We start from the raw sequence: 57,144 nt of genomic DNA on the forward strand, positions 1-57,144 counted from the left end.
CCGCAGTGGCCCTGGCCAACGCCCATCTCTACGCCGGCACCGCCGCACTGGCCGAGCAGATGCGGGCGGCGATGGAGAACCGGGCCGTGATCGAGCAGGCCAAGGGCATCATCATGGGTCAACGCCGGTGCACGGCCGACGAGGCCTTCGGCATTCTCGCCCGGCTCTCCCAGGACACCCACCGCAGGCTGCGGGACGTCGCCGCCGCCCTCGTCGGCCGGGCCAGCAGCCCGACGCACTCAGGTTCCGCGGGTCACTGATCCGGCCGGGTGGGCTGACCGGACGCCGGTTCGACGACCTGTTGGACCAGGGCCTCCGCCACGTCCCGCAGCTTACGGTTGGAGTTCTGCGACACCCGGGCCAGCAGGGCGAACGCCTCGTCGGCCGTGCACCGTCGCTGGCCCATGATGATGCCCTTGGCCTGCTCGATCACGGCGCGGTTGCGCATGGCCTCCTGCATCTGCCCGGCCAGCGAGGCGGTGCTGTCGTAGAGATGGGCGTTGGCCAGGGCCACCGCGGCGTGGCCGGCGAACGTTCGGGCGGGCTCGGCCACCTGGCTGAAGGCGTCGGGCCGGGTGCCGTAGACGTTCAGCGCGCCGACCATCGCCTCCTGGATCGGCAGGCCGAGGGACATCGAGGAGAGCACCCCGGTCGTGTGGGCCCGCGCCGCCCACTCCGGCCAGCGACGCTCGTCGGTCATGTCCGCGACGATCAGCACGGTGCCCATGGTGGCCGCGTCCAGGCACGGGCCGCGACCCTGCTCGTACTGCCACTGGTCGAGCCGGAGCGCGAGGTCACCGGTGTGGGCCGCGGTGTGCGCCTCGGTGCCGTGCACCAGGGTCACCGAGACCTCGGCGGCTCCCGGAATGCTGTCCCTGGCCACCTCGGTGATCCGGGACAGGACGGCGTCGAGGTCCATCTCTGCGTGGCGGATGGAGCCCAACTGGAGGACAGCCTCGGTGATGTCCAGTGGTGACTGCGGCATGTCGTCTGACGTCCTTGCGAACCGGCGCAAACCTACCGGAGGAACCGGCAGCGCGTGACGAGCGGTCCTTGCCAGGGGACCGCAGGTGCGGCTGCCCGGGGGCGGACCGGGGACCGCGCCACTGCTTGACGCTCGCTCGCGACACCCCATGGGACGTCGAATGCGGAGCATCACCTTACCGGTCCGCCGGGGGTGACACGCGAGGACACCACCGGGCGCCCAATTCCGGGTGGTGTCCTGGACGGACACCGGGGATGATGACGGGCGACGACGACAGGGGAGCGGACGGATGACGGTGGAACTGCCCCGCGCGGGGCGGGTGTTGTTCATCGGCGACAGCATCACCGACGCCGGACGGGACCGCGCCGACGAGGCCGACCTGGGGGTGGGCTGGGCGATGATGGCCGCCGCCTGGTTCACCGCGCGGCATCCGGGCCACCGGGTGACCTTCCGCAACCGGGGCGTCGGCGGTGACCGGGTACGCGACCTGCGGGCCCGCTGGGCGGACGACTGCCTGGCGCTGGCCCCGCAGGTCGTGTCGGTGCTGATCGGGATCAACGACACCTGGCGGCGCTACAGCAGCGGCGAGGTCACCACGGTCGAGGAGTTCGCCACCGACTACCGCCACCTGCTGGCCACCACCCGGGAGGCGCTGCCCGACGTCCGGCTGGTGCTGATGGAACCGTTCCTCATCCCGGTCGACGACCTCCAGCGACGCTGGCGCGAGGACCTGGACCCGAAGGTCGACGTGGTGCGCAAGCTGGCCGCCGAGTTCGACGCGACGTTGGTTGCGGTGGACACGGTGTTCCACCACCCCGACGTCGACGACCGGGTGTGGACCGACGACGGGGTGCACCTGACCCCGGCCGGTCACGCGGTGCTGGCCCAGCAGTGGCTGGCGGCGGTCACCCCGGCCACCTGATCCCCTGCCGGGGCGGGACCCGGGCCCGCCATCCGGGCCCGCCGTCGCGGTCAGCCCACCGGCCGCTCAGCCACGCCGCCAGGGCAGCCGTAGCCGGCGGCGGGACGGCTCGACGCCCAGGTCCAGCTCGGGTTCCGTCCCGCCCCGGCGTCGCCACCGGTTGCCCTGCTGGTCGGTGAAGCACAGCTCGACGGCGGCCGACGCGTACCCGGTCAGGTCGACCGAGCGGTCGACGGTGACGAAGAGTTCACCCTGGTCGCGGCCATTGAGTCGATCCACCGGGCCGGTCAGCGCACTGACCCCGACGGCGACCTCGTCGGCGGAGTCGGCGGTGCGTACCCGGGGCGTGGCGGTCAGGTCGAACACCGGCCCGTCGCTGTCGTTGGTGACCCGCACCCGGAGCACCCCGCCCCCCTCGATCCGGGCCGAGGTCGAGACCAGCCGCGCCTGCCGGGCCCGGGCCGCCCGGTCCTCGCGCCGCCGGGACCGGATCTCCCGGCGCAGGCTGAGCACGCCGAAGAGCAGCGTGCCCACCGTGCCGAGCCCACCGAACCAGTCCGGCACCGATCCCCAGTCGATGTGCCCGTGCCCGGGCAGCCACGCCAACAGCTCCACAGTCGACATGACCGGCACGGTAGCGCCGGCCCGCCAACATTCCGGGGTGGCCGGCTGCGCGCGGCGTGCCGTCCACTGCTCGGCCGGTGCCTCCCGCCGTCCCGTCCACAAGACCCGCACGTTCGGGCCGGGTGGTCCACACGCAGTGATACCGCTGCTGCGGACGGGTAGGGTTGGGGTAAGGATCACTGCAACGGACTGTCCTCGTCGTACGAGTCCCACGTGCCGTGACCCCTGTCGTCCCGCCCCTCCGGGAGGTCAGATGAGTTTCCTCGGTCCTGTCCACAAGACCCGAGTGGCCCGGCCCGCAGCGACGCGGTCGCCCGGCCTCCCGTCCATGCCCCGGTCCGGTCGTGCCGTGGCCCCCGGCCCCGGTCGACGATGACCGGCTCGGCGCAGGACGCCGGTTTCTCCATCACCCCGCCCCGCCCCGGCCGGCTGCCGCTGCGGGGGCGGGACGCACTGGTCGAGACGATCCTGCGGGCCGCCGAGCCACCGGCCGGGACGACCCGCGCCCCCGAGGAGTCGGCCCAGATCCTCTGGGGACTGGGCGGCTGCGGCAAGAGCGCCACCGCCCTGGAGGTGGCCCGCCGGCTGGAGGCACGCGGTCGCCGGGTCTGGTGGATCTCGGCGAAGGACTCGGCCCGGGTCAGCGCCGGCATGCGTGAGGTCGCCGGCCAACTCCAGGCCCCGGAGAGCCAGCTCGACCTGGCCTGGGCGGGCAAGACCCGCAGCCCGGTGGAGCTGGTCTGGGCGCTGCTCAACGAGTCGGACCGGCCCTGGCTGCTGATCTTCGACAACGCCGACGAGCCGTCCCTGCTGGCCCCGCTCGACGGTCGGGTCGCCGAGGGCACCGGTTGGTTCCGGCAGCCGCGTACCCGCAACGGGCTCGTCCTGGTGACCACCCGGGACGGCCGGCAGGAGACCTGGGGCGACTGGTCCACCATGCACCCGGTCAAGGAGTTGTCCCCGCCGGACGCCGCCCAGGTGCTGATCGACCTGGCCGGCGACGCGCCCGGCACCCCGGCCCAGGCGACCGGCCTGGCCACCCGGTTGAAGGGGCATCCGTTGGCCCTGCGCGGAGCGGGCACCTACCTCGCCGAGGCCAACCGCATCCCGGTGGGCGGTGCCGGGGTCTCCATCCGCACCTACGACGGCTACCGGGAGGCCCTGGACCGCCGCTCGGCGGCCGGCACCACCCGCACCGTGTCGCAGGCGTTCGACCGGGCGGTGCGGCCGGTCGTGCAGTCCTGGGAGATGTCGCTGGACCTGCTCGCCGGGCGGGAACTGGCCCAGGCCCGCCCGGTGCTGCGGCTGCTGGCGTCGCTGGGGGACGCGCCCATCCCGTACCAGATCCTGCTGGACCCGGCCCGGCTGTCGGCGTCCCGGCTGATCGGCGAGATCGGCGAGGACCGGCTGCGCGAGGTGCTCCGGTCGCTGGCCGACTTCGCCCTGGTCGACCTCGGCGTGATCGAGTCGCTGCCGGTGCGGTCACCGGTCGCCCACGTGGTGACCCTGCACCCGCTGGTGCGTGAGCTGGTGCACGACCATCCCGACGTGATCGCCGACCGGGCCGCCTACCACGAGCTGGTGCTCACCCTGCTGGACGTGCTGCGGCTGCGGGACCCGGACCGGCCCCGGGAGGAGGAGTTCGACCCCGACGAGCCCGACAAGTGGGCCAGCTGGCACGTGCTGGCCCCGCCGACGACCGGGGCGGTGCTGGCGTTCTTCGACGCGGGGGAGTTGCCGCGCACCGAGCCGGAACTGCTCACCACCGCGCTGGACCTGGCCCGGTTGATCGCCCGCTACCTGCTGGCCGTCAGCCTGCCCGGTCAGGCCGAGATCTTCCTGGAGCGGTGCCTGGCCGCCTGCCGCCGGATCGGCCTGGACATGCGCGAGCGGGCGGTGCTGAGCCTGCGGCACGAGCGGTCCCGTGCGGCGTTGGAGCAGGGGCAGCTGACCTGGGCCGAGAAGGAGCTCCGGGAGATCATCCCGGCCCGCGAGGCGCTGCTCGGCCGGGAGCACCGCAACACCCTGGCCAGTCGGCACAAGCTCGCCCGGACCATCCTCGAACAGGGCCGGTGGGCCGACGCCGAGCAGGAGTTGCGGGACATCGTCCGGGCGGAGTTCCGGGTCCGCGGGCCGGAGGACCGGGACACCATGACCGCCCGGCACAGCCTGGCCGACGCGGTGGTCGCCCAGGGCCGGTACGCCGAGGCCCGCGCCGAGCTGACCGAGATCCTGGAGATCCGGCTGCGGCACTGGGCCCCCGACCACCTCCAGACGCTGACCGTCCGGCACACCCTGGACCGCTGCCGGTTGCTGGAGGGGCAGGCCGCCGAGGCCCTCGCCGACCTGCGGGCGATCCTCGCCACCGACACCGCCAAGCGGGAGGTTCAGCACCTCGGGATGATCAATGCCCGGCACACCCTGGCCGAGGCGCTGATCGCCACCGGCGAACGGGTCGAGGCCGAGAAGGTCCTCGCCGCGGTCGTCGCCGACCGACGGCGCATCCTCGGCGACGACCACCCCGAGACGGTACGGGCGGAGGCGGGCCTGCGACAGCTACAGGGCGGATGAGCACGGCCGTGCCGCAGCCGGCCCGACGAGGGAGTGACGTGAGCCAACACCTGCGCCGCAGCGACCGACTGACCCCCGGGTCGCTGCGGGAACTCGCCACCGGGGAGATCGACCTCATCTGGCACCGGGAGTACTACCCGCCGGCCGAGTGCGACGCCGCGCTGCCCCGGGTGGTGGCCGCCGTCGATGCGGCGAACTTCTCCCTCACCAAGGAGTTCACCAGCGTCGGGACGTCGATGGGGCAGGTCGCCAACGGCGGTGAGGTGGTCCGCCGCTACCTCGACGACGCCCCGGCGACGACCCGGCTGATCCGGCACGAGGTGTTCGCCGGTCGGCAGTCGCCCACCGACCTGATCCGGCTCGACCTCGACGAGATGTGGCCGGCCGGTGCGACGGTCGGCCGGCACGAGGGGCGGATGATGCTGCCCGGGGTGCTGCGCCGGATGACCCCCGGTGGCCGGGGCCGCCCGCACATCGACCGCCGGCAGATCCCGCTGCTGGACACCTACCGGCTGCGGCGGCGGCTCGGGGTGAACATCTACCTGGAGGTCCCGACGCCCGGCGCCGGCGGGGAGATCGACTTCTGGGGGCACCTGGGCGAGGAGGAGTTCGTCGCGCTCAAGACCGACCCGTTCGATTACGGCCTCGAACCGGAGCAGGTCGGGCCGCCGCACGACACGGTGCTGCCCGGCAAGGGTGACCTGGTGATGTTCGAGGCGGGGCGGATGCACGGGGTGCGGGAGGTGCGCGAGGGCTGCCGGACCTCCGCCGCCTGCTTCGTCGGGGTACGCGACCGGGCCGACCCGCTGCTGCTGTTCGCCTGACGGGCCGTCCGGGCGTTGCCACGGCCCGGGGTGATCCTCTACGGTCGGTCCAGCGGTTGGCGGTGCGGTCCTACCCAACCACCACCGCCGAGCGGCCCCGTGGCGGGCCGGGGCCGGTGGGGCCCCGGGACGCCCCGCCGGTGGCCCGACGGCGGTCCCGTGTGTCCTCCTACCCCCTCGCCGGTCTGCGCCCTTTGCCGCGTTCGGAGTCGGTACGGTGGGAAACACGCCGAGCCGCCCGGGAGATCCCGTGTTCCTCACGCCCCACGAGCAGGACCGCCTGCTCGTCCACGTCGCTGCGGACGTCGCCCGTCGACGACGCGAGCGCGGACTGCGCCTCAACTACCCCGAAGCCGTCGCCCTGATCACCGCCTTCCTGCTGGAGGGCGCCCGGGACGGCCGGACGGTCACCGACCTGATGGCCGCCGGCCGGACCGTGCTCAGCCGCGACGACGTGCTCGACGGAATCCCCGAGATGCTGGGGGAGGTGCAGGTGGAGGCGACGTTCCCGGACGGCACCAAGCTGGTGACGGTGCACCACCCGATCCCGTGATCCCCGGGGAGATCCTGCCCGGCGACGGCCCGGTCGAGATCAACGCGGGCCGCCCGGTGACCACCCTGCTGGTGGTCAACACCGCCGACCGGCCGATCCAGGTCGGCTCGCACTACCACTTCGCCGAGACCAACCCGGGGCTGCGCTTCGACCGCGACGCCGCGTACGGGCAGCGACTCGCCGTACCGGCGGGGACGTCGGTGCGGTTCGAGCCGGGGGTCAGCCGCACCGTCGACCTGGTGCCGCTGGGCGGCGCCCGGATCGTGCCCGGGTTGCGCGGCGAGGTCGCCGGCCCGCTCGACCGGGAGCCGAGCCGACCCGCCGGGCAGCCCGGCCCGCGTGACAGGGAGGCCGGCCGGTGAGCACCGTGGACCGGCGGCGCTACGCCGACCTGTACGGCCCGACCGCCGGCGACCGGATCCGGTTGGCCGACACCGACCTGCTGATCGAGGTGGAGGTCGACCACTGCGTCGGCGGGGACGAGGCGGTCTTCGGCGGCGGCAAGGTGATCCGCGAGTCGATGGGCCAGTCCCGGGCCACCCGGGCCGAGGGCGCCCTGGACACGGTGATCACCGGCGCGGTGGTGCTGGACCACTGGGGGGTGGTGAAGGCCGACGTCGGGCTGCGCGACGGCCGGATCGTGGCGCTGGGCCGGGCCGGCAACCCGGACACCATGCCCGGCGTCCACCCCGACCTGGTGATCGGTCCGTCGACCGAGGTGATCGCGGGCAACGGGCGGATCCTCACCGCCGGGGCGGTGGACACCCACGTGCACCTCATCTGCCCGCAGATCGTCACCGAGGCGCTCACCTCGGGGATCACCACCCTGGTCGGCGGGGGCACCGGCCCGGCCGAAGGCACCCGGGCCACCACGGTCACCCCGAACGCCTGGCACCTGGCCCGGATGCACGAGGCACTGGACGCCTTCCCGGTGAACGTGCTGCTGCTGGGCAAGGGCAACACGGTCTCCACCGAGGCGCTGTGGGAGCAGTTGCGGGCCGGCGCGGGCGGGTTCAAGCTGCACGAGGACTGGGGGACCACCCCGGCGGCGATCGACGCCTGCCTGCGGGTCGCCGACGCGTCCGGGGTGCAGGTCTCCATCCACACCGACACCCTCAACGAGGCCGGCTTCGTGGCCGACACGCTGCGCGCGATCGCCGGCCGGGCGATCCACTCGTACCACACCGAGGGGGCGGGGGGCGGGCACGCGCCGGACATCATCACGGTGGCCGGGGAGCCGAACGTGCTGCCGTCGTCGACGAACCCGACCCGCCCGTACACCCGCAACACCCTCGCCGAGCACCTCGACATGCTGATGGTCTGCCACCACCTCAACCCGTCGGTGCCGGAGGACCTGGCCTTTGCGGAGAGCCGGATCCGGCCGTCCACGATGGCCGCCGAGGACCTGCTGCACGACCTCGGCGCGATCTCCATCATCGGCTCCGACTCGCAGGCGATGGGGCGGGTCGGCGAGGTGATCACCCGGACCTGGCAGAGCGCCCACGTGATGAAGCGGCGGGTGGGCGCGCTGCCCGGCGACGGCCCGGCCGACAACCACCGGGCCCGCCGCTACGTGGCGAAGTACACCATCTGCGCGGCGATGGCCAACGGCCTGGAAGGCGAGATCGGCTCGGTGGAGCCCGGCAAGCTCGCCGATCTGGTGCTCTGGGACCCGGCGTTCTTCGGCGTCCGCCCGCACCTGGTGATCAAGGGCGGGATGATCGCGTACGCGCAGATGGGTGACGCGAACGCCTCCATCCCCACCCCGCAGCCGATGCTGCCGAGGCCGATGTTCGGCGCGTACGGCGTGGTGCCCGCCGCGACCAGCGTGGCGTTCGTGGCGCCGGCGGCGTTGGAGGCGGGCCTGCGCCTGGACGTGCGTCGTCCGCTGGTCCCGGTGGCCGACGTGCGGTCGCGGGGCAAGGCGGACCTGCCGGAGAACGGGGCGCTGCCGCGCATCGAGGTCGACCCGGACACCTTCACCGTCCGCATCGACGGGGTGGTGGTCGACCCGGAGCCGGTGTCCGAGCTGCCCATGGCCCAGCGGTACCACCTCTTCTGATGACCCCGTCGAGCATGGTACTGCTGCTGGCCGACGGCAGGTTCCCCGCCGGGGCGCACGCCCACTCCGGCGGGTTGGAAGCCGCGGTGGCGGCCGGCCTGGTCACCGATCCGGCCACCCTGGGCGAGTTCCTGCGCGGCCGGTTGGCCACCGGCGGACTGGTCGCCGCCGCGTTCGCGGTGGCGGCGCACCGGGCCGCCGGGGTGGTCGACCGTCGGTCCACGTTGGCCCGGCTGGACGCCGAACTGGACGCCCGGACCGCCGCACCGGCGCTGCGGGCGGTGTCCCGCCGGCAGGGCCGGGCCCTGCTGCGGGCCGGCCGGGAACTCTGGCCGACCGGCGGGTTCGAGGCCCTGCCCGCCGGCCCGCCCGGCCCGCACCAGCCGCTGGTGCTCGGCCTGGTCGCGGCCGCCGCCGACCTGGACCCGGTGGCGGTGGCCACCATCGCCGCGTACGGGTCGATGACCGGCCCGGCCAGCGCGGCGGTGCGGCTGCTCGGGCTCGACCCGTACCGGGTGCACGCGGTGCTGGCGGCGCTGGCCGCCGACTGCGACGCCACGGCGGCCCGTGCGGTCGCCACCGCTGCCGATCCACCCGAGCGGTTGCCGGCCCCGGCCGCCCCGCTCACCGACATCCACGCCGAAGTCCACACCACCTGGGAGGTGCGTCTCTTTGCGTCCTGAATCCGTGTCGCCGACCCCGCACGAGCCGGTCCCGCACGACGAGACCGTGCCACACACCCACCCCGAGCCGGGGGTCGACCCGCACGCCCCGCTACCGTCCACCGTCCGCCCGCTGCGCGTGGGCATCGGCGGGCCGGTCGGATCGGGCAAGACCGCCCTGGTCGCGGCGCTGTGCCGGGCCTTCGCCGACGAGCTGCGCCTGGGCGTGGTGACCAACGACATCTACACCACCGAGGACGCCGACTTCCTGCGCCGGGCCGGGGTGCTCGACCCGGCGCGGATCCGGGCGGTGGAGACCGGCTGCTGCCCGCACACCGCGATCCGCGACGACATCGGCGCGAACCTGGACGCCATCGACGAACTGGTCGACGGGGTCGGGCCGCTGGACCTGGTGCTGGTGGAGAGCGGCGGGGACAACCTCACCGCCACGTTCAGCCGGGGGCTGGTCGACCGGCAGATCTTCGTGGTCGACGTCGCCGGTGGGGACAAGGTCCCCCGCAAGGGCGGCCCCGGGGTGACCGCCGCCGACCTGCTGGTCATCAACAAGACCGACCTGGCGCCGATGGTGCGCGCCGACCTGTCGGTGATGGACCGCGACGCCCGCGCCCGGCGGGGTGACCTGCCGACGGTGTTCCTGTCCATCGTGGTCGACCCGTTGGCATCCGCGGTGGCCGACTGGGTCCGCCACGAGCTGGCGCACCACCGTGGCCGGCTGGCCGTCGGCTGATGCGCGCGGTCGCCCGGTTGGTGGCGGTGGCCGACGGCAGGGGCGGCACCGTGCTGCGCGAACTGCGCGGGGAGTCGCCGCTGCTGCTGCGGCAGGCCGCCGCCGAGGACGGCGTCGCCACGGTGTACGTCGTCGGCGGTGCGGCCGGCCCGTTGGCCGGTGACGACCTGCGGTTGACGGTCGAGGTGGGGCCGGGGGCGGCGGTGCGGGTGCGTACCGTCGCCGCCTCGGTGGCCCTGCCCGGCCGGCCGGGGGCGGTCTCCCGGATGCGGGTGGAGGCGGTGGTGGGCGTCGCCGGCACCCTGCACTGGCTGCCGGAGCAGTTGGTGGCGGCGGCCGGCGGCGACCACGTCGCCGAGTCCCGGGTGGAGTTGGCCGAGGGCGCCCGGCTGACCTGGCGTGAGGAACTCGTCTGCGGCCGGTACGGCGAGTCCGCCGGCAACGCCGTGCTGGCCACCTCGGTCGACTACGCCGGTCGGCCGCTGCTGCGGCAGTCCCTGGCGGTCGGCCCGGCGGCACCGGGCTGGGCCGGGCCGGCGGTGCTCGGCGGGGCGACGGCGACCGGCTCGCTGCTGGTGGTCGACCCGGACCGCCGGCCCGGACCGGCCGAGGTGGAGGCCGTCGGCGGGGCAGCCCGGGGCCGGGTCCTCCAGACCCCTGGGGGCGCGCTGGCCGCCTGGCTGCCGCTGACCGGTGGCCCGGCCGACCTGCTCACCGCCACCGCCGCCGATGCGCACACCCTGCGTGTCCTGCTCAGTGCCCCCGCCGGGGGCGGTGTCGGCCCGGTGGGGGGCGCGGCGGCCGGCCCGTTGCCCGTCACCACCGTGACGGCCCCTCGCCCGGGGGCCGCCGCGGGCACCGCGCGGGTGGACGCCGTCGGCCGCCGCTGAGCTGTGGCTGCGGGTCGCCCGGTCAGCCGGCCCGGACCGGGCGGCGGCGCGGGTCGAGCCGGGCGACCAGGCCGACGAGCTGACCGGTCAGCGCCGCGTCGTCGATGATGCCGGTCAGCTCGGCCCGGACCAGGGCGTCGACGCGTTCGTGTTCGCGGCGGCCCCGGGGGGTGAGGTAGGCCCGGATGCGTCGCCGGTCGAACGGGTCGATCCGACGGTGCACCAGGTTCTGGTCGACGAGTTGGTCGACGATCTTCGTGAGGGTGCCCGGCGGCAGCGACTCCTCGGTGGAGACCTCGCTCATCGGATGGCCCTGCCCGTCGGCGAGGCGGCACAGCACCCGCCACGCCTCGACGGTGAGCCCCTCGGTGGCGAGCACCGCGCCGACCCGCCGGGCGAGCAGTCGTTCGGCGCGGGTGAGCGCGCGCATCAGGTCGACGGGCGTTGCGGGATCGTCGGCCATGTCTCTCCCCGTTCGGTGGGTTGCCATGTTACCGAAGCGTCCCGGTTTTCGGTCGGGTCTGGTGGCCCGCCAGGGTTGCCGGCAATCATGTCAGCATGTCCGTGCCGGTGCCGGGTCCCCACGGTGTGCCGGAGCCGTTCCCCCGGTCGGGCGGCACGACCGGCGCAGCGCCCTGGCTGACCGTCGACCGGTCGGTGGTCAGTGTCGCGCTGGTCTTTCCGATGCGGGGCCCCGCCGGCATGTTCGGCCCCACCTGTGAGCTGTGTGCCCAGTTGGCCGTGGAGGAGGTCAACCGGGCCGGCGGGGTGCTCGGCCGGGAGTTGCGGCTGGTGCCGGTCGACGGCGGGGCGCCACCGGCGCAGGTCGCCGCCGAGGTGGAGGCACTGGTCTCGACCGGTGCGGTGCAGGGGGTCACCGGCTGGCACATCTCCTCGGTCCGGCAGGCGGTGGCACCCCGCATCGCGCACCGGGTGCCGTATGTCTACACCGCCCTGTACGAGGGCGGGGAGCGTACCGAGGGGGTCTTTCTGACCAGCGAGACACCCGATGCGCAGCTCTGGCCGGCGATGCGGCTGCTCGCCCGGGAGCAGGGCGTACGCCGCTGGTACGTGGTGGGCAACGACTACGTCTGGCCGCGCCGGACCGCGCGGGCCGCCCAGCGGTACGCCCGGGACAGCGGTGCGCGGGTGTGCGGGCGGGCGTTCCTGCCGTTGGGTACCGAGGACTTCGGGCCGGTGCTGCGGGAGGTCGAACGGGCCGAGGCCGACGCGGTGCTGATGCTGCTCGTCGGGGCCGACGCGGTCCGGTTCAACCGGGCCTTCGGTCGGTCCGCACTGGACCAGCGGTGCCTGCGGTTGAGCACCCTGATGGACGAGAACATGCTGCTGGCCAGCGGGATCGGCGGCACCCGCCGACTGTTCAGCACGGCGGGTTTCTTCGCCGGCCTGGTCACCCGGGAGAACCTGGATTTCCACGGGGCGTTCGCCCGCCGCTTCGGGGTGGACGCGCCGCCGCTGGGCAGCCTGGGGGAGTCCTGCTACGAGGGCGTGATGCTGCTCGCCGCCCTGATCGCCCGGGCCCGCACCCTGGACGTCCGGGCGATCGGCGCGGCGGCCGACGCGGTCACCTACCACGGCCCCCGCGGCGAGCTGCACCTGCGCCACCGCCACGTCCGCCAACGCATCTACCTCGCCGAAGCCGACGGCCTCGACTTCACCGTCCTCTCCCAACTCTGACCCCCGCCGCCGCCGCCGCCGCCGCCCCCGCCCCCGCCCCCGCCCCCGCCCCCGCCCCGCCCGTCCCGCCCCGGTGATCAAGAGGTTTTGGCCATCCGGCGGCGCTCTGGTGACGTGAACCTCTTGATCACCGTGGAGATCGGAGGGTGGGGGAGTTGGGAGGCGGGTGGGGCGGGGGTGGGATGGGGTGGGTGGTTGACAGGGGGGTGGGTGGGGGTTCTAGGATGCTTCCTGCGTGAAGTATCCGCCATTCCTGCCATTGTTGAGGGCGCGTCCAGGCGGTTGACTGTTTGCCTGCGCAGCGCGGGCGGCCGGCGTGTGCCGTGCATTTATTCGGGGCCATCGTCCATTGTGACGGTGGCCTTTTTGCATGCGTCGAGATCGGTTCGGGAAACAGCCAATTAAGGGCTGGGAAACGTGGTGGCAATCAACTGGGCAGAAGCTGTGGCTGCCCGAAAGTCCACTGCGGACCGCGTGGTGACGCCCCACCCGTCACCCGGTGGCACCGCCGACGAACATCGTGACCGCACCGCTTGCCAATCATTCACAGCAATACCTGTCGACCAGTGCTGGTCGGCACGGAAAATCGTCCGGCGAACATCGCTCCGCAGGGAGATTGAATGTCACAGTTCCGGGGCCGCCGCATCCTGGCGGGCGCCATGACCCTGATTGCCGCCGCCGCACTGGCCGGTTGTGGCAGCAAGACCTCCGACGAGAAGTCGACCGCCGGTGTCAGTGCCGACGTCTCCGGTGACACCGTCAAGGTCGGACTGCTCAACTCGCTCTCCGGCACCATGGCCATCAGCGAGGTCACCGTGCGGGACTCCATCATGCTGGCCGTCGAGGAGATCAACGCCGGCGGTGGCGTGCTGGGCAAGAAGATCGTGCCGGTCGGGGAGGACGGCGGCTCGGACTGGCCCACCTTCGCCGAGAAGGCCGAGAAGCTGATCTCCCAGGACCGGGTCGCCGCAGTCTTCGGCTGCTGGACGTCGGCCAGCCGCAAGGCGGTCAAGCCGGTCTTCGAGAAGAACAAGGCGCTGCTGTTCTATCCGGTGCAGTACGAGGGGCTGGAGCAGTCGCCGTACATCTTCTACACCGGGGCCACCACCAACCAGCAGATCGTGCCGGGCCTGGACTACCTCAAGGCGCAGGGCAAGAAGTCGGTCTACCTGGTGGGCAGCGACTACGTCTTCCCGCGTACCGCCAACAAGATCATCAAGGCGTACGCGGCGGCGAACGGGATGACCGTGCTCGGTGAGGACTACGCCCCGCTCGGCTCCACCGAGTTCGGCACCATCGTCAACAAGGTCCGCTCGTCCAAGGCCGACGCGGTGTTCAACACCCTCAACGGCGACAGCAACGTGGCGTTCTTCAAGGAGTACACCTCCGCCGGGTTGACCGCCGCGAGCATGCCCGTGGTGTCGGTGTCGATCGCCGAGGAGGAGGTCAAGGGGATCGGCACCCAGTACCTCAAGGACCAGCTGACCGCCTGGAACTACTACCAGACCACCCCCGGCGCGGCGAACCAGAAGTTCGTCGCCGCCTACAAGGCGAAGTACGGCGCGGACAAGCCGACCAGCGACCCGATGGAGGCCGCCTACGTCGCGGTGCACCTGTGGAAGTCGATGGTGGAGAAGGCCGGCACCTTCGAGGTGGAGAAGGTCCGGACCGCCTCCGGCGGCATCACCTACGACGCCCCGGAGGGCCTGGTCACCGTGGACGGCCCCACCCAGCACATCGCCAAGACCGCCCGGATCGGCAAGGTCGGTGGCGACGGGCTGATCACCGAGGTGTGGAACTCCGGCAAGCCGATCACGCCCGACCCGTACCTGAAGAGCTACCCCTGGGCGAGCGGCCTGAGCTGACCGATCCCGGCCCGGGCGGGAGGCACCCCCGCCCGGGCCGACCCACCCCTTCGGAGCGCGAACGTGACAGTCCTCTTCGGTCAGCTCTTCACCGGCATCAGCATCGGCGCGGTGCTGCTGCTCATCGCCCTCGGCCTGGCGCTGACCTTCGGCCAGATGAACGTGATCAACATGGCGCACGGCGAGTTCATCATGGCCGGCGCCTACACCACCTATGTCCTCCAGCAGACCGTGACCGCCGCCGGCTGGTCGCTGCTGGTGGCGCTGCCGGTCGCCTTCGCGGTGGCCGGCACCATGGGCGTGCTGCTGGAGGTGCTGCTGATCCGCCGCCTCTACGCCCGCCCGTTGGACACCCTGCTGGTCACCTGGGGCGTCTCGCTGATGCTCCAGCAACTGGCCCGGGACGTCTTCGGCAGCCCCAACGTGCAGACCCGCGCCCCGGCGCTGCTGACCGGCAACGTGTCCCTGCCCGGCGGCCTCACCGTCGCCAACAACCGGCTGTTCATCCTGGCGCTCGCGCTGGCCGCCGTGCTGGCGCTGACGCTGGCCCTGCGGCTCACCCCGCTCGGGCGGCGGATCCGCGCCGTGGTGCAGAACCGTGACCTCGCCGCCGTCTCCGGCATCCCCACCGCCCGGGTCGACCGGACCACCTTCTTCATCGGCTCCGGGTTGGCCGGCGTCGCCGGGGTGGCGCTGACCCTGCTCGGTCCGATCGGCCCGACGATGGGCACCAACCTCATCATCGACGCCTTCCTGGTCGTCGTGGTCGGCGGCATCGGCCAGCTCAAGGGCAGCGTGATCGTCGCCTTCGCGCTGGGCGTGCTCCAGGCCACCGGCGAGTACCTCACCACGCTCAGCGTCGCCAAGGTGATCGTCTTCGTGGCGATCGTGGCGTTCCTCCAGTGGCGGCCCCAGGGGCTGTTCACCCTGCGTACCAGGAGCCTCGCATGACCGCCGCGCCGCTGGTCCGCACCGATCCCGCCGCCGTGGCCGGGACCCCGCCGGGTGGTCGGCGCGGTCGCCGGTTCGACGGCCCGGCCCGGACCGCCGTCGGGTTCGCCCTCGGCGCGGCGCTGCTGTTCGCCGTGGCCCCGCTGGCGCTGTCGGACTTCCGGCTGTCGCTGCTGGCCAAGTATCTCTGCGTCGCCATGGTCGGCGTCGGCATCGGCATCGCCTGGGGCCGGGGCGGCATGCTCACCCTCGGCCAGGGGGTGTTCTTCGGCCTGGGCGGTTACGCGATGGCGATGCACCTCAAGCTCGCCGACGCCGGTCCCGGCGAACTGCCCGACTTCATGCAGCTCTACGGCCAGCTCGACGAGTTGCCGCTGTGGTGGCGGCCGTTCGCCAGCCCGTGGATCGCGCTGCCGGCCACCGTGCTGCTGCCGATGGTGGTGGCGTTCGGCCTCGGCTCGCTGGTCTTCCGCCGCCGGGTGCGCGGCGCCTACTTCGCGATCCTCAGCCAGGCGCTCGCCGCCGCGATGGTGATCCTGCTCGTCGGTCAGCAGGGCACCACCGGCGGCACCAACGGCCTCACCGACATCCAGGGCTTCTTCGGGTACGACCTGGACGACCCGGTCAACCAGCGGATGGTCTACTTCATCATCGCCGCCAGCCTGCTCGCGTTGCTGGCGCTGGCCCGGCAGCTTTTCCGCAGCCGCTACGGCGAACTGCTGGTGGCGGTCCGCGACGGCGAGGAACGGGTCCGCTTCCTCGGCTACGACCCGGCGGGCGTCAAACTCGTCGGCTACGTGATCGCCGCCGGGATGGCCGGCCTGGCCGGGGCGCTCTTCGTCCCGGCGGTGGGGATCATCTCACCGGCGCTGATCGGGATCGTCCCGTCCATCGAGTTCGTCATCGGCGTCGCGGTGGGTGGCCGGGCCACCCTGCTCGGTCCGGTGCTCGGCGCGGTGGCGGTGGCCTGGGCGCGTACCGCCCTGTCGGAACGTTTCCCGGGCACCTGGACGTACCTCCAGGGATTGCTGTTCGTGCTGGTGGTGGCGTTCCTGCCGGGCGGCCTGGCGTCGCTGTGGGTGCTGGCCCGGCAGCGCCGGTCCGACCCGGCCGGTGCGCGGTGGTGGCGGCGGAGCCGGCCGGTGGAGCCGGCCGAGAACCGGACGGAGGTGTCGGCGGCATGACCGGCCCGCAACTCGACGGCCTGTGCGTACGCGACCTGCGGGTGACCTTCGACGGCTTCACCGCCGTCGACGGGGTCGACCTCGACGTGCCGCCCGGCGACATCCGTTTCCTGATCGGCCCCAACGGGGCGGGCAAGACCACAGTGGTCGACGCCGTGACCGGGCTGGTCCGGGCCACCGGCTCGGCCCGCTTCGGTGACCGGGAACTGCTCGGCCGCGACGTGCACCGCATCGCCCGGCTCGGCATCGGCCGCACCTTCCAGACCGCCTCGGTCTTCGAGGAACTGACGGTGGTGCAGAATCTCGACATCGCCGCCGGCGTCACCCGGAGTTGGTGGACGCTGGCCCGCCGGCGCAACCGGATCCCCGACGAGGTGGTCGCCGCGCTGGAGACGATCGGGTTGTCCGATCGGGGTGACCAGTTGGCGGGCACGCTGGCGCACGGGCAGAAGCAGTGGTTGGAGATCGGCATGCTGCTGGTCTCCGACGCCCGGCTGCTGCTGCTCGACGAGCCGGTCGCCGGGATGAGCCACGAGGAACGCGACGCCACCGGCGCCCTGCTGGAGACGGTCAGCCGGGACCGCACCGTGGTGGTCATCGAGCACGACATGGACTTCCTGCGCCGGTTCGCCCGCAGCGTGACCGTGCTGCACGCCGGTCGGGTGCTCAGCGAGGGCACCGTCGCCCAGGTCCAGGCGGACCCCCGGGTGCAGGAGGTCTACCTCGGCGTCGACACCGCAACGGAGGCGTGATGTTGGAGTTGCGCGGCGTGCACGCCGGCTACGGACGCAGCGAGGTGCTGCACGGGGTGGACGTGGCCGTGCCGGCCGACGGGGTGGCCGCCGTGCTCGGCCACAACGGCGCGGGCAAGAGCACCCTGTTGCGGGTCGCCGTCGGCCTGCTGCGCCCCCGCGCCGGCACGATCACCCTGGACGGTGAGGACGTCACCCGGCTCGCCCCGCACCAGCGGGTCGCCCGGGGTCTGGCGTACGTGCCGCAGGGGCAGCAGTGCTTCCCGCACCTGACGGCGGCGGAGAACCTCCAGTTGGTGGCCGACGGTCGCCGCGACGGGGCCGCCGCCACCGCCGAGGCGCTGGACCTCTTCCCGGCACTGCGCCCCCTGCTGCGTCGGCGGGCCGGCCTGCTCTCCGGCGGCCAGCGGCAGCAGTTGGCCATCGCCCGTGCGCTGGTCACCCGACCCCGGCTGCTGCTGCTCGACGAGCCCACCGAGGGCATCCAACCCTCGGTGGTCGCCGAGATCCAGGACCGGATCGTCGAGTTGGTCACCCGGGCCGGCATCCGGGTGCTGCTGGTGGAGCAGCACCTCGGCTTCGCGCTGCGGGTGGCGACCCGGCACTACGTGCTGGAGTCCGGCCGGGTCACCGCCACCGGAGACGGCGGCCGGGACGCCGAACGGTCGGTCCGTCAGGCGCTCGCTGTCTGAGCGCACCGGAGCGACTTCGCCGATCCGACCACGGGCTATCCCGCCTGGATCGACGTGGGATCGTTCGTCGACTCGTTCATCGTCAACGAACTGACCCGCAACTTCGACGCGTACGCCCGCAGCTCGTACTTCCACAAGGATCGCGGCGGCAAGATCACCGCCGGGCCGCTGTGGGACCTCGACCTCACCTACGGCATCGGCGGCGGGGACAACCTGGAGACCACCGGCTGGCAGTACGCGCAGCCCCGGTGGCCGAAGCCCAACAACTGGATCAACCGGCTGGTCACGGACCCCGGGTTCATGGCGCTGGTCCGGGCCCGCTGGGCCGCCCTCCGCCAGGGCCCGCTCTCCGCCGCCGGGCTCGACGCGCGCCTCGCCGCTCTCACCGCGCCGCTGGCGAACGCCGCCGACCGGAACTTCCAGCGGTGGCCGAACCTGACCACCGAGAAGATCGGACCCATCGTCACCCCGACCGCCGACACCTGGCCGGGGCAGCTCGGCTATCTTCGGGACTGGCTGACCCGGCGGATGGCGTGGCTGGACTCGGCTGTCTAGGCCAGCCGGATGTCGTCACCGTCGACCGTCACCGCCCGGGGCGGCAGCGGGCGACCGGCCGGACCGCTCTGCACGGCGCCGTCGGCGATGCCGAAGACGCTGTTGTGGCAGCCGCAGACGATGGTGCCGTCCTTGACCGAGGTGACCGTGCAGCCCTGGTGGGTGCAGGTCGCCGAGAACGCCTTGATGGTGCCGGCGGCCGGTTGGGTCAGCACCACCCCCTCGGCCTTGAAGATCTTGCCGCCGCCGACCGGGATGTCCGTCACCGCGGCCAGCGCCGCGGGCGCGGGCGGCTGCTCGCCACCTCCGGCGGGGGAACCGCTCGGCCCGGCGGCGTCCGGGGAGGCGCCGGCCGGGTTGCCATCCGCAGGAGCGCCGGCGGATCCACTGGCCGCCGGAGCGGCCGCCGGGGCCGTCGACTCACCGTACGTCTGGCAACCGGTGAGCAGGGCGACCACGCCCACCCCGCCGGCGCCGGCCAGCAGGGTCCGCCGAGACGAACACCCCGCCCCACGTTCGTCGCACATCTGCCCGTCGTTCCTCTCGTGTGTCACACGCCCGCCCTGTTCACATGCCACCCCTGCATCCCACGTCCACCCCGCGTCAGGTGCCGTCCCCGCGTCAGGTGCCCACCCCGAAGGTGGTGAAGTACCACAGCGACGAGGTCACCCAGATTCCCATCAGGACGGTGAAGAGCAGCCCACCGACGACCGGCAGCACCCAACCGGCCAGCCCCCGCTTGGGCAGGGCCAGCATCTTCATGGTGAACACCCCGAAGAAGAGGCAGCCGAGCAGCGAGTGCAGCAGGGTCCGCAGGTCATAGTCGGCGAAGCCCAGCGCGTAGAGGCAGTGCACCGCCACCGGTACGGTCAGCAGGAACGCCACCCGGCCGCTCCACCGGTGCAGCCCGCCCGCCCAGGAGGGCGAGAAGCTGCCGAGCCGGCCCCACATCGACAGCGCGGTGACCAACTGCACCACGGCGAAGAAGGCCGCCCCGCTGCCCAGCCAGACCTTGACCGCCTGGGGGCTGGAGAAGCCGGCCACGTTGACCGCGATCCCGGTGGGCTGGTGCACCCGGGCGTACGCCCCGATGGCCACCGCGACCGCCGCCCCGACCAGCAGCGGCACCACCACCGAGGCGGGCGGCGCGTCGGACCCGGCGGACGGCGTACCGGTCGGGACGGGCGGGAGGTCGGCGGGTGGGAGGTCGGACAGGACCCGGACGGACGGCCCGTCGTCGAGACCGCGTCCCACGTCGGTCTCGAATCTGCGGCGGGCTGTCATCACTCACCGGCACCCGGGTCGGCCGCCACCGGCGCCGCGGTGACGGTCCGGCCGTCCAGGATGGTGGTGCCGAACGCGGGGTCCAGCGGCGGGGCCGAGACGGGCGTGCCGTTGCGGGTGACCACCCCGATCTGGCTGCCGTCGGGCAGCATGATCCAGCCGCCGTCGACGCCGGAGCGGCGCTGCTGCGAGGTGGCCCGGTAGAGCACCGGGTCAGGCTTGCTGGTCTGCTTGGCGGTGAACTTCCACCGCCGCTGGCCCACCACCATCTCGCCGGAGGCGGCACCGTCGCCGAAGGAGCCGGTGAGCACCTCGCCCTTCTTGCCGGTCAACTTCATCTTGCCGTTGGCGGCGGTGCCGTTGAGCCACACCTCCAGCTTCTTGCCGTCGCAGACGTACGCCACCGCCTTGCCGTCGGTGACGGTGATCGCGATGGTGGCGCCGCCGTCGAGCCGCCCGGTCCAGTTGGAGTCGGCCTTGGCCGCAGGCGGCGTGGTCGGCGGTGCTGTCTGCGACGGAGCGGGCTGGCCCCGCTGCTCCGACGGCTCCGCCGGGGCAGCGTCCGGTGGCGGCTCCGCCGGTGCGGCGGGCGACACGACGGCGGCCTCGGGCGGGGCCGCCGCGTTCGCGGCCGTCCGGGGGTCGACCGTACGCGGTGCCGCCTGGGCGCTCATCGCGAACAGGACGGCGGCCATGCCGGTCCCGGTCAGCAGGGTGAGCAACGGGGTCATGCGCTTCATGAGCAACTCCCTTCACCGGGATGTACGAAGTCCGGGCGTCGGTCGTTCAATGTCGCGGCGAGAAGCTGTGACCGGAGGTGGTCGGTGCCCGATCCGTCGCCGTCGGTGACCGTCCGGGATGGCCGATAGGGTGTCGGCATGGCTGCCGCGTTCCCGTCCCGCCGCGGGACCCGGTGACCAGTGCCGCCCCTGCCCGTTCCCGCCCGACGGCGGGCCCCTGAGCCCGGGCCGGCCCGCCCGTCCGGCCTGGCGCAGTGGTGTGCCCGGATCGCCCGGTCGCGTCCCTTCGAGGCGGCGATCGTGGTGCTCATCATGGCCAACGCGGCGGTGCTCGGAGTGGAGACCTATCCGGATCTCGGCCCGGCCCGGCCGGCGCTGCACTGGTTGGAGCTGAGTTTCCGGGTCGCCTTCGTCGTCGAGATCGCCGTCCGGGTGCTGGCGTACGGGCGTCGGCCGCAGGACTTCCTCCGGCACGGGTGGAACGTCTTCGACCTGGTGGTGATCGCGGCGATCTTCCTCCCCGGGCTGCACGGCGACTCGGCGCTGCTGCGCGTCGTCCGGGTGGCCCGGGTGCTGCGCCTGGTGCGCTTCTCGCCCGGCCTGCGCACGATCGTGGCCGCGCTCTGGCGCAGCCTGCCCGGGGTGGGCGGGTTCCTCGCGCTGGCCATGGTGACCCTCTACGTCTACGGCATGGCCGGCTGGTTGATCTTCGGTCGGGCCTACCCGGAGCAGTACGGCGACATCGGCCGGTCGCTGCTGACCCTGTTCGTGCTGCTCTCCCTGGAGACCCTGCCGGATCTGGTCGAGCAGGGCATGGCGCTGTCCCCGTGGACCCTCCTCTACTACGTCAGCTACGTGATCATCACGGTCAACCTGCTGCTGAACATCCTGATCGCGGTCATCGTCAACTCGATGGAGGAGGCCCGCCGGTTGGAGATGACCGAGCGGTTGGCCCCCGGCTACGACGGCGACGGCGACGGCGTGCCCGACGAGGTGGACCGGATCGCCCTGACCCAGCGCCTGGACGACCTGCGGGCGGTCATCGCCGAGTTGGAACGCGAGCTGCGTATCGACCGCGACGAGCCACCGAGCCGCCACCGGTCCGCCGAACGCACCGAGGTCCGCTGACGCACCGCGTCGATGCCGGCCGCCCGTCCGCCGGCCGGGCCGACCGCCGTTGACCGGGCCGGTGCCGGTCGCGGGGCCCGCTCCGGTCGCCCCGCGGCTGCCGAGGGTCCGTCGAGGTGGGCGCTGACGTCCAGGTTTCCCGCATCGCGGGACGGTGGAGGTGGGCGATCACGCCTGATCATGATAGGGATGAAGGGGCGAGCGGCCGTTACCGGTCGACGCCCCCTGGACAGGTGGGCGAGGGAGGTCGGCATGCGGTTCGAACGTACGGTCATTCCCGGGGTCGGACTCTGCCAGCGCTTCGCCACCACGCACGGCCAACAGGCCAGCGTCATCTCCCACCCCGGTGGGCGTCGCGACGTGGTGATCTACCACCCCGACGACAGCGACACCGCGCTCTGCACGCTGGTGCTCGACCAGTCCGAGGCGCAGGCCGTCGCCGGGGTGCTCCACCAGGCGGTCACCGTTGACCACCTCGCCGAGCTGGAACGCCAGCTACCCGGCGTCACGGTCGTGCGAATACCCGTCGCCGTGGGCGGCGTCGCCGACGGAAGACGCTGGCGGGACACCGCGTTGTCCGGCCGGCCGCTGTCGCTGCTGGCGGTGGTCCGCGCCGGCCGGGTCGTCCCGACCCCCGGCGACGACTACGTCCTGCTCACCGGCGACGAGGTCGTCGTCGCGGGGGCGGAAGCGGCCACCACGGCCGCCGTGGACGTGCTCGCCGGCCACTGACCGGGTACCACGACACACCGACAAACCATGGGTGACGCCACCGCTGCGGTGGCCGCGCGACCCGGGGACGCCCGTCCCCGCGCCGCCGGTCCCGCACCGCCCCGGCCGGGTGGGTGGCTCCCGACTGTGATCTTCGAGGAGGGTATGTGCTGGTCCTGGTGGCGGTCCACGCACTGGCAGCCGTGGTCGCCCCGGGGCTGGTACGCCGCTTCGGCCGCCGTGCGCTCTACGCCGTGGCATTGGCCCCGGCCGCCACGCTGGTCTGGGCGCTGACCCGTACCGGTGGGGTCCGGTCGGGCGAGCCGGTGGTGGAGACCTGGCCGTGGGTGCCCCGGATCGGCCTGGAGATCGCCCTGCGGATGGGCACCCTGTCCTGGCTGATGGTGGTGCTGGTCGGCGGGGTCGGCGCGCTGGTGCTGGCGTACAGCGCCCGGTACTTCCGCTCCGACGACCCCGGGCTGGGCCGCTTCGCCTCGGTCTTCGTCGCCTTCGCCGGCTCCATGCTCGGCCTGGTCGTCTCCGACGATCTGCTGCTGCTCTACGTCTTCTGGGAACTGACCACCGTCTTCTCCTACCTGCTGATCGGCTACGACCCGGCCAAGCGGGCCAGCCGGCGGGCCGCCATGCAGGCGTTGCTGGTCACCACCCTGGGCGGGCTGGCCATGCTGGCCGGGTTCGTCATGCTCGGCCAGCACGCCGGCAGCTACCGCTGGTCGGTCGTCGCCACCGACCTGCCCGGCGGCGGCTACCTGGTCACGGCGCTGATGCTGATCCTGCTCGGCGCGCTCAGCAAGTCGGCCATCGTGCCGTTCAGCTTCTGGCTGCCCGGCGCGATGGCCGCGCCCACCCCGGTCAGCGCCTACCTGCACGCCGCGGCGATGGTCAAGGCCGGGGTGTTCCTGGTCGCGTTGCTCGGCCCGGCGGTCGCCGGGGTGACCGCCTGGCGGGTGGTGCTGCTCGTCGCCGGCCTGGCCACCCTCTTCCTCGGCGCCTGGGTGGCGCTGCGCCAGACCGACCTGAAACTGCTCCTCGCCTACGGCACGGTCAGCCAGCTCGGGCTGCTGATGGTGGTCCTCGGCGCCGGCACCCGCGACGCCGCGCTGGCCGGCGCGGCGATGGTGCTGGCGCACGCCCTGTTCAAGGCCACCCTCTTCCTCGTCGTCGGGATCGTCGACCGCACCACCGGCACCCGCGACCTGCGCGAACTCAGCGGGCTCGGCCGGCGCGCACCGGCGTTGGCCGGGATCGCCGTGCTGGCCGCCGCGTCGATGGCCGGGCTGCCGCCGATGGCCGGCTTCGTCGCCAAGGAGGCCGCCTTCGAGGCGTTCCACCACGGCGGTACGGCCGACCTGCTGGTGCTGGCCGGGGTGGTGGCCGGTTCGGCGCTGACCGTGGCGTACACACTGCGGTTCCTCTGGGGGGCGTTCGCCACCAAGCCCGGTGTCGCGCCGGCCGATCCGCACCCGGCGGGCTGGTCGTTCCTCGCCGCCCCGGCGCTGCTCGCCGTCGCCGGGCTGGCGGTCGGCGTCGCCGCCCCGGCGTTCGACGGGCTGCTCGCCCCGTACGCCGACGGGTTCTCCGCCGCCGAGCCCGGTTACCACCTGGCGCTGTGGCACGGCCCGACCCCGGCGCTGGGGTTGTCCGCGCTCGCGGTGGCGGTCGGCGGTGGCCTGTTCCTGCTGCTGCACCGGGGACGGCTGCGGGCGACCCGGTGGACGCCGCTCGACGGCGCCGCCGGTTACGAGCGGGTGGTCGCCGGGGTGGACCGGCTCGCGGTGGAGCTGACCGGTGCCACCCAGCGGGGCTCACTGCCGTTCTACCTCGGGATCATCCTGGTGGTGCTGGTCGTGCTGCCCGGCGGGGCGCTGCTCACCGGGGGGCCGTGGCCCCGGCAGTTCCGCGCCTGGGACACCCCGCTGCAGGCCGTCGTCGCCGCCCTGGTGATCGTCGCCGCCGTGATGGCCGCCCGCGCGCTGCGCCGGCTCACCGCGATGATCCTGGTCGGCGTCGCCGGCTACGGCACCGCCCTGATGTTCGTCCTGCACGGCGCGCCGGACCTGGCACTGACCCAGTTCCTGGTGGAGACCGTCACCATCGTCATGTTCGTGCTGGTGCTGCGCCGGCTGCCGGTGAAGTTCTCCGCCCGGCCGATCCGGGCCAGCCGGCGCGGCCGGATCGCGATCGGGGTCGCCGTCGGCGCGGTCGTGTCCGGGATGGCCTGGGTCGCGGCGAGCGGCCGGCTGGCCACCCCGATCTCCGACCGGTTCCCCGACGAGGCGGTCTCCTACGGCGGCGGCAAGAACGTGGTCAACGTGATCCTGGTCGACATCCGGGCCTGGGACACCATGGGCGAGATCGCCGTGCTGGTGGTGGCGGCCACCGGCGTGGCCAGCCTGATCTTCCGCCGCTCCCGCGACCTGGACCGGCGCAGCGCCGTCCCCGACCCCCGGCCGGCCGGCGGCGGGCCACGCTGGCTGACCGCCGGCTTCGAGGCGCACCGGCACTCGGTGATCCTCCAGGTGGTCACCCGGCTGCTCTTCCACGCCATCGTGCTCTTCTCCGTCTATCTGCTCTTCTCCGGGCACAACGCCCCCGGCGGCGGGTTCGCCGCCGGGTTGGTCGCCGGACTGGCCCTGGCCGTGCGTTACCTGGCCGGCGGACGCCGGGAACTCAATGCCGCCGCCCCGGTCGACGCCGGCGCGGTCCTCGGCGCCGGGCTCTTCCTCGCCGTCGGGACCGGGGTGGCCGCGATGCCGCTGGGCGGGGAGTTCCTCCAGAGCGCGGTGCTCGACCTCCACCTGCCACTGCTGGGCAAGGTCCACTTCGTCTCGTCGGTCTTCTTCGACGTCGGCGTCTACCTGATCGTGGTGGGCCTGGTGCTGGACATCCTGCGCAGCCTCGGCGCCGAGATGGACCGTCAGCAGGAGGACGCCCGCGACGACGTACGGGACAAGGAGCTGGTGTGACCCCCAACCTCACCTACATCGTGGTGGTCGGTGTGCTCTTCGCCGCCGGGGTGACCCTGCTGCTGGAGCGCAGCCTCACCCGGGTGCTGATGGGCGTCATCCTGCTCGGCAACGGCGCCAACCTGCTGCTGCTCACCGGTGGCCGGGCCGGTGGCCCGCCGATCGTCGGCACCACCGACGCCGGGGAGATGAGCGACCCGCTGCCCCAGGCGATGGTGCTCACCGCCATCGTCATCACCCTCGGCATGACCGCGTTCCTGCTGGCGCTGTCGTACCGCAGTTGGCACCTCAACGGTCACGACGAGGTGCAGGACGACGTGGAGGACCGGCGGATCATGGACCTCGCCGACCGGGACGAGGGGCCGGGCACCGACGACGCCGACCAGCCCGACTCCGACGACCAGCTCGACCCCGACGGCCGGCCCGATCCGGACAGCCGACGGTCGTCGGCGGCGTCGGTGGCGGCAGCGGCCGGCGAGCGGGGGCGGGACGCATGAACTACCTCGTCCCACTGCCGGTGGTGATGCCGCTGCTCGGCGCGGCCCTGACCCTGCTGCTGGCCAGCCGGCCCCGCGCGCAGCGGTGGGTCAGCCTCACCGTGCTCACCGCGACCGTGGCGGTGGCCGCCACCCTGCTGGTCCGCTCCTCGATCGACGGGCCGCTCGTCGTCGAGGTCGGCGGCTGGGTGGCGCCGCTGGGCATCGTGCTGGTCGCCGACCAGCTCGCCGCGCTGATGCTGGTGGTGTCCGCCGCCGTGACGCTCTGCGTGCTGGTGTACTCCATCGGGCAGGGCATGGCCGACGGGCACGAGGACACCCCGCTGTCGGTCTACCACCCCACCTATCTGGTGCTGACCGCCGGGGTGTGCAACGCCTTCCTCTCCGGTGACCTGTTCAACCTCTATGTCGGCTTCGAGATCCTGCTGGTCGCCAGCTACGTGCTGCTCACCCTGGGCAGCACCGAGACCCGGATCCGGGCCGGCACCACGTACGTCGTGGTCAGCCTGCTGTCGTCGCTGATCTTCCTGGTGGCCATCGGGCTGGTCTACTCCGCCACCGGCACCCTCAACCTGGCCCAGCTCGTCGACCGGCTCGACGCGCTCCCGGACGACCTGCGGCTGGTGCTGCAGGGGATGCTGCTGCTCGCCTTCGGCATCAAGGCGGCGGTCTTCCCGTTGTCGGCGTGGCTGCCCGACAGCTACCCGACCGCGCCCGCGCCGGTCACCGCCGTCTTCGCCGGCCTGCTCACCAAGGTCGGCGTGTACGCCATCATCCGCACCGAGACGCTGCTGTTCCCCGGCGGTCGGACCGCCGACCTGCTGCTGGTGGTGGCGGCGTTGACCATGCTGGTCGGCATCCTCGGCGCGGTGGCCCAGTCCGACATCAAACGACTGCTGTCGTTCACCCTGATCAGCCACATCGGGTACATGTTGTTCGGGGTGGGGCTCAGCTCGTCGCTCGGGTTGGCCGCCGCGATCTTCTACGTGGTGCACCACATCACCATCCAGACCACCCTCTTCCTCGCCGCCGGACTGGTCGAACGCCGGGGTGGCAGCACCGCGCTGGACCGCCTCGGTGGGCTGGCCCGGCTGTCGCCGCTGCTCGCCGTGCTGTTCTTCGTCCCCGCGCTGAACCTGGCCGGAATCCCACCGTTCTCCGGCTTCCTCGGCAAGCTCGGGCTGGTCCAGGCAGGGGTGGACGACGGCGGCCCGCTGGCCTGGGTGCTGGTCGCGGGCGGGCTGCTGACCAGCCTGCTCACCCTCTATGCCATCGCCCGGGTGTGGAACCTGGCGTTCTGGCGTCGCCCGCACCCGGAGATGCCCGAGCCGCAGGACAGCGTGCACACCGTCCGCACCGACGGGGTGGAGCAGCCCTACCGGGGGCCGGACCGTGACGCCCACCCGGGCGCGATGCTGCCCCGCCTGATGATCGCGCCGACGGTCGCCCTGGTGGTGCTGGGGCTGGGGCTGACCGTGGTGGCCGGACCGCTGTTCGACCTCAGCTCCGACGCCGCGGACGACCTGCTGCGGCGCACCCCGTACGTCGAGGCCGTCTACCCCGGGGGTACCCCGTGAGCCACGATCCGCCGCCGCAGCGGTCCGAGGACCTGTCGCCGCCGCCACCCGAGGACCTGTCGCCGCAGCGCTCCGGGGACCCGGCACCGCCGGAGCATCCCGAGGATCTGCCGTTGACCCCGGCGGCCCGTCGCCGCAACCGGGCCGTCGCGATGATCGTCCTGGTCACCGTCTGGGTGCTGCTCTGGGGGACGCTGAGCTGGGCCAACGTGCTCGGTGGGCTGGTCGTGGGGATGGTGGTGCTGACCGTCTTCCCGCTGCCCCCGGTGACCTTCGCCGGGCGGCTGCACCCCCTGCCGCTGCTGCGGTTCACCCTGCGCTTCCTGCGCGACCTGGTGGTGGCCAGCGTCCAGATCGCGGCGCTGGCGCTGCGGTTCGGGCACCCCCCGCTGGGCGCGATCATCGCGGTGCCGTTGCGGGTCCGCTCCGACCTCAACCTGACCCTGACCGCCGAGGCGCTGTCGCTGGTGCCCGGCAGCCTCATCGTCGAGGTCGACCGGGACGCCGGCATCCTCTACGTCCACATCCTCGGGGTGCGCGACCGCGCCGAGGTCGAGCAGTTCCGCCGCGGGGTGCTGGAGTTGGAGGCCCGGCTGATCGAGGCGATCGGCTCGGCGCAGGAGCTACGCCTGGTCCGTGAGCACACCCCGCCCGCCCTGGAAGGGACTTCGAGATGACCGCTGTCGCCGTGATCGTCACCGTGCTGCTGGCGGTGGCCGGCGCGCTCACCCTCACCCGGATCGTCCGGGGGCCGTCCGTGCTCGACCGGGCGGTCGCCACCGACGTGCTGCTGGCCATCGTGGTCGCCGCCGTGGCCACCGAGGCCGCCTACAGCCGGGACGCGACCGCGCTGCCGATCCTCGTGGTGCTGGCCATCCTCGGCTTCGTCGGGTCGGTGAGCGTCGCCCGGTTCGCCTCCCGGCGGAACGACCGGTGAGCGTCGACGCGGTGCTGGACGTGGTGGCCGCGGTCTGTCTGCTGGGCGGCGCGCTGCTCAGCCTGGCCGCCGGGGTCGCCCTGGTCCGCTTCCCCGACCTGCTGTCCCGGATGCACGCGGCGGCCAAGCCACAGGTGCTCGGCCTGCTGCTGGTGCTGCTCGGGTGTGCGCTGCGGCTGCGGACCGGGGTGGACGTCACCACCCTGGTCCTGGTCGGTGCGTTCCAGTTGGCTACCGCGCCGGTCGCCGCGCACATGATCGGCCGGGCCGGCTACCCGCACGACCGGATCCGCACCGACCTGCTGATCACCGACGAACTCGCCGCCCACCTGGACCGGCTGCACGCCGACCGCCGCGCCTGATCGCCGGGGCCGCCGCGCCCGACCGCCGGGCCTGACCGCCGGGCCTGACCGCCGGCCGGGGCCGTCCCGACGGCCGGGTCGGGGAACGTCCCGACCCGGCGGGTGCTCAGGGAGCCTCGACGACCTCCCGGCCGAGCGGCCAGAACGCCGCCGGGACGAGCTTGAAGTTGGCGATGCCGAACGGGATGCCGATGATCGTGACGCAGAGCGCGATCCCGGCGAGCAGGTGGGTCAGCGCCAGCCACCAGCCGGCCAGCAGCACCCACAGCACGTTCGCCAGCCCGGACGGCACACCGGCCCCCGGCTTGGCGACCAGGGTGCGACCGAACGGCCACAGCGAGTACGACGCCAGCCGCAGCGAGGCGACGCCGAACGGGATGGTGATGATGAGGACGAAACAGATCACCGCGGCCACGAAGTAGCCGAGCGCCAGCACGATTCCGCCACCGAGGATGAGCCACAGCAGGTTCAGGACGAAGCGAATCATTACTCCATAGTGACCGGTGCCTGCCACCCCGTCACCATTCCATGATCTTATGTCTCCATGATCACTCCCACTCCTCTCATGAGTCTCGTCGCCGGTGTCTGGGGCTTCAAGACCCTCGCCGTCGGGGTCGAGTTCGGACTGTTCACCCGCCTGGCCGGCGGGCGGACGGTCACCCTGGCCGAGGCCGCCGCCGAGTTCGGGCTCGACGAACGCCCCGCCGACCTGCTGCTCTCGGCCAGCGCGTCGCTGGGGCTGCTCGACAAGGTCGGCGACGGCTACCGCAACTCCGCGCTGGCCGAACAGTTCCTGGTCGAGGGGCAGCCCTACTACTTCGGGGCGCAGGTGCGCTACTCCGACCTGCGTACCTATCTGCCCTGGCACCGGGTGGGCGAGGCGTTGCGCGGCAACCGGCCGCTCACCTGGGATCCGCAGCAACAGGACTCGTTGTTCGACACCGCCGACCCGGAGTTGATCGCCCAGTTCTGGGACGCCATGTTCGCCACCTCCCGGTTCACCGCCCGCGCGCTGGCCGACGCGTACGACTTCGGCGCGCACCGCCGGCTGCTCGACGTGGGCGGCGGCGCGGGGGCGTTCCCGATCGAGTTCTGCCACCGCCTGCCGCAGCTGCGGGCGACGATCCTGGACCTGCCGCACGTCTGCGTCCGGGCCGAGGAGCGGATCGCGGAGGCGGGCCTGACCGGCCGGATCGACGCGGTCGCCGGTGACTTCCTCGCCGACCCGGCCCTGCCGGACGGGCACGACGTCATCCTGCTCAGCATGATCCTGCACGACTGGGACGAGCCGACCAACCGGGCGCTGCTGGCCCGCTGTCACGCCGCGCTGCCGCCCGGCGGGGTGGTCGTGGTCTGTGAGCTGCTGCTCAACGACGAGCGCACCGGTCCGCCGGAGGCCGCCCTGATGGGCATGAACATGCTCGTCGAGACCGAGGGCGGCAAGAACTACTCCGGCGCCGAGTACGCCGCCTGGCTGGCCGACGCCGGTTTCGTCGACGTCCGCACGGTGCCGTTCGAGGCACCCGGCGCCAACGGCGCGGTGCTGGCCCGCCGCCCCTGACCCGCACCGCCCGGCGTCGACGGGAGCAGCGTCGACGCCGGGCCGGTGGGGTCAGCCCGGCTTGTACGCGGTGATCAGCTCCCACCCGCCGGGCAGCACCGCGACCCGGGTGAAGCCGACCTCGGCGAGCAGCCCGGTGTAGAACTCGACCTCCCGCAGCCGGCTCACGCAGCTGTCCACCCCGATCAGGAAGTAGCTCCAGAAGAACTGCACGGCCAACCGGTCCGGGGTGCGGAACTCCTCGCCGATCAGCAGCAGCCCACCCGGCTCCAGCGCGGCGTACGCCTGCTCCACCAGGTGCCGGGCCACGTCGTTGGGCCAGTCGTGCAGCACCCGGACGAAGGCCATCGCGTCATAGCCCGCCGGCAGCGGCCCGGCCAGGAAGTCGCCGCCGACGAACCCCAACCGGTCGGGGTGCCCCCGGGCGACCCGGGTGGCCGCCACCAGGGGTGCCACCGGCGCCAGGTTGAACACGTCGGCCCGTAGGTCGCCGGCGGTGTCGAGGATGTGTGCGGCGAGCGTGCCGTCGCCGCCGCCGACGTCCAGCAGGCGTCGCCGGTCCGGCCACAACCGGTCGGCGTGCCGGCGCAGCGTCTCGATCACCGGGCCGAGCCCGGCGGCCATGCTGCGTTCGAAGTCGGCGGTCTGCGCGTCGGTCTTCGGTGGCCAGGCGAAGTCGTCGTCGGTCATCCCGACCTCGCCGCGCAGGCTCTCGGCGAGCCGGCCGTGCAGCAGTCGCCACGGGTAGCGGTCCCGGTCCCGGTCGATCGCGTCCGGGCCGACCACCGCCAGCACGGCGTCCCGCAGCCCCGGCACCGCCCGGTAGCTGGCCCCGGCGATGTCGTCACCGGGTTCGTGGCGGGTGACGCAGCCGAGGCTCTCCAGGCAGTCGAGGAACTTGTAGAGCCGCAGCGGGCGCACCCCGAGCCGGGTGGCCAGCGCGTCGAGGCGTACCGGGCCGGCTTCCAGTGTGTCGAGCAGACCGAGGGTCAGCGCGGTCTCCAGCACGTCGACGGCCTTGGGGCCGTTGACGAGCAGGCTCATCAGCGCCCGGGGCGACAGGGTGACGGTCACCGGCTCGACTCCTCGGCCAGCGCGTCCATGAACGCGTCGACCTCGTCGAGGGTGTTGTAGACGTGCGGCCCGACCCGCAGCCAACCCCGCCAGCTGCAGATCATGTTCCGCGCGGCCAACCGCCGCTTGACCGCCTCGCCGTCGGGGACGTCCAGGCACACCACCCCACCGCGGTGCTGCGGGTCGGTGGGGCTCACCACCGCGATGCCGGCCGCCGCCGCCCGGTCCAGGACCCGCTGGGTCAGGGCCAGCGAGTGCGCCCGGATCGCCCCGATCCCGACGCCCGCCAGCAGGTCCAGGCCGACCTGGGAGATCAGCGAGGTCAGCGGGTACGGCGTGCCGCCGGCGAAGCGTTGCGCCCCCGCCGCCCACCCGGTCGACACCCGGAAGGTCAACGCCCGGTCACCGGCCTGCCAGCCGGTCGCCGCCGGTGCCAGCCGCTCGACCAGGTCGGGGCGGACGTAGAGGAACGCGGTGCCGGCCCCGCACAGCCACTTGTGCGCGCCGCCGAGCACGATGTCGACGCCGAGCGCGGTCACGTCCAGCGGGACCGCGCCGACGGTCTGGAAGGCGTCCACCACCACCAGGGCGCCGACGTCGTGGGCGCGGGCGACCAGCCGGGGCAGGTCGATGGTGGCCCCGGAGGAGAAACTCGCATGCGGTACGCAGACCAGCAGCGTCCGTTCGTCGACCCGGGCCTCGATGGCGTCCTGGTCGAACCGGGGTCCACCGGTGCCGACCACGTCGAGCCGTGCGCCGTAACGGCGGAACGCGGCGCCGATGAACGGCACCGTCGGGTACTCCAGGTCGGTGGTGACGATCCGGTCACGCGGTGGGCGGTAGTCGAAGCAGGACAGCACCCGGGCCAGCAGGGTGCTCAGGTTCGCGTCGGTGACCACGCTGCCCGCGGGCGCACCGAGCAGCGCGGCGATCGAGTCGGCGTACCGGTCGAGACCGACGTGCCAGCCCTGCCACACGTCGTCGCGCCAGCCGCGCAGGGTCTCCCAGTAGTCGGTGAGCACCCGTTCGACGCCCCGGGGCGTTGCGCCGGTGGAGTTGTTGTTGAGATAGACACAGGTCTCCAGCAGCGGGAACTCGGCGCGCAGGGCGGCGTGCGCGGCGGCGTCCAGGCAGCCTGCCGGGAGGGTGTCGGGTCCGCTCACTCGGAGCAGCCTCCAATCGGGTCGGTCCGGGGGAGACCCGGGTCTGCGGAAACGGTGGTGAAGACCGGATCGGCACGCACGGCCGCCAGGTAGGGGGTGCCCTCGGTGTAGCCGGTGCCGGAGCGCGCACCGAGCATCCGGACCGCCAGCCGGTGGTGGGTGCGTCGCCAGGTCAGCAGCGCCTCGGCGAAGGCCGCCATCCGCTGCCGTACCAGCGCGTGGTCGGTGCCCCGTAGCAGCCCGTCGCGGACCGCCGTCCGGTAGGCCTGGTCGATCGACGGCTGGCCGGCCCGCACCAGGTCGCGCACCTCCGGCACCGACCGGTACGCGGTGGAGTCCAACCGGTCCGGCGCGGGGGGACGGCACAGCGACTCCATCAGCTTGTAGGAACGGGACTGGATCGCGCTGGCCCCCTCGGTGTACTCGCGGAACGTCCGGAACGCCGTCGGTTGCATGGTGGCCAGCAGCGAGAAGAGCGGACCGGTGCCGCTGATCAACTCCTGGGCGTACGCCAGCCGGGCGGCGGCGCGGCGGGGACGGGCCGTGGCCAACGCGGTGATCGTGCCCCGCAACTCCTCGGCGACCCCGGCGAAGACACACTCGTACGCCTGGAGGACCCGGATGAACAGGTACTCGTCGTGGGAGACGTAGACCGGCAACATGCTCAGCCGCAGCACCCGCTCGCGGGCGGGGTCGCGACCGGTGCCGGCGAGCCGGTGCAGCGCCACCGCTGCCGCCACCGGGTCCGGGTCGTCGACCAGCCCGGCCAGGCCGAGCCGGGTCAGTGCGGCGCGCACGGCCCGCACCCCGAGCCGGTACCGCTTGGCCACCAACGCCGGACCCGGCCGCTGCTCGGGGAACAGGTCGGTCGCGCCGGTCGCGGCGGCCAGCTCAAAGGCGAGGGCGTCGGCGACCAGGTCGATCAGCAGCCGGTCGCGTTCCCGCCGCCCGCTGGTCTGGGCCACCTGCCCGGCCGGCCGGCCCGCTCCGCTCCGTCCCGCCGGTCCGCCCGCTGGGGTTGCGTCGGCCGGCGTGACCTCCGGGCGGCCGGCGGAGGCGGCGGCGGTGGGTAGGGGGAGCAGGGGCAGGGCCAGGTAGCTGCGGTAGTCGTACCGGTCGTCCCACTTGTCGAGCGCCACGTCGAGGAAGGCGGACAACTGGCGGGCGACGGCCGTCGGGGCGTTCACCTGGGCGCGGACCTGGTCCAGCAGGGCCAGCAGTTCCTTTTTGACGAAGTGTTTACCGGCGCGATGAAATTCCGCGAGTACCGGGTCGTAGGGAAATTGCTCGGGATCGGCCGTGTCGGACGACCAGCTCGTCAGCTCATGCACGAACCGCACCTCGGATGGGATCTGTCAGGGGGAGCGCCGACGATTTTTCGAGTGGCGCGGCTCGTCATGCCTCTGCGGGGCGGGAATGGGTCGCTGCCGCCAGGTCGGTGTCCGGTCGGGTCGGCCTCAGTTCGGGGAAGAACCGGTGCTCGGTGAGCTTGGCGAGCACCGTGGCCGGGCTGCCCGGGCTGCCGTCGGGAGGGTGGCCGCCGACCGCCAGGGCGACCTGGTAGTGGCGTGCCCGCCACTGGGCGACCTGCTCGTCCCAGGCGATCATCGCCGTGGCGAGCCGGTGTGTCGGGTCGCCCGGCGGCAGCGTGCGGAGCGTGTCGCCCCGGGCGGTGAGCTGTTCGGCGAAGGCCCGGCCGAGCTGTCGGCTCACCGACGCGACCTGCCGCCAGCCGGGTGACTCGGCGCCGGACCCGTTGCCCAGCGCGGGTTGCATCGCCTGGAAGTCGACCGGTGACAGGTGGCCGAACATCGCCAACTGGTCGGTGACCAGCCGGACCGCGAGCGTCGCGCGGGCCAGCAACGCCGTTGCCGCCAGCGGGTCTGCGGCCTCGGTCCGCGCGACGGCGGCGGTCAGCTCGGCGCCGGCGAGCTTCAGCCACAACTCGGCGGACTGGTGCACCACCTGGAAGAGCAACTCGTCGCGGTGGAGCATCTCCTCCGGGCGGCGCTGCAGATCGAGCAGCTCATCGGTGCGCATGTAACGGGCATAGTCCGTAGGGCCGTCGCCCGGCAGCACGGGTGACTGGTCACGTTTCACGACTGTCCCTCCGGTAAGCGCCGGCGCGGCACGGGTGCCGGCGCTCAACGGCGGCAATTATCCAACGAAGAAAGGCAATGTGTCACCCCCTGTCCGAGGCGCAGGACGGTCGGGTGCCGGGGATGAGGGACGCCTTTCTTGCCCAGGAATGTGAGCGCTAACATAATGAATTACTTCCGTCAATACTGAGCAGTGCCTGACATGTCACAGTTGACCGGCTCGACCCGGAAGTGGGGCGGCGACCGCGTCGATGCTGGTCGACGAGGTTCTCCGGGGTTGCCGAACCGGGTCCACTGCCTTCGCTGTCGGCCGAGACATGCGCGGAGTGTTCGGTTGCTTACTGTGCGAGTGCGTGGTTGGGTCGACCTTACCTACGAGGCGGCGGCGCGAGGTGCGACTGCGCGGTGGCCGACAGTGGTCGGCGGTGTCCGCGGGATCGGTCCCCGGAAGGAGTGCCATGACGGCGGCGTCGACCTTCGACTCGGGTCCGATCGACGGCTTCGGTGAGGTGTCCATCCGGCCGGTGGCGCCCGACCGGGACGTCGTGGTGATCCACGACTGGGTGACCCGGGAACGGTCCCGGTTCTGGGGCATGGGTGATGCCAGCCTCGAGCGGGTCCGGGAGATCTACACGTACCTCGACTCGCTGACCACCCACCACGCCTACCTGGTCCATCGGGACGGCCGGCCGGTGGCGCTGTTCCAGACCTACGAGCCGGCCGCCGACCCGGTCGGGCGGTGCTACGACGTGCGTCCCGGCGACTTCGGCATCCACCTGCTCATCGGTCCCCCGGACGGGGGTGTCGAGCCCGGTTTCACCGGCGTGCTCCTCGACGCGTTCCTCGCGTTCGTGCTGGCGGACCCGACCAGGCGGCGGATCGTGGCCGAGCCGGACGCCCGCAACACGCGGGCCGTCGACCGGCTGGCCCGGGCCGGCTTCGTGCCCGGCCCGCAGATCGACCTGCCGGACAAGCGCGCCCAACTCATGTTCCTCGACCGGGAGCCGATCGGTCACTGACCGCCGGCCGGGCCGCGTCACCCGCACCGGCCGGGCCGCGTCACCCGTACACCGGGGCTGGGTCATCCGCACCGGCGAGGCCGCGTCACCCGTACCGGCGGCCGTGTCACTCGCGTCGGCCTGAGCGCGGTGCCGAGGCGGCGGCGTCCCCCGAACGGGGGTGAGCCGGCCCATGTCGCCATTCATCTTCTTGGTTAGGTTAGCCTCACCTACGTGCTTAGTGATCGAGTTCGTCCGGCGGGGACGCCCCACCACGCCACCAGCACCGGGACCCTACCCGTCACCCCGTGGCGGCTGTTCGACGTGCAGGTACGCGCGGCGCGCCGGCTCAGCCCGTCCTTCCTGCGGGTCACCTTCACCGGCCCGGATCTCGACCGGTTCGCCGACAACGGTTACGACCAGCGGATCAAGCTGGTGCTGCCGCTGCCCGGCCGGCCCGGCGTGCACCTGCCCGGCGGCGTCGACTGGTACACGCACTGGCGTGCGCTGCCCGAGGACGAGCGCTGTCCCCTCCGCACGTACACCGTCCGGGCGGTCCGGCCGCACCTGAGCGAGGTGGACATCGACCTGGTGCTGCACGGCGACAGCGGTCCGGCCGGTCGGTGGGCGCTGCGCGCCCGTCCCGGCGACGAGGCCGGCCTTCTCGGGCCCGACGCCGGTTACCACGGTGACCACGGCGGCATCGAGTTCCGCCCGCCGGCCGCCGGTCGGCTGTTGCTGGCCGGTGACGAGACCGCCGTGCCAGCGATCAGCGCCATCCTGGAACGCCTGCCCCTCGACGCCCGGGGCCAGGTGCTGCTGGAGGTGCCGGACCGGGCCGACGTGCTGCCGGTCGTCGCCCCGCCCGGTGTCACGGTCGACTGGCTGGCCCGCGACGGCGGCGGCCACGGCAGTCGGCTGCTGCCCGCTGTCGCCTCGGCGGCCCGACGCCTGCTCTCCCGCACCGGCGGGCTCCCCGCCGGCCCGAACTCCCACGTCGGCATCGACGCCAACGTCGACGTCGATGCCGACCGGACCCCGCTCTGGGAGGTGCCGACCCCGACCGCGCCGGTGCCGGTCTACGCCTGGCTGGCCGGCGAGGCCGGAGTCATCCGCGCGCTGCGCCGGCACCTGGTCACCGAACGCGGCATGGACCGTCGCGCGGTCGCCTTCATGGGGTACTGGCGGCTCGGCCGGGTGGACCCGGCCTGAGCGTGACCATCGGCTGTGACCCGCGTTACCTCTCGGTGGAGCGGGAATCAGACCAGCGGATCCGGATTTGAAGCCAGGTGTGACTGTCGCACTCTCTTCCACCCGGCCGCACCACGACCGGGCGGAGCTTTCCCGATGACCGATGTCGTCCACGACCAGCTGTCGAAGACCGCGCCGACGCCGGGTGACCTGATGACCCGCCGGCAGCGGGTGCAGCTCGTTCTCGTCCTCGGCTCGCTGATCGCCATCGGCCCGCTGACCATCGACATGTACCTGCCGGCGCTGCCCGCCATCGCCGCCGACTTCGCCACCACCTCGGCGGCGGTCCAGTTGACCCTCACCGGCACCCTCGCCGGGCTGGCCATCGGCCAACTGCTGATCGGACCGCTCTCCGACGCCGTCGGACGACGTGGCCCGCTGATCGCCGGCCTCGCCGTGCACATCGTGGCATCGGCGCTCTGCGTCGTCGCTCACCACATCGCCGTTCTCGGCGCGCTGCGGGTGGTGCAGGGCCTCGGCGTCGCCGCCGCCACGGTGGTCGCGATGGCGGTGCTGCGTGACCTGTTCAGCGGCACCGCGTTCGCCACCCTGCTCTCCCGGCTGCTGCTGGTGATGGGCGCGGCACCGATCCTCGCCCCCACCCTCGGCGGTGGGGTGCTGCGCTGGACGGACTGGCGGGGTGTCTTCGTGACGCTGGCGGTCTTCGGCGTGCTGCTCGTCGTGGTCGCCGTGGTCGGCCTGCCCGAGACCCTGCCGGCCGAGCGTCGCCAACGCGGCGGCGCGTGGACGACCGTGGGCCTGTACGGTTCGCTGCTGCGCGACCGCACCTTCGTCGGGCTCGTCCTGGTCGCCGGCCTGGCCATGGCGGCGCTGTTCGCGTACGTGGCCGGCTCGTCCTTCGTCCTCCAGGAGGGGTACGGGCTCGACGAGCAGCAGTTCGCGCTGGCGTTCGGGGCGGGCGCGGTGGGCCTGATCGGGGCGGCCCAGTACAACGTGCGGCTGCTGCGTCGCCACTCACCGCAGCGCATCCTGGTCACCTCACTGAGCATCGGCACGCTGGCCGGGCTGGTGCTGCTGGCCTTCGCCGCGACCGGGTTCGGTGGGTTGCCTGCCCTGTTGGTGGCGCTCTGGGTGGTATTGGCGGCGGCCGGACTGGCGATGCCGAACGCCCCGGCGCTGGCGCTGTCCCGGCACGGCGAGGCGGCCGGCACCGCGTCGGCCCTGCTCGGTGCCGTGCAGTTCGGCGTCGGTGCGGTGGCCGCGCCGATGGTGGGGGTGCTGGGCAACGGCGCGGTGGCGATGGCGCTGGTGGTGGCCGGTGGCATGGTGGCGGCACTGGCGGTGCTGTTCCTCGTGGTGCGACCGTCCCGGCTCGTCGACCTGGAGCCGAACTCGGCGGTCGTCGCCGTGCACTGACGGGCACCGGCCGGACAGCTCGATTCGGGTACCACCACGGTGAAGTTGATCTCGTAGGATGCGCGGAAGACCGCCCCTCCCGACTTCACCACGGGTCCGGCCGTGGCCTACCTGGAGCTGGTGCCGCCGCGTACGGCGTTGCGCGACGGTGACTGGCCGGCAGCCCGGCGTCAACTGGCCGATCTGCCGGCCGGCACCCGTACGTCGCTCGTCCAGCTGTCGTCCGAGTACGGCAGCCGGGAGCTGCTGGCGTCGGCGGCCGCCGACGCCAGGGGGCGTCCGGCGGCCTCGGCGGCGGCGCGGGCGACCTGGCCGACCGCGCCGGCCCTGCCGACGGGGGGCCGGTGGAGGCCCACGGACGGTGTCGGCCCGGGCCGACACCGGGGGCGTCGGCGGCAGATGGCGAACAGGGCGGGCCCAGTGGGCCCGCCCTGTCACTGTTGGCGACTACCAGAGGATTTGAACCCCTAGACCACATCTGCAATCCGCAACCGTGCTAAGTGGCAGTCACCGAAAGCGTAGTCCCGCGCAGCGGGTCGACGCAGTCGTGCTCGTGACACTCAGCTGACGTTGCCGGAGCTGCGTGCACCCCCGCCCACCTGGATCGAGCCGTTCGACGAGACGTTGTCGGTGACCGACCACAGCCGCTTCGTCGGCGCCCCACTCCAGGACGGGTTGCACAGGATCGCCGGCTCGCAGTTCTGTACGAGATTGTCGCGGATCGCCATGATCGGGCCACCGGCGGCGAAGGCCCAGATGCCGACGCCCGCCCCGGCGGCCACCGAGATCCGGTTGTCGGAGACGAACACGTGCCGGATGCTGCCGATCTTGACCCCGCGGATCGTGCTTGGTGTGCGCCACCACGCCTGGTAGAGATGGATGTCGTTGCCGGTCACCCGGATGGTGCGCCCCTGGATCGGCGGTCCCTTGTGGTAGGAGACCCCGATGTGGATACCCTCGGCGACCTGGTCGAAGCGGCAGTCGGAGACCTCGACGTCACCGACCGCCGTACCCCCGCCGATCACCACCGCGCAGGCACCCACGGAGACCTCCGCCGCGGCGGTCAGGTCCCGCCGGTAACCACCGGCGTACTTCTCGCCGAAGGCCGGCTCCAACAGGATCCGGTCGGCGACGCTGCGCAGGTGCTTCGCCGCCGCCGACGGGGTCTGCACCGGGCTCGACGGCGGTGACGCGGCCACCGCCGCCTCCCAGGCACCCTGACTCAACGCCGAGTCGAAGCGCAGGCTGGCCCCCGGCACCGGCAACGCCACCTCCCGACGGCTGCGGGCGATGTCGTCGGCCTCCCGCACGTCGATCCCCTCACCGACCAGGTAGTCACGCAGCGTCTTGCGGCCCTCGTCGGTGTCGAAGATCCGCCCGGCGTTCTGCCCGAGCCGCCCCTTGAGCGAGACGAGCTGCCGCTTGTACGAGGGCAGCTGGGCCGGGTCCTCGGTGGCCAGATCCGCCAGCCGCAGCACGTACGCCTCGGCGCTCCCGGCGCTGCGCTGATCCTCGGCGGTGGGCGGACGCAGGGTGGTCAGGGTCCTCCACTCGCTCTGCGGGACCATCGAGTTCATCCGCACGCCCCACCGGCCGACCCGGACCACGGTGTTCCACTCACCCGCCTCCAACCGGTCGTCGCGGTCCAGGGCGAGCCGGCCCACCAGCTGGGTGGCCAGCTGGCTGCGGAACTTCTCGTCCTTGACCAGCTCGGCCAGGGTCAGCGACGCCGGCCGGGGCGGGCAGGAGAACCGGCACCGGGTGATCACCGCGTGATCCGGGTTCACCAGCAGCACCCCCTGCTGGCCGTGGCCGATGAGGAAGTCCGAGTCGAGCACCCGGACCTTGCCGGGCGGCGTGCCCTGGTCGTTGCGGACGGTCAGGCAGGTGCTCTGCGGCGACGCGCCGGCCACCCCGGTCAGCTGACAGTGCTCGATCGTCACCTCGGCGCAGTTGACGGCCGACACCGGGCCGAGCCGGCCCTCGGCGCCGGCCGGGCCGGGGGTCTCCACCGCCAGGTGGGCCACCGACACGGTGCCGCAGTTGACGAACATCAGCGCGAACTCCTGGCTCTGCACCCGGATCCGGCTGGCCGGCCCGCTGCCCAGCAGCCGGATGTTGGCCCGGCCGGTGAAGGTGACCGGGACGGTGCTGGTGTAGAGGCCGGGGGCGAAGCAGATCAGCACGTCCCCGGCCGGCAGCGTGTTGAGCGCCTGCACCCAGTCGATGCCGGGCCGGATGGTGATGGTCGCCCACCCACCGGTGGCGGTCGCCGCGAGCTGGTTGATGGCGGCCTGCACGGTGGTCGCCCCGGCCAGCGACGGCCGCCCGGTCGGGTCGTACGACACCCGGTCGGCGCGGGACAGCCCGGCGGTGAAGGTCAACGGCAGGTGGGTCGGCTGGCCGGCCTCGTCGAGGAGTTGGGCGGTGACCTCCTGGGTGGCGGCGGCCGAGTCGAGCTGCCAGCCGCAGCGGGCCCGGCCGTCGGTGCCGGTCTCCACCGTGACGGTGCTGGCGGTGACCGCACCGGCCAGGACCCGGCCGACGCCCCCGGTGACGGTGAACCGGACCCGGGCCTTGGCGACCGGCTGGCCGCCCATCGCCACCCCGGCGACCAGGTCGTGCCCGAGCGGCACCAGGGCCGCCGGATTGGCCGGCACCGGCACCGCCTCCTGGCCGTCCCCGCCGAGCAGGCTCAGGGTGGCCTGCCCGGTCAGCGGGGCGAACACCGGCCGGCAGTCGCGCAGCACACTCCACTGGGTGCCGTCCCAGCTGACGATGCCGACCCGGCCGTGCGACCGACGCGGTCCGTGCGGGGTCTGCGCCACCGGCGTGGTGCCGACCCGGGGCCACTGCACGTCGTGCAGCGCCGACCGGGCCGGGAACGACCACCAGTCGCCGGTGCGGAAGCTGCCCGCCGCCGAGAACCGGATCTTGATGCCGAGTTCCAGGTCCAGCTCGACGCCGCCGGCCGGCACGGTGCCCCGGCCGTCCCAACGCCGGACCCGGGGGCGGGACGGGAAGTCCGCCCGGTCGAGGCTGCCGGTGGCGGTGCCCGGCCGGATCACGATCCGGTCGCCCTCCACCCGGTCGACCTGCACCAACGTGCCGGGCAGGCCGTTGAGCTCCCGGCCGTCGTCGGTCAGCTCCACCCAGGAGCCGTTGGTGAAGCCGGCGCTGCCGTCGCGTCCGGGCACCTTCACGGTCAGCACGTCGACGTCGATGCTCTCCCAGGTCGCCACCGTGGCGGCGTTGTCCCGGGACCAGACGAAACCGGCGACGCCGGGCGCCCCGCCGGTCAGGATCTCCACCCGGTAGAACTGGTTGTCCAACCCGGTGTAGGGCGACCCGGTCGGGATCACACAGTCCCCGCCGGAGCTGCCCGTCGGGTCGGCGCGTACCGCGAGGGTGCCGGTGGAGGCGGCGGTCAGCTCCGCCCAGCCGGGTGGGGTGTCCGCGCAACCGACCGGGGTGTTCGGCGGCCCGGCCTGCAACAACCGCACCTGCCACACCGTACGCAGCCGGGTGGTGGTGTCCGGGCCGCCGAGGGCGACCTCCCGCAGCGCCGGGTCCTCGATCGCGGTCACGTGCTGCGACCACACCTGGAGCCAGGCGGCGTACACCCCGGGTGGCACCGGGGTGCCGGCGGCCAGCCAGGTGCCGTCGAGCCTACGGACGAACGGGCCGGCCGCCGGCAGGTCCGGCTGACCGAACACGGAGACCGGGGAGTCGTTCTCGCAGAGCACCCCGTCGAGGTAGTAGCGGCCGGCCGACAGCTTCAGATCCGCCCCACCGGTCACCGCGAACGCCCCGCCGACCAGCGGCGCACCGACCGCGCCGACCACGTCGGTCAGCGCGGTGGCCCGCAGGTGGGCCTGGATGTCCTGCTGTTCGTTCCAGTCCGCGTCCAGATCGACCCGACCCTGCTGCTTGCGGACGCTCGTCGCGTGCCGCCGCTGGTCGAACGTGACGCGGCTGATGTCGCCCTTCATGGTGTGGTTCCTCCGGTCGGCAGGACGGGCAGGGCAGCGGCCACCCGCCCCAGCGGCAGGTACTCCGCCAGCGCGAGGGTGAGATTGTGGAGACGTTGCGGGGTGAGAGCGCGGCGGAACGCGCCCAGCTCGGCACCGGACTCCGCACCGGTACGCAGCTCGGCGGCGGCGGTGGCGGCGAGTCGGCCGTAGGTGGCGTCGCCGTACCGGGTGCTCGCCCACGCCGGGCCGACCCGGGTCGCCACGTCCGGGTCGCCGGGATGGGCCTGCTCGGCGAGATCCGGTTGGCAGCGGTAGCGGCGCGGGGTGACCGAGCCCGGGCGCAGGTAGCTGAACCGGACGTACCCCTGCTGCCGGCGGGCCACCGTCACCGGTTGGTCGAACAGGCAGTCGGTGGCGGTCAGCACCCGCGCCGTGGTGCTGCCCAGCACCGTCACCCCGGCCAGCTCCGCCGCCGCGTCCCCGGCGGCGACCGGGCCGTGCACCAGCGTGTCCGTCACGGCCAGCGGGCCGTCGGTGGTGGTCAGCGCGCCGGTCACGCAACGGTGCACCACCACCCGGGTCCGGTCGTTGCCGGCGATGACGGTGAGCCCGGTCGCCGCCGGACCGACCGTGCAGTGCCGCAACTCCACCAGGCCCAGGCCCGGCCCGCCGGCACCGGGCGCGGCGACGGTCACCGCCCCGGCGACCAGCAGCCCGTCGACGACCAGCTCACCCGGGCGGTCCCCGGTGCCGACGCCGGTGACCGTCACCCCGCCGAGCAGGCAGGGACGCACCCCGACCGGGTCGAGGTCGGTCTGCCGGCGGGGCCGGTCCGGCGGCCGGGGCCACTGCGCGGCCAGCACGCTCAACCGGCTGCCCTGCCCCACCCGCACCGACAGGTTCTCCCGGTAACGGTGGCTGTCCAGCACCACGATCCGGCCGGTGCTGCTCGGATGCGCGGCCTGGAAGTCGTGCCAGGCGGTCACCGCCTCACCGAGCGAGGCGACCACCTCCCCGGCGCGCGGCGGCTCGGTCACGCTCACCGCGAGCTGCCAGTCCACCGGGCCGTCCGCCGCGCCCAGATCACCCCGGCGCGGGTACGGGCCGGCACCGACGTCGGCGCTGAACGCGTACCACCAGGAGACCGCGAGGCGGTGCACGGGCCGCCCGGCGGCGACGGTGACCCGGCCACGCACCGGGTCGACCCGCACCACACTGCCGGTCGGCAGCTCCCATCCGGCCAGGTCGCAGATCCGCAGCAGGTCCAGCGGGACCGGCCGCAGCTCGTCGGTCGGGGTCGACTGGATCCACACCACGAACGACGGGTCGTCGTCGCGGAACCAGCGCCGCTGCTCGGGCGGGGGAGGGGCGTCGGAGGCGAGCGCCACCAACTCGTCGCGCAGCGGCCGACGGCGCAACGGGCCGGGGACGTTCGCCTCGTCGGCCCGGTGGTCGACATCCGGCTCGGTCACCGTCGGCCCGGTCAGCTGCCGGCCCACCCCCACCGGGTCGATCCACCACCGACCGTCCGCCGGCACCACGGCCGGCGCGGCGGTGGCCCGGTCCAGCCGGTACGACGGCAGCGGCCACACGTACAGGCCGATGTGCCCGATGTTGGGGCGGCCCGCACCGGCGTCCATCGCCCGCACGTCCACCGTCCGGCAGACCGTCTCGAACGGCCCGCCGACCAGCTCCAACGGTGCGGCGGCCCGCAGCTGCGCGGTGGCCGGCGCGGACCGGACATGGTTGACGTGCTGGGTGACCACCAGGCGTTCGAAGAACTCGACGACCGCGGCGCTCCAACCGGTGTTGGCCCGGGTCAACTCCTCCAGCGCGGCGGCGGTGCCCTTGCGTCGCCGGAACCGGATGGTGTCGGCGACCCGGGCCCGGTCGGACAGGCCGGTGCCGTCCGACAGCGGATGCAGCTGACCCGCGCCCACCAGCTCACCCAGGTAGGGCACCACCCACTCGGCGCAGGTCTCCACGAACCAGTCGTCGGTGAGCTGGTCCACGTCGTCGCCGAGTGCGCCGGCCTGCTCGGCCATCACCTCCACCAGCGCGTGCAGCATTCCACCGGCCGCCTCGTCCTGGCTGCGCAGGGCGGCCGGCAGCAGGCCCCAGATCTCCTCGGCCCTCACGATGCCTCCAGCAGGGTGACGTCAGCGGTGTCCACGGTGAGCAGGTCGGCGGGGAACAGCAGGTCACCGACCCGGCGGGCGGGGGCGGCGGTGATCACGTCGAACCGGCCCGGCGGTTGCTCGGCGTCGTACAGCAGCTCCAGCACCACCGCCGCGACGCCGGGCACCCCGTGCAGCAACGCCTGCACCTCGCCGGCGCGGACCGGCCGGGCGTAGTCGCGGGCGTCGAAGCTCAACCCGGTCACCAACGCCGCGCGGGCGGCGGACGAGACCAGCGCGAACCGGTGCCCGGGGGCCAGCAGCAGCCGGGCGGTCACCGCCACCCGGCGACGGTGGTGGCCGAGGATGCGCACCGGCACCGTCGCCTGCCGGGCGGCATCCAGGGCGCGCAGCAGATCGGCGCGCACCGGCGCGCTCTGCGGGATCTCCGTCCCGTCCGGGCCGGCGACGGTGAGCAGGACGAGCTGCCGGGCGTCGTCCCAGACCAGGTCCGCGCGGGCCTTGCCGATCCCGGCGAAGGCGCGGGCGAAGTCGGCGTAGTCGTCCAGCGAGACGACCCGGCCCAGGGTCCGGACCGCCAACGGCGCGTTGCGGCGGGCCCGGTCCACCCCCTCCGGGTCGTCGGCCCCGGCGGCGGGCACCGGGTTGACCACCTCCATCAGGCCCAGCGGCCTCGACAGCGCAATCGTCAACCGGCCGGGTGCCAGGTCGGCCAGCCGCCCGATGCCGCTGCGGTAGGTGGCCACCACGTTGTCCTGCCCGGTGGGCAGCCGTGCCCCGGTCAGGCCGTCGCCGAAGGTGACCGTGACGGTGCCGTCGTCGGCCCGGCGGACGGTGTAGACCCGGGCGGTGGGGGCCTGCCCGAGCAGCGCCGGCACCTCCTGCCAGCGCACCCCGTCCACCCAGATCGCCAGGGTCGTCCGGGAGCCGCTCGCGGTCGCGGCGGGCACCTGGGTCAGCGGCACGTGCCGCAGGGTGAACCGCGGAAACGCCCGCCGCGCGTCGCCGCCCCCGAGCACCTCGGCCCGGCTCTCACCGTGGGTCGCCGACGTCACGTTGCCCAGCACCCGGACGCTGTCGCGCCGGTAGCGCTGCGCCACGTTCGCCGTCAGGTCGACAGTGGTCGCGTCCCGGACCCGCAGCACGGTCACCACCTCGCAGACCGGCCCGCCGGCCGGGTCGACACCGGTGAGCACCAGCGGCCGGCCCGGCTCCAGCCCCGGCGTCGGCCGGGCCAGCTCCAGGGTCGACGTCGCGGCCAGCGGGGTGGTCAGCGGCGCTGCGGCCGGCGGCAGCAGCCGGCTGTCGCCGAGCACCGTGGTGGTACGCCGGGAGAAGCTGTTCGAGTCGCCGCCGGCCACGGTGACCCGGGTGGTGCGGGCGGCGATGCCGAAGTCGGCCACCGGCTGTTCCGTCACCGCGTCGACCCGGCGTACCTGCGGCACCCCGGCGGTCTCCAGAACCAGCCACGACCCGGCCACGATCGACGGGTACGACTGGTCCAGGTGCAGCGCCCGCTCCTGGCTGCCCAGCGGGGCGTCGACCCAGCTGTCCCTGCGGGTGGCGTACACGCCCGGCAGCACCTGGTTGGTGCCCGGGTTCAGCTCGCCGACCCGCAACGCCACCGGCAGCGCCGACCACGGCTGCGCCTGGTGCCCGAAGAGCGCGGCCCGCTGCGCCAACAGGTGCACCTGCACGTCCCGTCCCGGCTGGCGCAGCTCCGCGCCGAGCGGCTGGGCGGTCACCGCCGCGTCCAACCCGACCACCGTGTACGCCGGCACCACCGCACCCCCGTCCAGCGCGGTGGCCGCCGCCGGCAGCACCGCGGTGGCCGCGCGCACCCGGCGGACGTCGCACCAGTCCGGGCCGAGCACCAGCAGCGCGCTGCCCGGGGTGAGGACGGTGTCGGCGCCGGCCAGGTACAGGGTGGCGTCGCCCGGACGGGGCGCGCGGGGTGCGGTGACCCGCAGCCCCACCGCGTTCAGCTCCGGCCGGGCCAGCAGCGGCGTCACCGTCTCGAAGACCTGCGGCAGCTCGCCGGGGCCGGGCACGCTCTGCGCCTGGCTGCCCACCGGGATCGGCACCCCGTCCGGGGCGCCCGGGGTGGCGGTGACGGTGAACGACAGCCAGGTGGTGGCGGCCACCCCGGGGCGCAGCTCGTAACCGATCGCGCGGGCCAGCATCAGCACCGAACCGCGTTCGGTGGCGGTGCCGAGGAAACCCTCGTTGGCGATCCGCTCCTGATAGAAGGCGAGCACGTCCAGGGTGGTCGCCCAGGCGTGCAGCAGCGCCACGGCCGGGTCGTCGACCTCCCGGGTGGTCAGCCCGGCCAGCTCCGGCCGGGCACCCAGCCGGGCCACCAGGTCGGCGGCGAAGTCCGCCTGTCGGCCCAGCCGGTACGCGATGTCGCGGCGGCCGGGCGGGTTCGGCTCCCGGCCCACTCGTGTCGTCACAGTCCACCCACCAGGTCGAGGTGCAGGATGCCGTGCTCCGGCACGCTGGGATCGTTGTCGAGGCGGATCACCTCGGTGTCGCCGGCCCGCAGCACCCGGTCGGTCAGCTCCCCGCCGGGCGCCACCCCCACCGGGTGCAGCTCGGTCACCCGTACGTCGGTGACCCCGGGGACGGTGACCGCGGCGGCCAGCAGTTGGCTGACGTGGAGCGCGGTGCCGAAGCTGAACCGGTCGGGGTGGAAGAACCCCCGTACCCCACCCGGCAGGTCACGGGCGGAGAAGAGGTCCAGCATGGCCCGGCGGACGTCGGACCGGAACGCGCCGGGGGTGACGCACACCCACAGCCGCAGCTCCACCGGCAGGTCGACCGGGTCGCGCAGTTGCAGGTCGTAGCCGGCGATGCGGAACCGGTCGAGCCGCCCGGCCAACCGGCGGGCCAGCTCCGGTTCGTCGGTCAGCCGCTGCCCGCCGGTCAGGTCGAGGGTGAGGAAGACCGTCCACCAGGACCCCGTCCAGCGGACCCGGGCGGTGGCGTTGGCCACCTCGGGCAGCCGCAGCGCCGCCGCCACCCAGTCGGCGGTGGTGACCGCCCGCTCCTGGGTGGCGAAGGCGACCGGGGCATGCTGCCGGGCGTGCTCGATGTTCTCCGGCTCGGTGCCACCGACGGCGGGCAGCGGATTGGTCGCGGCGAGCAGCCCGACCCGGTCGGTGACCAGGGTGGTCAGCGCGTCGTGGCCGAGGTTGCCGGCCGCGCCGCCGCCGCGCCACCAGGCGACCTGGAAGACCGTGCCGGCCGGTGGCCGCCGCCCCGACACGTCGTCGCCGAACCGCAGGCTCACCCGCCCGTCACGTTCGCGTTCCGGGACGAAGCCCTGGTCGAAGCGGTCGGCGTTGAGCAGGTCGCGGCGGGGCCGCCAACTGCCCTCGGTGGTCTCCAACCGGATCAGCGGCACCGCGGCGCGCGGGTCCTGGTCGAGGGCCTGACTGGCCGGGGTGTCGGTCGGGAACGGCACGGCCGCGGCCACCGGTTCGGCGGTCAGCACCGGCCGCCACCGGTGCTCGGCGGCGGCCGGGAGCTGCCCGGACACCGCGATGGCGTGCTGGACGGCCACCAGGTTGGCCCGGGCCACCGCGCAGGTCACCAGGTGGTCGGTGCCCGTGCCGGCGACGGATGCGGTGACGGTCAGCGGGAAGGCCAGCCGGTCGGCGGCGCTCCACTCGACCTCCCGCACGGCCACCCCGGTCACCGGGTCGGTGGTGGGGCGTGCCGAGACCAGCCGGACCACCTGCCGGTGGGTGGGGTCCGCGTCGGCGCGTCGCCCGGTCTGCGGGGAGAGCACCTCCTCCAGCAGCAGCAGGTCACCGGCGGCCAGGCCGGTCGCCGGCAGGTCGACCAGGGTGGCCCGGGTCGCGCCGACGGGCAGGCCGCAGTCCCGGCCGCCCCACACGTACAGGGCGATCTCGTTGCGGGCGGCCCGGGGGGCGAGCGGGGTCAGCGTCTCGAAGCCGGTCGCACCGCCGGCCAGCAGCGCCGCCGCGTCGGCGGGCCGGACCGCCGGGGTGGCCCGGTCGGCGGCGAGCACCGCGGTACCGGCGGGCACCCCCCGGCTCTCCACGTCCGAACCGGCGGCCACCCGGACGCTGAGCCAGGCGCGGGCCGCGCAGCCGTCGTGCACCGCGTAGTCCAGCAGCCGGGCGTGCCGGCGTACCGAGATCCGGCTGCGGGCGGTGCCCAGGTACGCCTCGGTGCCGGCGGCGTCCTGCCGGTAGGACAACCGGTCGGCGACGTGCGCCAACGCCTCCACCACCGTGATCAGCGGGTCGGCCGGGTGGCGTTCGGCCCCACCGGGCAGGGCGGCGAGCCGGTCGAGCATCAGCCGCCGGAAACCGGCGTAGTCCTTGGCCAGGTAGTCGGCCGGCGCGGTGGTCGGCGGCGGCGGCGCCACGGTGGGGGCGGCCGGCGCCGGGTCCAGATCGCTGGGGCAGTTGGCCTTGAAGGAGAACTCCTGCGCCGACAGCACCGGGTCGAAACCGGGCGGCACCCGGTCGTCCACCGCCGACCGCACCAACCGCAGGGTGTACGGGGAGAAGTCACCGGCCCGGTCCACCCGGACGGTCAGCTCCGCACCCGCGGCGGTGACGCTGAGCCCCCGGACCCCGGTGATCCGGACCCCGCCGTCGACCACCACGTTCCCGACCGAAAGCGTCGCCCCGGCGGGCACCCCGCCGGGTTGACCGGGCAGCGGGTGCAGGAAACCGACGTGCAGCAGCCGCTGGTCGGCGGCGTCCACCTCGACCCAGTCGATGCCGTTGAACGCGCTGCCGGGCCGGGCCACCTCGGCCCGCCGCGCGTCGTCGTCGCACCGCACGCTCATCCGTCGCCCCTCTCCACCGAGACCTGCGCCGGTCGGCCGGTGGCGCGCAGCCGGTATCCGACGTGCACGCGTACCGCCGCCTCGGCCAGGTCGACACGGACGTCGTCGACCTCGATCAGCTCGCCGAGCCAGCGCTGCAACGCGCTGCGGGCCTGCAACTCGGCGGTGCCCACCACCGCGTCGTCGACCGGGGCGAAGAGCAGTTGGCCGAGGCCGGCGCCGAAGTCCGGCCGGTTGACCCGTTCGCCGGGCGCGGTGAACAGCACCGCCTCCACCAGGTCGGCGATGTGCCGGTCCGGGCCGGCCACGCCGGAGCGGCCCCGGTTGTCCGGCCGCCACGGAAACGCCGGGTACGTCATGACGCCACCGCCCGGACCTGGAAGCCGGCCACCGTCGGCGGCCCCTGCGGGATGCCCTCCGCGCTCACCCCGACCCCCACGCTGGTGGCGAGCACGGCCGGTTGCCCGTTGACCAGGACCCGGGCCGCCGGGGTGGTCCACTGGACCTGGACGCAGGGCTGCGGTGTGGTGCCCGCGCCCACCGGCACCTGGAAGGGGCACCCGGTGACCGGGTACGTGTCGGTGGCGGTGACCACCGGCAGGCCGTTGACCAGCACCCGCGAGTTGCCGGTCTGCGGGGTGACCGGGCCGGTGTGCGGGCAGGACAGCACCGCGCCGACGTGCAGCACCGGGCCGGGCATCAGGTCACCGTCAACGCGGTCTGGTTGACCGCCACCGTCGGCCCGACCAGGGTGATCGAGGCACCCTTGCCGTTGGAGATGATGATCCCGGTGTCGTTGATCGAGATCATCGCCCCGGTCAGGGTCTTGAGCAGGATGCCGCCGGTCGGGCCGGGGGCGTCGGAGATCATCAGGGTGGCCTGGCCGGGGGTCTGCAGCACGATCGGTGGGGTGGGTGGCGGGGCGGACGACACCAGCGCCGGGATCTCCGCCTTGGAGCCGTACCAGCAGCCGGTCCAGATCGGATGGTCGGCGTCGCCCTGCTCGAACTCCACCCACACCCCGGTGCCCGGCAACGGCACGGCGAACATGCCCGCCTGGACGCCGGCCAGCGGGAAGCAGGGCATCGCCCAGCTCGACGGAGGGAGCGTGACGTCCGGAACGGTCACCTGGATGCGGCCCTGCTGCAACGGGTCGAGGTGGTTGACCACCGTGCCGCGATACTTGCCGTAATACCTCGTCGTCATGGTTGTGCCCTTCCGGAACTGGAGATCTGGGCGTTGCGGCCGAGGGTGAACCGCTGCTTGACTTCGCCCGCCTTGACGGTGGTGGTGACGCTGCGCACCACGTACTCGCCGTCGTAGGCCCGGCCGGCGCCGCGGACCCCGACCAGCCGCCGGCAGCGCAGCAGCCGGCCGTAGCGCAGCACGTCCAGCGAACCGGACCCGCTGATCACGTTCGCCGACTGGGCGGCCCGGGCCAGGCCGCGGGCGAGGGTCTGCACCACGTCCATCCGGGCGGTGGCGTCGTCGGTCCCGCTGGGGTTGGACCGCCCGATGTTCATCCGCCGGTACGACAGCGGAATCGGGATCTTGCGGCCGAGCGGCGGGTTGAGCGGGCTGACGTCCGGCACCGGCAGCGGAATCGGCACCCGTACCTGCTCCGGGAACGCGGTGAGCAGGTAGACGGTCTTCTGCGTCCCGTCGAACGAGAACGACAGCGACTCCACGTTGGCGCCGGCGTCGGCGTTGACCGTCAACACCGGTTGGGGCTGACCGGTGCGGACCTCCGGCCCCCAGTAGGCGGTGTTCATCCCCGGGGTGGGCCCCGGCTCCACATAGAACGTGTAGCCCACCTCGTCGGCCAACTGCGACACGTACGCGAAGGTGGTGCCGCGTACCGCCGGGATGCGCTGCACCGGGTTCGGCGCGAACACCAGCACGCTGGGCACCACCATCGGCACCACCCCGTACGCGGCGAACGGGGCGAGCAGGGTCAGCACCCGGGCCTCGGCCGGCATCGGCATCGGCAGGTCGGACAGGTCGATCAGATCCATCATCTGGCTGACGTCCACCCCGGTGAGGGTGAGCGTCGACGCGCCCGCGTCGTTGCTGCGGGCCACGTCGTGCCGGGTGACCACCCCGTCGGAGAGCACCTGCGGACGCCCGTCGAGGTGCAGCACCAGCAACACCCGGGTCGGCGGGTCGAGGCTGCCGTCGGCGAGCATCCGCTCCACCAGCGAACCCCGGCCCAGCGCGAGACGCAGTTGGAAACCCGAGCGCTGGCCGGCGTTCTGGGTGACCTGCGCCTCCTGCACCGCCCCCACCAGCTCCATCGGGGCCGGCCGGAAGGTCAACGGCCCGATCAGCACCTGCAACCGCACCCCGCTAGGCATCGGACCCTCCCGGGAACCCCTCGGGCAGGGCGACCCGGACCACCCGGCCCGGCTGCTCCAACTCGGTCGGGTCGAAGACGCCGTTGGCGTCGCAGAGCTGCCAGAACGCGGTGGGGTCGCCGACCGTCCGACCGGCCAGCAGGTCCACCCGGTCCCCGTCGGCGACCGGCTCCCAGCCGGCGGTGGCGAGCCGCTCGGCGGGTGGCACGAACCGGCGACGCAGGTGCACGATCTCCTCGCCGGTCTCCGGGTCGACGGTGACCGTGGTGCCCACCGTGGCGTACCGGCTGTCCGGGGCGACGGCCCCCGGTGTCGGCAGGCCCACGCCACCCGCGCCGGTGGCGGCGAAGAGGGTCTCGGCGACCCGGCTCTGCGCGGCGACCAGGGCCGGATCGGTGTCGGTCGGCCCGGTCACGGCAGCCGGTCGATGCCGAGGTCGGCCAGCCGCCCGCCGCGTGCCCGGCCGGCGAGCTGTTCGAGCTGCTGGTGGGCGGCCATGGCCAGGCCACCGGCCCGGCCGTCGGTGCCCACGTCGTTGACGGTCAGCACCCGCAGACCCAGTCGGATCTTGGCGCGGATCGGGTTCAGCATCGGGTCGAACGCCTCCTCGGTGATGGTCAGCTCGGTGATCCGTACCGGCCAGAGCCGGCGTCGTCCGAAGGCCAGCAGCACCAGCGGCGCCGGGGGCGGCACCACCTCCAGGGTGCCGGCGGCCAGCAGCGCCGCGGCGTCCTGCACCGCGGCCAGGCTGGGGTAGGCCAGCGATTCCAGCGCGGCCAACTGGGCGGTCAGTCCCAGCTCCACCGCGTCCGGGTCGGTGAGCTGGTCGGCGGCGTCGAGGTCGGCCTCCAGGGTGAGCGTCTGCACCGGTGGACCGGTGATTCGCAACGCCTCACCCCGGGCCCCGCCGTCGGCCCCGGCGGTCTTGAGCTGGAAGCCCCGGGTCAACGAGTCCGGGTTGTACTGGAGAGTGATCACCCGCCGGCTGCGCCCGCTGTCCGGGTCGAGCACGACCAGGCCGGCGCGGAGCAACCGGGGGCTGAGGGGACTGGTCACGGGCTGCCTCCAGAGGTGGGACGCCGCCAGCGGATCCGCTCCGCCACGGCCCGGGTGATCCGGCCTTGCATCAGCAGCGGGTCCAACCCGCTGAAGTCGACCGTGCAGTCGGTCAGGTCGGTGATCCGGATCTGGCCGGTGGACAGGCCGAGACCGTCGAAGAGCAGGTTCACCCGGGCCACGGTGGCGCTCTGCAGCGAGACCGGCCGCAGCCGGCCCGGTCGACCGCCGCCACCGGCGGCCCGCCGCACCCCGCCGCCGACGGCGAGGTGCACCAGCGCGTCGGGGGCCAGCACGATCTCGTTGCTGCCGCCCAGCGGCAGGGTGATCTCCCGGGGGTTGTTGATCGACAGGTCCACGTCGACGTTGCCGATCGCCAGCAGACCGGGCGGGCCGGTCGACGGCTCGTCACTCTGCACGTCGGCGACGGTGTGCAGCAGGTCGTCGCGGGAGGCCGTGGTCGGTCGCAGCAGCCGGTTGAGGCGTACCAGGTGCGCGGTACGGGCCTGGCTGACCTCGCCGGTGTCGAGTTGCCACCGCAGGAGGTCGACGTCGTTGTCCGGCGGGGGAGCGCCCTCCGCCGCGAAACTGGGCAGGTGCACCCGGTAGACCAGGTCGTCGCCCTCGACCACGAACCGGCCCGGGGTCCACCACGGCAGCGCACCGGTCAGCCGGCGGTAGTCGACCGCCCCGTCGCGCAACGCCAGCCGCACCTCCCAGCTGCGCTCGCCCCAGAGGAACCCGTCGTGGGTCACGTCGAAGTCGATGTGCCCGTTGAGGCTGTCCAGCACCTCACCGATACGGTAGGCGTCCAGCACCCGTACCAGGGCGTCCCACTTCCCGGCCAGGGCGGCCCGCCGCTGCGCGCTGGTGGTCCGGGCGGGCGGCGGGGCCGCGATCGGGGAGCCGCCGCCGAGCATGGTGGCCAGATCCAGCACGAACCGGGCGTTGCGGATGTCCAGCGACGGCAGTTCACCCGAGCCGCTGGTCAGGTCGTGGGTGAGGTCGCCGAGCAGCCCCTGCTCGACGAAGAGGTACAACCCGAGCCCGCTGTCGGTGAAACTCAGCCCGGTGACCTCACCACCGCGTACGGCGATCCGGCGGCCGGGGGCCGCCGTGCCGTCCGGCCCGGCCGGGTCCTGCTCGTAGCCGATCGAGGTGAACCGCAGCCCGTACTCGGGGCGGCCGGTCGGCGCCCCGAGGAACAGCAGTTGCCGACGCGGGTCGGCGGTGACCTGGGCGCTGATCGCGGTCAGCGTGGGCTGCGCCAGGTGCAGCCGCAGCCCACCGTGGTCGAGGAAGTCGACGCTGAGCCCACCGGCGGCGAAGTCGGCCGTGCCGCCGGACAGGAACGTGCCGATGTCGAAGCCGACCCGGGCCGCCTCGATCGCCCCGATCCGCAGGCCGCCGAGGACCCGCATCCCCTCCGCCGTCCGGGTCGCCTCCACCAGGAAGCCGTCCTGACCGGCGGCGGGCACCAGCCGCAGCTCACCGAGCACCGCCTCGATGTCCGGGTGGAGCCGGATGGTGGTGCCGTCGTGCAGATCCACCAGCAGCCCGCTGGCCCGGGTCTGCTGCACCACCAGCTCCCGCAGCAGCAACCGGCGGAACCGGCCGCCGGGCGTGCCGGCCGGGTACAGGTCGACCCGGGCCCGCGCGGTGATGCCGAGCAGGCTGATCGCCCCCGCGCCCGGGGGGATCCGCAGGCCGAGCGCCGCGCCCTGCCAGTTCAGCGCGTCCACCGAGATGGTCGCCAGGTGCAGCCCCGGCTGCCCGTCCGGGCCGATCTCGATGTGGTCCGGGCCGACGCTGACCACGCCGGTGTCCAGCCCCTGGATGCTGACGTGCTGGTCGTGTTCGCCCGGCCGGGGACCGACGCCGAGGTGACCCTCGCCGCCGACCACCCGCGCCTGGATCCGGCCACCCCGGCCGAAGGCGAGGGTGAGCTGGGCGGCCCACAACGCGCCGTCGACGTGCAGCGCGGCGTCGATCCGGCCGGCGATCTCCACCCGGGTGGCCCCGGTGGTGAGCCGCCCGGCGGTCAGCCCCGCCGCCGCCGACCAGCGCAGGCCGCGCAGGTCCACGTCGAGGATCTCCAACGGCGACAGGTCCGGCTCACCCGCCGGGGTCGGTTCGGCCCGGCCCAGACCGACGTCGAGGACCCCGTCGCGGTAGCGCAGGTCCCGGCCGGTGACCCGGGCGATGTGCAGCCGCTGCACGTGCAGCGCGGCGGTGGCCGGGACGACCCGACCGGCGGCGTCGCGCTGCTCCGGCGCGCTGTCCCAGCGACCGCTGACAGTCAGCCCGTCCAGCACGGTCGGTCCACGGGAGACGATCCGGCCGTCCCCGGCCCGCCAGTCGATCGCGCCCAGCTCGATCCGGGCCGGGCCGACGTCCTCGAAGCGCAGCCCGCCGGCCCGCTCGGTGACCAGCCGCCCACCCAGCCCGGCCCGGCGTACGGTGACCGCGCCGTCCGGGGTCCGCAGGGTGGTGTCGGTGAGGGTCAACCCGTCGAGCTGGATCCGCTGGCTGTCGGTGGGGTCGCTGACGATCCGGCCGGTCACCGGGTCGACCTGGTGCGGCCCGGCCCGGATCAGGTCCACGGTGACCGAGGCGGCGTTCGGGCCGGCCGCCCGGCCACCCACGGTGCCGGTGATCGTGGTCGGGCCGCCCTGCACCGCACGGGAGATCACGCTGAACCGGAGCCGGTCGAGCTGGCCGACGGTCAACCGCCCGCTGTAGGTCAGCTCCTCGCCGGTGAGGTCCACGTCGAGGTCGTGCAGCCGCACCCCGATCAACGCGCCGGAGACCACCTCGACGCTCATGCCCGGTGCCGGGTCGGTGACGTCCATGCCGATCCGGTCGGCGTCGATGCGGTCGATGACCAGGTTGCGGACCAGCGCGCTGCGGACCTGCCGGCCGGTGGCGGTCACGCCGGTGCGGACCTGGACGTCGAGGCTCATCCGACCGATCCGGGTGCTGCCCCGGGAATAGAGGCTGCGGCCGGGGGAATTCATGGTCAGCCCGGTCAGCTCGGTCTGCTCCACCACCAGGTCGGGCAGGCGCAGGTCGTCACCGACGGGCAGCACCCGGCCGTGGATCGCCTCGCCGGGCGTGCCGTCGGCCCGGGTGGGCGCGGTGAAGGCGATCCGCCGGGCCTCGACGCCCGGCCCGGAGAACCCGGTCACCGCCAGCTCACCGACGCCGAAACGGACGGCGGTCCGGCCGACCGGCAACCCCGCGGCGGCGGCCGGGCCGGCCAGCTCGGCGGGGAGCGGACCACCGCCGACGGCGTCGAGGTCGGCGCGCACCCGCAGCCGGGACGCCGCCAGCCGCTCCACGGTGGTGGCCCCGGCCCGGACGTCGGTGGCGGTCAGCTCGGCCAACCGCACCTCCACCCCGAGGGTGGCCGGGTCCATGGTGACGCCGAGCCCGGCGACGGTCAGCCCGCCGACGGTGACACCGAAGTACCGGCCGGCCCGCTCCCGGAGCAGCTGCAGCTCCTGCTCCTGGGCCCGGGTGCGGTGCCCCGGCAGGTACCGGCCGGCGGGGTCGACCGGCTCGGCGGCCAGCGACTCCAGCTCCCGCAACCGGTCCAGGTCGGTCAGCCAGCGGGTCAGCTCGGCCCGCCGGTCCGCCCCGCGGGGCTCGGCGGACAGCGCGGCGAGCTGCGCGGTGACGTCGGCGCGGGTGGGCAGGCTACCCGCGGTGATCCGCAGCGCCGGCTGGCCGGCCGCGCCGGGCAGCAGGCGTACCCCGGCGAGGGTGGCCGACCCGGCGCTGCCCCGGGCCGTCGTCGCGGCGTCGACCGGGACCCGGTCGCGGCGGAACCGGGTGATCAGCTCGTCGTCGGGCAGGTACTCGCCGGACCGCGACGGCGTCGAGCCCTCGGCGTGGATCGGGTCGATCTCCACCCCGGCGGCCTCGACCCCGCCGGCCAGCCCGGTCACCCGGATGCCGCCGATGTCGATCGCGCCGCCGACGGACTGGCGCAGCTGGTCGGAGAGTTCGACCAGCCGGCGGCGTTCGGCCTCGGACAGCGACTCGGCGTGCCAGCGGTGCCGGGCCTCCAGCCGGTGCAGCTCCCGCTCCGCCGGCTCCAGCGCGGTGAGCTGGGTGCCGACGGCGCTCAGCCGCTCCTGGAGGGCGGTGCGCTGCGTCCCGTCGGCGGTGCCGAGCCGCAGCCGCAGCGACTCCTGTTCGGCGCGCAACCGGGCCGGCAGGCTGTTGGCCACGCCGATCAGGGTGCGGCCCACCTCGATCCGGCCGATCTGTTGCAGGCCGGCGAAGGAGAGCCCCTCGGCGGTGGCGCTGGCGAAGCTGACACTCAGCGAGTGCATCATCTCCACCGCGTCGGTGACCCGGTCGCCGATCCCCCTAGGTGGGCGGAACACCCCGTCGGTGAGCAGCCCGATCGTCGAGTTTGCCAGCGGGGTGAAGATCTCCCCGGCGGTCAACGAGGTGAACTGCTGGGCCAGGAACGGCGCTCCGGCCGTGTACGGGGCCAGCA

The 57,144-nt window shown here is 73.6% G+C and carries 50 protein-coding genes and 1 pseudogene (2 of these 51 running past the window's edge); 29 read left to right on the forward strand and 22 right to left on the reverse strand.

All coding sequences use genetic code 11. The annotated features are described in order from the left end of the window. Positions 1-260 carry the end of a GAF and ANTAR domain-containing protein gene (locus GA0070216_RS05245; protein WP_091239766.1) on the forward strand. The gene continues 469 nt to the left of window position 1, outside the view, so 260 of the gene's 729 nt are visible here — the last part of the coding sequence; its start codon lies off the left edge, out of view; the stop codon is at positions 258-260. Here GA0070216_RS05245 and GA0070216_RS05250 read toward each other — a convergent pair. Next, positions 254-985, reverse strand: a complete 732-nt coding sequence (locus tag GA0070216_RS05250; RefSeq protein ID WP_091239768.1) for a GAF and ANTAR domain-containing protein — start codon at positions 983-985, stop codon at positions 254-256. The two genes, GA0070216_RS05245 and GA0070216_RS05250, sit on opposite strands and share 7 nt — an antisense overlap. 289 nt (positions 986-1,274) lie before the next feature. Here GA0070216_RS05250 and GA0070216_RS05255 point away from each other — a divergent pair, with 289 nt between their 5' ends. Then, positions 1,275-1,907 (forward strand): SGNH/GDSL hydrolase family protein, encoded by a 633-nt coding sequence (locus tag GA0070216_RS05255; RefSeq protein WP_091239771.1) that lies wholly within the window; start codon positions 1,275-1,277, stop codon positions 1,905-1,907. 66 nt (positions 1,908-1,973) lie between these two features. On the opposite strand, the gene GA0070216_RS05260 is transcribed toward GA0070216_RS05255, so the two are convergent. Continuing rightward, positions 1,974-2,531, reverse strand: a complete 558-nt coding sequence (locus tag GA0070216_RS05260) for a hypothetical protein (RefSeq protein WP_141723008.1) — start codon at positions 2,529-2,531, stop codon at positions 1,974-1,976. A gap of 372 nt (positions 2,532-2,903) precedes the next feature. On the opposite strand from GA0070216_RS05260, the gene GA0070216_RS05265 reads away from it, so the two are divergent. From GA0070216_RS05265 to GA0070216_RS05300, 8 genes are all read left to right on the forward strand, one after another. Then, the gene (locus GA0070216_RS05265; protein WP_091239779.1) at positions 2,904-5,102 is read left to right on the forward strand and encodes a tetratricopeptide repeat protein; all 2,199 of its coding nucleotides are present in this window, start codon (positions 2,904-2,906) and stop codon (positions 5,100-5,102) included. A 38-nt stretch (positions 5,103-5,140) separates the two neighbouring features. Beyond that, the gene (locus tag GA0070216_RS05270) at positions 5,141-5,926 is read left to right on the forward strand and encodes a 2OG-Fe(II) oxygenase (protein ID WP_091239783.1); all 786 of its coding nucleotides are present in this window, start codon (positions 5,141-5,143) and stop codon (positions 5,924-5,926) included. A 250-nt stretch (positions 5,927-6,176) separates the two neighbouring features. Then, a complete protein-coding gene (locus GA0070216_RS05275; RefSeq protein WP_088646841.1) occupies positions 6,177-6,479 on the forward strand; it encodes an urease subunit gamma in 303 nt (100 codons plus the stop codon). After that, the gene (locus GA0070216_RS05280) at positions 6,476-6,841 is read left to right on the forward strand and encodes an urease subunit beta (protein WP_091239787.1); all 366 of its coding nucleotides are present in this window, start codon (positions 6,476-6,478) and stop codon (positions 6,839-6,841) included. The genes GA0070216_RS05275 and GA0070216_RS05280 overlap by 4 nt, the downstream gene beginning before the upstream one ends. Then, a complete protein-coding gene (locus tag GA0070216_RS05285; protein WP_091239790.1) occupies positions 6,838-8,541 on the forward strand; it encodes an urease subunit alpha in 1,704 nt (567 codons plus the stop codon). The genes GA0070216_RS05280 and GA0070216_RS05285 overlap by 4 nt, the downstream gene beginning before the upstream one ends. Then, positions 8,541-9,224: an urease accessory protein UreF gene (locus GA0070216_RS05290; protein ID WP_091239793.1), complete on the forward strand. Its 684-nt coding sequence runs from the start codon at positions 8,541-8,543 to the stop codon at positions 9,222-9,224. Before GA0070216_RS05285 ends, GA0070216_RS05290 begins: the two co-directional genes overlap by 1 nt. Next, on the forward strand, positions 9,214-9,951 hold the full coding sequence (gene ureG / locus GA0070216_RS05295) for an urease accessory protein UreG (RefSeq protein ID WP_342670707.1): 738 nt from the start codon (positions 9,214-9,216) through the stop codon (positions 9,949-9,951). The genes GA0070216_RS05290 and ureG overlap by 11 nt, the downstream gene beginning before the upstream one ends. Then, positions 9,951-10,841: an urease accessory protein UreD gene (locus GA0070216_RS05300; RefSeq protein ID WP_091239797.1), complete on the forward strand. Its 891-nt coding sequence runs from the start codon at positions 9,951-9,953 to the stop codon at positions 10,839-10,841. The genes ureG and GA0070216_RS05300 overlap by 1 nt, the downstream gene beginning before the upstream one ends. Positions 10,842-10,863: 22 nt before the next feature. Here GA0070216_RS05300 and GA0070216_RS05305 read toward each other — a convergent pair whose 3' ends face one another. Then, the gene (locus GA0070216_RS05305; protein WP_091239800.1) at positions 10,864-11,304 is read right to left on the reverse strand and encodes a MarR family winged helix-turn-helix transcriptional regulator; all 441 of its coding nucleotides are present in this window, start codon (positions 11,302-11,304) and stop codon (positions 10,864-10,866) included. 95 nt (positions 11,305-11,399) lie between these two features. Here GA0070216_RS05305 and GA0070216_RS05310 point away from each other — a divergent pair, with 95 nt between their 5' ends. The 7 genes and pseudogenes from GA0070216_RS05310 to GA0070216_RS05340 all read left to right on the forward strand — a co-directional run. Then, entirely contained in the window at positions 11,400-12,539 is a 1,140-nt protein-coding gene (locus GA0070216_RS05310; protein ID WP_245722312.1) for a substrate-binding domain-containing protein, read from the forward strand. 620 nt (positions 12,540-13,159) lie between these two features. Continuing rightward, positions 13,160-14,404 (forward strand): urea ABC transporter substrate-binding protein, encoded by a 1,245-nt coding sequence (urtA, locus tag GA0070216_RS05315; RefSeq protein ID WP_091239804.1) that lies wholly within the window; start codon positions 13,160-13,162, stop codon positions 14,402-14,404. Between the two features lie 63 nt (positions 14,405-14,467). Continuing rightward, positions 14,468-15,355 carry an urea ABC transporter permease subunit UrtB gene (urtB, locus tag GA0070216_RS05320; protein ID WP_067303848.1) on the forward strand — a complete coding sequence of 296 codons (888 nt, stop codon included), beginning with the start codon at positions 14,468-14,470 and terminating at the stop codon, positions 15,353-15,355. After that, entirely contained in the window at positions 15,352-16,539 is a 1,188-nt protein-coding gene (urtC, locus tag GA0070216_RS05325) for an urea ABC transporter permease subunit UrtC (protein ID WP_091239807.1), read from the forward strand. Before urtB ends, urtC begins: the two co-directional genes overlap by 4 nt. Beyond that, positions 16,536-17,291 (forward strand): urea ABC transporter ATP-binding protein UrtD, encoded by a 756-nt coding sequence (urtD, locus tag GA0070216_RS05330; RefSeq protein ID WP_091240888.1) that lies wholly within the window; start codon positions 16,536-16,538, stop codon positions 17,289-17,291. Before urtC ends, urtD begins: the two co-directional genes overlap by 4 nt. Continuing rightward, positions 17,291-17,983, forward strand: coding sequence for an urea ABC transporter ATP-binding subunit UrtE (gene urtE, locus GA0070216_RS05335; RefSeq protein ID WP_091239810.1), 693 nt, complete (start codon positions 17,291-17,293; stop codon positions 17,981-17,983). Before urtD ends, urtE begins: the two co-directional genes overlap by 1 nt. 18 nt (positions 17,984-18,001) lie before the next feature. Further along, positions 18,002-18,538: pseudogene (locus GA0070216_RS05340) on the forward strand (CotH kinase family protein); the annotation flags it as partial. Here GA0070216_RS05340 and GA0070216_RS05345 read toward each other — a convergent pair. From GA0070216_RS05345 to GA0070216_RS05355, 3 genes are all read right to left on the reverse strand, one after another. After that, positions 18,535-19,065 (reverse strand): Rieske (2Fe-2S) protein, encoded by a 531-nt coding sequence (locus GA0070216_RS05345; protein ID WP_091239818.1) that lies wholly within the window; start codon positions 19,063-19,065, stop codon positions 18,535-18,537. The pseudogene GA0070216_RS05340 and the gene GA0070216_RS05345 overlap by 4 nt on opposite strands. A 94-nt stretch (positions 19,066-19,159) precedes the next feature. Then, positions 19,160-19,822, reverse strand: coding sequence for a DUF6529 family protein (locus GA0070216_RS05350; protein WP_342670708.1), 663 nt, complete (start codon positions 19,820-19,822; stop codon positions 19,160-19,162). After that, on the reverse strand, positions 19,822-20,562 hold the full coding sequence (locus GA0070216_RS05355; RefSeq protein ID WP_091239822.1) for a hypothetical protein: 741 nt from the start codon (positions 20,560-20,562) through the stop codon (positions 19,822-19,824). The genes GA0070216_RS05350 and GA0070216_RS05355 overlap by 1 nt, the downstream gene beginning before the upstream one ends. A gap of 180 nt (positions 20,563-20,742) precedes the next feature. On the opposite strand from GA0070216_RS05355, the gene GA0070216_RS05360 reads away from it, so the two are divergent. The 8 genes from GA0070216_RS05360 (at position 20,743) to mnhG (ending at position 28,761) form a co-directional block, all read left to right on the forward strand. Further along, positions 20,743-21,690, forward strand: coding sequence for an ion transporter (locus tag GA0070216_RS05360; RefSeq protein ID WP_091239825.1), 948 nt, complete (start codon positions 20,743-20,745; stop codon positions 21,688-21,690). Between the two features lie 252 nt (positions 21,691-21,942). Further along, on the forward strand, positions 21,943-22,422 hold the full coding sequence (locus GA0070216_RS05365) for a cation:proton antiporter regulatory subunit (RefSeq protein ID WP_091239828.1): 480 nt from the start codon (positions 21,943-21,945) through the stop codon (positions 22,420-22,422). A gap of 146 nt (positions 22,423-22,568) precedes the next feature. Continuing rightward, positions 22,569-25,388 carry a Na+/H+ antiporter subunit A gene (locus GA0070216_RS05370; RefSeq protein WP_091239831.1) on the forward strand — a complete coding sequence of 940 codons (2,820 nt, stop codon included), beginning with the start codon at positions 22,569-22,571 and terminating at the stop codon, positions 25,386-25,388. Further along, positions 25,385-25,885, forward strand: coding sequence for a Na(+)/H(+) antiporter subunit C (locus tag GA0070216_RS05375; RefSeq protein ID WP_091239834.1), 501 nt, complete (start codon positions 25,385-25,387; stop codon positions 25,883-25,885). Before GA0070216_RS05370 ends, GA0070216_RS05375 begins: the two co-directional genes overlap by 4 nt. After that, positions 25,882-27,462 (forward strand): Na+/H+ antiporter subunit D, encoded by a 1,581-nt coding sequence (locus tag GA0070216_RS05380; protein WP_091239837.1) that lies wholly within the window; start codon positions 25,882-25,884, stop codon positions 27,460-27,462. The genes GA0070216_RS05375 and GA0070216_RS05380 overlap by 4 nt, the downstream gene beginning before the upstream one ends. 56 nt (positions 27,463-27,518) lie before the next feature. Further along, positions 27,519-28,139 carry a Na+/H+ antiporter subunit E gene (locus tag GA0070216_RS05385; RefSeq protein WP_425413137.1) on the forward strand — a complete coding sequence of 207 codons (621 nt, stop codon included), beginning with the start codon at positions 27,519-27,521 and terminating at the stop codon, positions 28,137-28,139. Next, positions 28,136-28,399 carry a monovalent cation/H+ antiporter complex subunit F gene (locus tag GA0070216_RS05390; protein WP_091239840.1) on the forward strand — a complete coding sequence of 88 codons (264 nt, stop codon included), beginning with the start codon at positions 28,136-28,138 and terminating at the stop codon, positions 28,397-28,399. Before GA0070216_RS05385 ends, GA0070216_RS05390 begins: the two co-directional genes overlap by 4 nt. Further along, positions 28,396-28,761 carry a monovalent cation/H(+) antiporter subunit G gene (gene mnhG / locus GA0070216_RS05395; RefSeq protein ID WP_091239845.1) on the forward strand — a complete coding sequence of 122 codons (366 nt, stop codon included), beginning with the start codon at positions 28,396-28,398 and terminating at the stop codon, positions 28,759-28,761. Before GA0070216_RS05390 ends, mnhG begins: the two co-directional genes overlap by 4 nt. Positions 28,762-28,867: 106 nt before the next feature. On the opposite strand, the gene GA0070216_RS05400 is transcribed toward mnhG, so the two are convergent. After that, a complete protein-coding gene (locus GA0070216_RS05400; RefSeq protein ID WP_091239848.1) occupies positions 28,868-29,248 on the reverse strand; it encodes a YccF domain-containing protein in 381 nt (126 codons plus the stop codon). A 57-nt stretch (positions 29,249-29,305) separates the two neighbouring features. Here GA0070216_RS05400 and GA0070216_RS05405 point away from each other — a divergent pair, with 57 nt between their 5' ends. Further along, entirely contained in the window at positions 29,306-30,322 is a 1,017-nt protein-coding gene (locus GA0070216_RS05405; RefSeq protein WP_091239851.1) for a methyltransferase, read from the forward strand. Positions 30,323-30,373: 51 nt separating this feature from the next. Here the strand turns inward: GA0070216_RS05405 and GA0070216_RS05410 are convergent, their stop codons facing one another. From GA0070216_RS05410 to GA0070216_RS05425, 4 genes are read right to left on the reverse strand one after another with little or no spacing between them, the layout of a single operon-like run. After that, positions 30,374-31,396: a methyltransferase gene (locus tag GA0070216_RS05410; protein WP_091239854.1), complete on the reverse strand. Its 1,023-nt coding sequence runs from the start codon at positions 31,394-31,396 to the stop codon at positions 30,374-30,376. Next, a complete protein-coding gene (locus tag GA0070216_RS05415; RefSeq protein ID WP_245722315.1) occupies positions 31,393-32,559 on the reverse strand; it encodes an aminotransferase class V-fold PLP-dependent enzyme in 1,167 nt (388 codons plus the stop codon). Before GA0070216_RS05415 ends, GA0070216_RS05410 begins: the two co-directional genes overlap by 4 nt. Further along, positions 32,556-33,899, reverse strand: a complete 1,344-nt coding sequence (locus GA0070216_RS05420) for a tryptophan 2,3-dioxygenase (protein WP_091239857.1) — start codon at positions 33,897-33,899, stop codon at positions 32,556-32,558. The genes GA0070216_RS05415 and GA0070216_RS05420 overlap by 4 nt, the downstream gene beginning before the upstream one ends. 55 nt (positions 33,900-33,954) lie before the next feature. Continuing rightward, positions 33,955-34,659: a tryptophan 2,3-dioxygenase family protein gene (locus GA0070216_RS05425; protein WP_091239862.1), complete on the reverse strand. Its 705-nt coding sequence runs from the start codon at positions 34,657-34,659 to the stop codon at positions 33,955-33,957. 457 nt (positions 34,660-35,116) lie between these two features. Here GA0070216_RS05425 and GA0070216_RS05430 point away from each other — a divergent pair, with 457 nt between their 5' ends. The 3 genes from GA0070216_RS05430 (at position 35,117) to GA0070216_RS05440 (ending at position 38,284) form a co-directional block, all read left to right on the forward strand. After that, positions 35,117-35,677, forward strand: coding sequence for a GNAT family N-acetyltransferase (locus GA0070216_RS05430; protein ID WP_091239865.1), 561 nt, complete (start codon positions 35,117-35,119; stop codon positions 35,675-35,677). Between the two features lie 213 nt (positions 35,678-35,890). Then, positions 35,891-36,868 (forward strand): siderophore-interacting protein, encoded by a 978-nt coding sequence (locus GA0070216_RS05435; protein ID WP_218108133.1) that lies wholly within the window; start codon positions 35,891-35,893, stop codon positions 36,866-36,868. A gap of 135 nt (positions 36,869-37,003) precedes the next feature. Then, positions 37,004-38,284, forward strand: a complete 1,281-nt coding sequence (locus tag GA0070216_RS05440; RefSeq protein ID WP_245722318.1) for a multidrug effflux MFS transporter — start codon at positions 37,004-37,006, stop codon at positions 38,282-38,284. A gap of 560 nt (positions 38,285-38,844) precedes the next feature. Here GA0070216_RS05440 and GA0070216_RS05450 read toward each other — a convergent pair. The 11 genes in view from GA0070216_RS05450 to GA0070216_RS05500 are tightly spaced (each overlapping or abutting the next) and all read right to left on the reverse strand, a layout consistent with a single transcriptional unit that may run on beyond the window. Beyond that, the gene (locus GA0070216_RS05450; protein ID WP_091239871.1) at positions 38,845-42,276 is read right to left on the reverse strand and encodes a DUF6519 domain-containing protein; all 3,432 of its coding nucleotides are present in this window, start codon (positions 42,274-42,276) and stop codon (positions 38,845-38,847) included. Further along, positions 42,273-44,396 (reverse strand): phage tail protein, encoded by a 2,124-nt coding sequence (locus GA0070216_RS05455; protein ID WP_091239873.1) that lies wholly within the window; start codon positions 44,394-44,396, stop codon positions 42,273-42,275. The genes GA0070216_RS05450 and GA0070216_RS05455 overlap by 4 nt, the downstream gene beginning before the upstream one ends. Beyond that, positions 44,393-46,849 (reverse strand): baseplate J/gp47 family protein, encoded by a 2,457-nt coding sequence (locus GA0070216_RS05460; RefSeq protein WP_141723009.1) that lies wholly within the window; start codon positions 46,847-46,849, stop codon positions 44,393-44,395. Before GA0070216_RS05460 ends, GA0070216_RS05455 begins: the two co-directional genes overlap by 4 nt. Further along, a complete protein-coding gene (locus GA0070216_RS05465) occupies positions 46,846-49,224 on the reverse strand; it encodes a baseplate J/gp47 family protein (protein ID WP_141723010.1) in 2,379 nt (792 codons plus the stop codon). Before GA0070216_RS05465 ends, GA0070216_RS05460 begins: the two co-directional genes overlap by 4 nt. Continuing rightward, a complete protein-coding gene (locus tag GA0070216_RS05470) occupies positions 49,221-49,583 on the reverse strand; it encodes a GPW/gp25 family protein (protein ID WP_091239882.1) in 363 nt (120 codons plus the stop codon). Before GA0070216_RS05470 ends, GA0070216_RS05465 begins: the two co-directional genes overlap by 4 nt. Next, positions 49,580-49,924 carry a hypothetical protein gene (locus GA0070216_RS05475; RefSeq protein WP_091239885.1) on the reverse strand — a complete coding sequence of 115 codons (345 nt, stop codon included), beginning with the start codon at positions 49,922-49,924 and terminating at the stop codon, positions 49,580-49,582. The genes GA0070216_RS05470 and GA0070216_RS05475 overlap by 4 nt, the downstream gene beginning before the upstream one ends. Continuing rightward, positions 49,924-50,430 carry a phage baseplate assembly protein V gene (locus GA0070216_RS05480; protein ID WP_091239891.1) on the reverse strand — a complete coding sequence of 169 codons (507 nt, stop codon included), beginning with the start codon at positions 50,428-50,430 and terminating at the stop codon, positions 49,924-49,926. The genes GA0070216_RS05475 and GA0070216_RS05480 overlap by 1 nt, the downstream gene beginning before the upstream one ends. Next, positions 50,427-51,578: a hypothetical protein gene (locus GA0070216_RS05485; RefSeq protein ID WP_091239895.1), complete on the reverse strand. Its 1,152-nt coding sequence runs from the start codon at positions 51,576-51,578 to the stop codon at positions 50,427-50,429. Before GA0070216_RS05485 ends, GA0070216_RS05480 begins: the two co-directional genes overlap by 4 nt. Next, the gene (locus GA0070216_RS05490) at positions 51,571-51,993 is read right to left on the reverse strand and encodes a hypothetical protein (protein ID WP_218108134.1); all 423 of its coding nucleotides are present in this window, start codon (positions 51,991-51,993) and stop codon (positions 51,571-51,573) included. Before GA0070216_RS05490 ends, GA0070216_RS05485 begins: the two co-directional genes overlap by 8 nt. Then, positions 51,990-52,634, reverse strand: a complete 645-nt coding sequence (locus tag GA0070216_RS05495; RefSeq protein WP_091239899.1) for a hypothetical protein — start codon at positions 52,632-52,634, stop codon at positions 51,990-51,992. The genes GA0070216_RS05490 and GA0070216_RS05495 overlap by 4 nt, the downstream gene beginning before the upstream one ends. Then, positions 52,631-57,144, reverse strand: partial view of an eCIS core domain-containing protein gene (locus GA0070216_RS05500; protein ID WP_091239903.1) — the 3' portion only. It continues 3,055 nt past the right edge of the window; only the last 4,514 of its 7,569 coding nucleotides appear in the window; its start codon lies beyond the right edge, outside the window; its stop codon occupies positions 52,631-52,633. The genes GA0070216_RS05495 and GA0070216_RS05500 overlap by 4 nt, the downstream gene beginning before the upstream one ends.

The sequence above is a fragment of the Micromonospora matsumotoense genome (assembly GCF_900091525.1).
Taxonomy (GTDB): domain Bacteria; phylum Actinomycetota; class Actinomycetes; order Mycobacteriales; family Micromonosporaceae; genus Micromonospora; species Micromonospora matsumotoensis.

Excerpts from the sequence above, each read along its gene's own strand:
- GA0070216_RS05290 (WP_091239793.1), top strand. The coding sequence starts at position 8,541 with ATGACCCCGTCGAGCATGGTACTGCTGCTGGCCGACGGCAGGTTCCCC.
- GA0070216_RS05400 (WP_091239848.1), bottom strand. The coding sequence starts at position 29,248 with ATGATTCGCTTCGTCCTGAACCTGCTGTGGCTCATCCTCGGTGGCGGA.
- GA0070216_RS05310 (WP_245722312.1), top strand. The coding sequence starts at position 11,400 with ATGTCCGTGCCGGTGCCGGGTCCCCACGGTGTGCCGGAGCCGTTCCCC.
- GA0070216_RS05305 (WP_091239800.1), bottom strand. The coding sequence starts at position 11,304 with ATGGCCGACGATCCCGCAACGCCCGTCGACCTGATGCGCGCGCTCACC.
- GA0070216_RS05390 (WP_091239840.1), top strand. The coding sequence starts at position 28,136 with ATGACCGCTGTCGCCGTGATCGTCACCGTGCTGCTGGCGGTGGCCGGC.
- urtA (WP_091239804.1), top strand. The coding sequence starts at position 13,160 with ATGTCACAGTTCCGGGGCCGCCGCATCCTGGCGGGCGCCATGACCCTG.
- GA0070216_RS05440 (WP_245722318.1), top strand. The coding sequence starts at position 37,004 with ATGACCGATGTCGTCCACGACCAGCTGTCGAAGACCGCGCCGACGCCG.
- GA0070216_RS05475 (WP_091239885.1), bottom strand. The coding sequence starts at position 49,924 with ATGCCCGGCCCGGTGCTGCACGTCGGCGCGGTGCTGTCCTGCCCGCAC.
- GA0070216_RS05470 (WP_091239882.1), bottom strand. The coding sequence starts at position 49,583 with ATGACGTACCCGGCGTTTCCGTGGCGGCCGGACAACCGGGGCCGCTCC.
- GA0070216_RS05380 (WP_091239837.1), top strand. The coding sequence starts at position 25,882 with ATGAACTACCTCGTCCCACTGCCGGTGGTGATGCCGCTGCTCGGCGCG.
- GA0070216_RS05485 (WP_091239895.1), bottom strand. The coding sequence starts at position 51,578 with ATGCCTAGCGGGGTGCGGTTGCAGGTGCTGATCGGGCCGTTGACCTTC.
- GA0070216_RS05450 (WP_091239871.1), bottom strand. The coding sequence starts at position 42,276 with ATGAAGGGCGACATCAGCCGCGTCACGTTCGACCAGCGGCGGCACGCG.
- GA0070216_RS05355 (WP_091239822.1), bottom strand. The coding sequence starts at position 20,562 with ATGAAGCGCATGACCCCGTTGCTCACCCTGCTGACCGGGACCGGCATG.
- GA0070216_RS05250 (WP_091239768.1), bottom strand. The coding sequence starts at position 985 with ATGCCGCAGTCACCACTGGACATCACCGAGGCTGTCCTCCAGTTGGGC.
- GA0070216_RS05300 (WP_091239797.1), top strand. The coding sequence starts at position 9,951 with ATGCGCGCGGTCGCCCGGTTGGTGGCGGTGGCCGACGGCAGGGGCGGC.
- GA0070216_RS05350 (WP_342670708.1), bottom strand. The coding sequence starts at position 19,822 with ATGACAGCCCGCCGCAGATTCGAGACCGACGTGGGACGCGGTCTCGAC.
- GA0070216_RS05345 (WP_091239818.1), bottom strand. The coding sequence starts at position 19,065 with ATGTGCGACGAACGTGGGGCGGGGTGTTCGTCTCGGCGGACCCTGCTG.
- GA0070216_RS05430 (WP_091239865.1), top strand. The coding sequence starts at position 35,117 with ATGACGGCGGCGTCGACCTTCGACTCGGGTCCGATCGACGGCTTCGGT.
- GA0070216_RS05480 (WP_091239891.1), bottom strand. The coding sequence starts at position 50,430 with ATGACGACGAGGTATTACGGCAAGTATCGCGGCACGGTGGTCAACCAC.
- urtD (WP_091240888.1), top strand. The coding sequence starts at position 16,536 with ATGACCGGCCCGCAACTCGACGGCCTGTGCGTACGCGACCTGCGGGTG.
- GA0070216_RS05255 (WP_091239771.1), top strand. The coding sequence starts at position 1,275 with ATGACGGTGGAACTGCCCCGCGCGGGGCGGGTGTTGTTCATCGGCGAC.
- GA0070216_RS05365 (WP_091239828.1), top strand. The coding sequence starts at position 21,943 with ATGCGGTTCGAACGTACGGTCATTCCCGGGGTCGGACTCTGCCAGCGC.
- urtC (WP_091239807.1), top strand. The coding sequence starts at position 15,352 with ATGACCGCCGCGCCGCTGGTCCGCACCGATCCCGCCGCCGTGGCCGGG.
- urtE (WP_091239810.1), top strand. The coding sequence starts at position 17,291 with ATGTTGGAGTTGCGCGGCGTGCACGCCGGCTACGGACGCAGCGAGGTG.
- GA0070216_RS05465 (WP_141723010.1), bottom strand. The coding sequence starts at position 49,224 with ATGAGCGTGCGGTGCGACGACGACGCGCGGCGGGCCGAGGTGGCCCGG.
- GA0070216_RS05265 (WP_091239779.1), top strand. The coding sequence starts at position 2,904 with ATGACCGGCTCGGCGCAGGACGCCGGTTTCTCCATCACCCCGCCCCGC.
- GA0070216_RS05260 (WP_141723008.1), bottom strand. The coding sequence starts at position 2,531 with ATGTCGACTGTGGAGCTGTTGGCGTGGCTGCCCGGGCACGGGCACATC.
- GA0070216_RS05405 (WP_091239851.1), top strand. The coding sequence starts at position 29,306 with ATGATCACTCCCACTCCTCTCATGAGTCTCGTCGCCGGTGTCTGGGGC.